Here is a 57,671-nt window from a genome sequence, read left to right on the forward strand (position 1 = left end):
TTGATGCGGTCACGTACGCGCCCATCACGAGTCGTATCGTGCATCAATTCGAGGGCTTCTTTTTGGGCATCTGTCAGAGTAATTGTCATGGGCGCGATCTTGATCTGATACGAATGAAAAATCAAGTATCTTCAATTACGATGGGTATAGATGAAAACTATAAAATTTCCGGGTTAAATATTTATGTATAGAAAATATTGAATATTGAATAAGCCATCCATTAGAATAACTTATTTAAAATTGGAAATAGGGAGGTAAAATTCAATATTCAAAAAATGGATTTTGAGTTTGAAAACTGTCAGTGAATGACGATATTAATTGTTTTTTCTCAGTAAATTCAATTATAAAACAACTCATAGCAAGACGCCAATTTTGGATTAGCATTATCCATTTTTTAGCGGCGGCCTGAATCGCCAGCCAAATCCGGACTGAAGCGATAAAATTATCATTCAGCCCATATTAAGAAAGTGTGAGGTTGAGCACAGGTAAGAATGGCGTTTTGTTGCCAGTGGTTAAATTATCAACGCCGTAAACGCTCCAAACACTGCTACAGGATATTAACGACGGGCGCTTTTTGGTCGGAAAGCGGCGACTACCGTTTCATCAGTTTCCACATAAGGGCCATCCAACAGTTGGATGCAGTAAGGGACACTAGCAAAAATCCCTGACACCAGCACTTTGCCGCTGTCATCTTTCAGGCCTTCCAACGTTTCCGCAATAGCTTTCGGTTGACCGGGCAGGTTGAGGATCAACGCTTGATGACGAATAACGCCTACTTGACGGGATAAAATCGCGGTTGGCACAAATTGAAGGCTGATCTGGCGCATTTGTTCACCAAAGCCGGGCATTACACGATCTGCAATTGCCAGTGTTGCATCTGGAGTCACATCGCGGCGCGCTGGCCCGGTTCCCCCCGTTGTCAGTACCAAATGGCAGCCCCGCTCATCGACTAATTCACACAGGGTTTGTTCAATCAGGATTTGCTCATCAGGGATCAGACGCGTTTCGACGCTAAAAGGCGTGGTAATCGCTTTTTCCAACCATATTTCCAATGCAGGGAGGCCCTTGTCCTGATAGACACCGTTTGAAGCACGATCAGAAACAGACACGAGGCCAATGCGCAGTACATTCATACGAACCTCAATTAACAGAAAAAATAGAGAGAAAATATCGCTCATGGTGAAGTGAAAAAATAAAAGGCGACCTCATTATGTCGCCTTTGTGGAAGATAAAATAGCGTATCGCTTAAGATTACAGCAGATCAGCGATCATGCTCTCAAGCTTGCCCTGATCTACGGCAAATTTACGAATACCTTCCGCCAGTTTTTCGGTCGCCATCGCATCTTGATGGTGTTCCCAGTAGAACTCAGCTTCTGTCAATCGAGCTGGACGCGCTTTGATTTCGCCTTCATAACCCAGTTTGCACTCAACTTCACCTGCTGTTTCAGACAATTCTTTCAGCAGCGCAGGAGAGATAGTCAGACGGTCACAGCCAGCCAGTTCTAGGATTTCGCCGGAATTACGGAAACTTGCGCCCATAACCACCGTGTTATAACCATGTTCTTTGTAGTACTGGTAAATTTCAGCAACAGAGATCACCCCCGGATCTTCATGTGGTGCGAATTCTTTCTTATCGCCATTCGCTTTGTACCAGTCAAGGATCCGGCCAACAAACGGAGAAATCAGGTAGACACCCGCTTCCGCACAAGCGCGCGCCTGAGCAAAAGAGAACAGCAGGGTCAGGTTACAGTTGATACCTTCTTTTTCCAGTTGCTCCGCCGCACGGATACCCTGCCATGTAGAAGCCAGTTTGATCAGAATGCGATCATTGCTGATACCCGCTTCGTTATACAGTTTGATCAAACGTTTTGCTTTCGCTACGCTGGCTTCGGTGTCATAAGAAAGACGGGCATCAACTTCGGTGGAAATGCGGCCAGGGATCAGTTTCAGAATTTCCAGACCAATATTGACTGCCAATTTGTCGCCAGCATCAATAATCTGCTGCTCACGAGAATCGCTCTGACCACGCGCCCATTCAATGGCTTCATTAATCAGTTGGCGGTATTCAGGGATTTGAGCTGCGTTCAAAATCAAGGAAGGGTTGGTAGTTGCATCTTGCGGCTGATACAGTTTCATCGCCGCGATATCCCCAGTATCTGCTACGACTGTTGTCAGTTTACGCAGGGAAGTCAGTTTATCGGTCATGTTTAATATCTCATCGTTATACGTAAAATATTGGCACTGTTGCCTCGCCATCCGGTGATAATAACATGGTCAAGCAGCTGCTGTAAGGTAGGAAAATCTTATCGCTGTTATTCGCCCTTTTCAGTTTGTTTTTGCTAAAGTTGAGAAAGCCTGCATTATGGGGAAAACGATTCGAAACAAAATCATATCGGAACAAAATCATGCTTATTACTATTTCACCTGCAAAAACACTCGATTATGAAAGTCCACTCGCAACAGAGAAATATAGTCAGCCTGCATTGCTGGAGGAATCCAAGCAATTGATCGATGTCTGCCGAACCTTAACGCCAGCGCAAATCGGCAGTTTGATGGGTATCAGTGATAAGCTGGCCGGCCTGAATGCGGCTCGTTTTGGTGAATGGCAACCGAATTTCACCCCGGAAAATGCCCGTCAGGCGATCCTCGCCTTTAAAGGTGATGTCTATACCGGTATGCAGGCAGAAACCTTCTCAGACGCCGATTTTGGCTTTGCCCAAACGCACTTGCGGATGTTATCCGGCCTGTATGGCGTATTACGCCCTCTCGATCTCATGCGGCCGTATCGGCTGGAAATGGGTATCAGGCTGGAGAACCCGCGTGGCAAGGATTTGTATAAGTTCTGGGGAGATCTCATCACTGAAAATCTGAATGCTGCGCTGGAACAGCAAGGTGATGATGTGTTGGTCAATCTGGCTTCAGATGAATATTTCAAGTCGGTGAATACTAAAAAGCTAGCGGCTCAAATTATCAAACCAATTTTTCTGGATGAAAAAAATGGCAAGTATAAAGTGATCAGCTTCTATGCCAAGAAAGCGCGTGGGCTGATGAGCCGCTTTATCATTCAGAATCAACTGACTGATCCTGCCCGGCTGGTGGAATTCAATCTGGAAGGGTACGCCTTCGATGAATCGCTCTCCAAAGGCAGTGAGCGGGTATTTAAACGCCCTGAACAGCATTGATTGATGTCACTCCACCCGCCATTCAGGTGGAGTGACAGATACGGCGTTATTTCGGCGCTCTTTCCATTAAGAATTCGCGCAAACTCGCAAAGTCAGCAGGCAGAAAGTGGGATAACAGGGCTAAATCCGTACGCTCTGCCAATTCCTGTGGCAATGGCAGCGGCTGGCCGAGGATCACTTCAACACTTTCTTTGAATTTGGCCGGGTGAGCCGTTCCCAAGAACAGGCCATATTCTCCTGCCTGTAATTGATCACGCAGTACACGATAGGCAACAGCGGCATGGGGTTCGGAAATATAGCCTTTGGCAGCCAGTTCTTGCATTGTGGCCTGAGTGGTGCTGTCATCCACCACACCATTGGCTAATTCACTGAGTGACCAGCCTTTGCGCTGGAACAATTCTTCAATGCGCGGCCAGTTATTTGGCTGGCTGACATCCATTGCATTCGAAAGAGTCGCAACGGTCTGATGTGGCTGCCATGCGCCTTCAGACAGATAACGGGGAACGGTGTCATTGACATTCGTCGCAGCAATAAAACGTTTTACTGGCAGTCCCAGCGATTTCGCCAGCAACCCCGCTGTCAAGTTACCGAAGTTGCCACTTGGCACGGAAATCACCAACTGTTCACGTTTTTCTGCTGGGATCTGGGCAACAGCTTCAAAGTAGTAGCAGATTTGCGCCAATAAGCGACTGATATTAATTGAGTTGGCAGAGTTGAGATACAGTGCACGTTTCAGTTCTTCATCATCAAAAGCCTGCTTTACCAACGCCTGACAAGCATCAAAATCGCCCTTGATAGCGACAGTGTGGATATTCCCCCCCAGTGTGCAGAACAGTTTTTCCTGCAATGGGCTGATTTTCCCTTCTGGATAGAGGATCACCACCTGTACGTTGTCCAAGCCATAGAAGGCATGAGCAACCGCCGCCCCGGTATCACCGGAAGTCGCAGTCAAAATAGTAACCGGCTGTTCTCCCGCGATTTGTGCGAGGATTTGTGCCATGAAACGACCACCAAAATCTTTGAAAGCCAGTGTCGGTCCATGATACAGCTCCAGCGAAGCGATATCGTCTTCGACGCCTGTCACCGGGGCAGGAAAGGCAAAGGCATTTTTGACACGAGCCACCAATTGTTCTGCGGGAATTTCATCACCAATAAAGGCAGAGAGAATTCGCTGGCTACGGCTGACAAAATCCAGTTTCAATAATTCGTCGATTTCGTCACGACTGAATTCAGGTAAGTCCTGCGGAAAAAACAGCCCCTGCTGTCTGCCCAATCCCTGTTTGACCGCCTGTGAAAAGCTGACCTGTTCGCTACTGTCTTTTAAATTATATAGTTTCATCGTTACCCTACCTGTCGTGCGCCTGCGAGATCCAGACGGCAAATATGCACAAAACCTTCATCATTCTGTACGTAATGTTGTTGCAGCCACTGTGCGACTTCTTTCGCTACAGCCATGTCATCGCAGATCGCAAATAATGTCGGCCCAGAACCCGAAATACTGCACACCAGAGCACCCAGTTTCTTTACTCCATCACGCGCGTTGGCAAATCCGGGTAAAAGTTGTGTGCGATAAGGTTCAGCAACAACATCTTTCATCAATTTAGCCGCTAGTTCGGATTGCTGGGTATGGCAGGCGTGAATAAATCCCGCAAAATAACGGCCGTGATTAATCATATCCCCACGGGAGTAGTTTGCCGGCAGAATGGCACGGGCTTCTGATGTCGAAACTTTGATGCCGGGGTAAGCCATCACCCACAACCAATCATCAAAAATAGGAACAGACTGACAAACGGCATTTTCCTGCGCAAGGAGCAGTTGCAATCCCCCTAAGTAGCACGGCGCGACATTATCATAGTGCACACCGCCGGAAACACGCCCCTCTAACTCGCCCATCATGTCCAGCAATTGGTTGCTGTCAAATGGACAGCCAGCATACTCATTCAATGCCACCAGAGCAGCAACTACCGAACAAGCACTGGAACCCAGCCCTGAACCAATCGGCATGTTTTTTTCCAGTGTCATGGCAACAGGCAGCTTTTTTCCCAGACGCTGGCAAAAAAGCTGCCAGCATTGGTAAACAATGTTGTGTTTGGGATCAGCAGGCAATTTGCCAGCAAACCGCCCTTCATTACTTAAACTGAAACGTTCAGCTTCACAGACAGAGACGCAATCTCCAAGCAACGAGCCATCAACAGGAGAAACCGCTGCGCCGAGCACATCAAACCCAACGCCAACGTTCCCGATAGAGGCGGGTGCATAAATCCTGACCACCATTAAACCCCCAATTTCCATGACAGAGTACGTAATATATCAGCAAAAACCCCGGCGGCTGTGACATCATTCCCAGCACCGTAGCCACGTAGCACCAGCGGAATGGGTTGATAATAACGGGTATAGAAAGCCAGTGCGTTTTCGCCATTTTTGACCTTATAAAGCGGATCGTTGCCATCAACTGCGGCAATTTTCACCCTACAACGGCCTTGTTCAATGATGCCAACATAACGCAGAACTTTCCCCTGTTCTGCGGCATCAGCAACACGATGAGTGAATTCTTGATCCAGTTGTGGCAAACGTTGCAGGAAGCTACCAACATCACCGCTGGCATCAAACGCGGCCGGCAAGACTGGCTCTACGTGAATATTTTCCAATTCCAGTTCATAGCCAGATTCACGAGCCAGGATCAATAGTTTGCGAGCAACATCCATACCGGAGAGATCATCCCGTGGATCAGGTTCGGTAAAGCCCTTTTCTTTTGCCAGCAGAGTCGCTTGTGAAAGCGTCATGCCTTCATCCAACATGCCGAAGATATAAGATAACGAACCGGACAGAATGCCGTTGAACTGCACCAGTTCATCCCCCGCATTGAGCAGATTCTGCAAGTTTTCGATAACCGGTAATCCTGCGCCTACGTTGGTGTCATACAGGAATTTCCGCTTCGATTTTTCGGCTGCCTGACGAATTTGACGATAGTAGGCCATTGACAGCGTATTGGCCTTTTTATTCGGTGTCACGATATTAAAACCATCGCCTAAAAAGCTGGCATACTGCTCCGCAATCGACTGATTCGAAGTACAATCCACAATGACCGGATTCAGGAGATGATATTCTTTTTCAAGACGGATAAGGCGACTCAAACTGAAAGGCTCGGTCGCTTCTGACAGCGACTGTTGCCAATTATCCAGACCGATGCCCTGCATATCCGTCAACATCGCCCGCGAATTGGCAATGCCACACACTCGCAGATCAATGTGTTTTTGTTTGAGCCATGACTGCTGACGGCGGATCTGTTCAATCAATGCACTACCCACCCCTCCCACACCCACCACGAAGACTTCAACCACTTGAGCGGTGTTGAACAACATTTGGTGACAGAGCCTAACCGCGGTGGTAGCGGTATCATTGCCAATCACAGCCGAAATGGAACGTTCAGATGATCCCTGTGCAATGGCGATGATGTTAATATTCGCGCGGGTCAGTGCGGAGAAGAACCGGGCAGAGATACCTCGCTGAGTGCGCATTCCATCCCCAACCACAGAGATGATGGCAAGGTTATCGATCACATCAATGGGATCGAGTACACCATCTTTCAGCTCCAGATAGAATTCTTCGGTCAGCGCCTTCTGTGCTTTTGTCAGCTCTTTTTGCGGCACACAGAAACTAATGCTGTACTCCGATGAAGACTGCGTGATCAACACAACAGAAATACCTTTGCGAGACATGACGGAAAACACCCGCGCCGCCATCCCGACCATACCTTTCATGCCAGGGCCTGAGACGTTGATCATCGCCATATTGTTCAGGTTGGTGATGCCCTTGACAGGCAGATTTTCGTCTTTCTGCCCTTCTCCGATAAAGGTGCCCGGCGCATCGGGATTCGCCGTGTTTTTAATCAGGCAAGGGATCTGAAATTGGGCAATAGGCGCAATTGTCCGCGGATGAAGAACTTTGGCACCGAAATAAGAAAGCTCCATCGCTTCCTGATATGACAAGCTTTTTAGCAGACGCGCATCGGGTACAGCCCTTGGATCACAAGTATAAACGCCATCTACGTCAGTCCAGATTTCGCAGCAGTCCGCTCGTAGACACGCAGCCAGCACTGCCGCTGAGTAGTCGGAACCATTGCGCCCCAGTACCACCAATTCACCGTTATCGTTACCCGCAGTAAAACCCGCCATCAGAATGATATGCTCAGCCGGGATGTTCAGCGCAGCAATGCGTTTGGACGATTCGTGAATATCAACGGTAGATTCAAGATAATGCCCGTGAGAAAGTAGGTTTTTGACCGGATCAATGACTGTCACTTTATGACCGCGCGCTTGTAAAACCGCTCCCATAATGGCAATGGACAGTTTTTCACCGCAACAAATCAGAGCAGCATTAATGCTGTCTGGACACTGCTTCAATAGCGAAATTCCATGCAAGGTCTGTTTCAGGTAGGCAAGTTCACGTTCCACAATGCCTTTCAGGTATTCATAATCGAAATTCGGCTGATGTTCTTTTAAGCCCGACAGCAAATCAGCAAAGATTTGGGACACATCGCTCATGTTGGAAACAATATCCTGCCCTGCCACCGTTTTGTCTATCATCGCCACCAAGTGGTTCGTGATTTTTGCGGGTGCAGAAAGAACCAGAGCCACTTGCCCAAGGGATAGTTCACTTTCGGCGATATCAGCAACACTCAGTATACGCTGGTAATTTGCAACTGAGGTGCCCCCAAATTTCAGTACTCGCATTAGCATTTCTCTCCTGATTTATGTCCAAAAAAAAGCCCGTATCTTGTGGGATACGGGCTTTTTATTATTTTATGTGTACGCGTCAGCCCGCCCCGTAACTCATAGTTCCGGTGGTAATCGTCGTAGTGGTTTCTGTAGTAACCTTATTTTTCGGGCTGATATGGCGCATGATTTCCTGTCTGTCTTTTAATTCGTTTGACCCCCTATTGGTTAAAGCAAACTGTAGCCGAAGTCAAATATTTTTGTCATGAAAGCATAAAAAAATGCCATTTTCCGTATTGTAATCATTCAGAATATAGCGAAACTATTACGTCATTATCTGGCCGATAATATCGTTTTATAGAATTTAATGTTATGAAAAACATATTTTGTAATTATTTTGTCTTTATGATAAAAACACGCTCATCTTGACATTAGGGCGTTACTGTTAATCTATCTAAACGTTCTGGCAACACCACAGAGTTAACAATATTCTCTCAATTTAATAACATATGACCGAGTTTAAAATTAACAATTACAACGAATGTTAACGTGCTACAATTGATTTTGATATGTATCAACAAAAGTTAGCTTTTTTAGAGGGCAAGTGCATTACTAGCTGTTATATTGCTGTTAATAGACTAATATAGTCCCCTGTTTAAACCCGCTTTTTCGGGTATGTATCCTCAAAAAAGCGATGCTGGCTTCTGGCATAAAATATATCAACAACGTCTATTTTGGACATGAGCTGCGTTTTCTGTAATTCAGAACAAGATCAGCATATTTTCTTTTAATAATAACAGCTTGCGTCATACAGATTCTGTTTTTTTTAGCGATTTTAGGTAGCAACCATGCAAACCCCGCACATTTTGATTGTTGAAGACGAAATTGTCACACGCAATACCCTGAAAAGCATTTTTGAAGCTGAAGGGTATGTCGTTTATGAAGCCACTGATGGCTCAGAAATGCACAACATTCTGTCAGATAACGATATCAACTTAGTGATTATGGATATCAATCTGCCAGGTAAAAATGGGTTACTTCTTGCCCGTGAATTACGTGAGCAGGCAAATGTCGCCCTGATGTTTTTAACAGGGCGTGACAATGAGGTGGATAAGATCCTTGGGCTTGAAATTGGCGCTGATGATTACATCACCAAGCCATTTAACCCACGAGAATTAACCATCCGTGCACGGAATCTGCTTTCCCGGACTATGAACCTGAGTCATTCAGGTGAAGAGCGCCGTCAGGTTGAAAGCTATAAGTTCAATGAATGGGAATTAGATATCAACAGCCGCTCTCTGGTAAGCCCAATGGGAGATCAGTACAAACTGCCACGCAGCGAATTCCGTGCGATGCTCCACTTCTGTGAGAATCCGGGGAAAATCCAAACTCGTGCAGAACTACTGAAAAAAATGACAGGGCGCGAACTGAAACCTCATGATCGCACCGTTGATGTCACTATCCGTCGTATTCGTAAACACTTCGAATCCACACCAGATACTCCAGAAATCATCGCCACCATTCATGGTGAAGGCTATCGTTTCTGTGGCGATTTAGAAGACTAATCGATACCACCTAAACTACCGCATTTGTAAAAAAGCCCTGAATGTCCTTCGACATCAGGGCTTTTGTTTAATGAGTAACTCACTCTTTCCACGGCATAATCGGCACAGCACTGATCGCATTTTTAGGCGACCCGTCGATGACTTTATCAGAATAGGTTAAATAAATCAGAGAACTACGTTCAGGGTCGTAGAAACGAACCACTTGAAGTTTTTTAAACACCAAAGATGTACGTTTTTGGAAGACAACCTGCCCTTTTTTGGGGGATGTCTTGATTTTGTCGCTCAATTCAATCGGCCCGACCTGCTGGCAGGATATAGCGGCATCAGAAGTATCTTCTGCCAACCCCAATCCACCTTTGATCCCACCTGTCTTAGCCCTGCTCAGATAGCAGGTGACATTTTTGACATCAGGATCATCAAAAGCTTCTATCACTATTTTGTTATCAGGGCCGAATAGTTTGAACACGGTATCGACAGAACCGATCTCCTCAGCATGCAAGATCACAGGAGAAAAGATCAAGGCAGCCGCTATCACTATTTTCTTGATTGTTACCATATTTAGTCCATTTGAATTAAATAAATGCAGTGAAAATATTCACTATTCACATATAATGTGAATCAATATCTTTCATGAAATCATTTTCACTACTAATGTATTTATGACGAAAAATCGTGACATTATAGCTGAATAGGCATTCTAAACGAGTAAAAAATGGTCTTCAAATCCATTTCTACTGGTTAACCCACTTTTTGAATTGCACTTAAAAGTACGCCTATTTTGAGAAAATTTTTATCAACCTGTTTTATGTTCAACATCCACCGACCTATGTATGTTGGCGGGTGGAAATGGTTGTGAAAATGAACATAGTGATACCTATTGTTAATGAATTTAACAAGATAACTCTTGACAAATTATCGGTTAAGCTATTAATTTATTCCAAGAAAATTCTTGTTTAATTTAATGAGAAGGTTTTTCCGTAAAAGTAGATATCACATGCTCAGGCTTACACAAAACAAAATTAATCATTCATAGCATCTAGAATTAACAACTTTTACCCGTGAGAATAGGAATAATTTCTGCTCTCCGACCATCAAGAGGCATCACAAGCTATGTTTTTTACCTTTTGGGGATGGTAGGTGTTAATTCTCGACCAAACTGCATAACAGTTGCATTCAGAAAAACGTTTTGGTTTTTCAAAATAGTAAGTTGTTGTACATTTGTATGATTTTCTTTTTGTCTTAATGACTTAGGGAGAAGTATGGATCAAACCAACATCATTCGAGATTTGCTGCATTGGATGGATAATAACCTAGATCGTCCACTATCCCTCGATAACGTTGCAGCAAAAGCAGGTTACTCCAAGTGGCACTTACAGCGCATGTTCAAGGATGTCACAGGTCAGGCTATTGGTTCTTATATCCGAGCAAGACGGTTATCCAAAGCCGCAGTTGCATTGCGTTTAACTAGTCGCCCTATTCTGGACATTGCATTGCAATATCGTTTTGATTCTCAACAAACGTTTACTCGGGCCTTCAAAAAACAGTTCAACCGAACGCCTGCTTCCTACCGCCGAAGTGAAGAGTGGTGTGCTACGGGTATTTGCCCACCCATTATGTTGGATAACAAACCGTTGCCAGCACACAAATATGTCACGCTGGAAGATCAGCTGCTTATCGGTACTGAGCATACTTGTTCTTATACTCTGGAGCAGTGGTCAAGTGCCTGCACAGAGATGCGTCACGGTTTCTGGGTGAACTATCTGCAACATGCTAAAACACTTCCCCCCAGGCTGTATGGATTGCACCATTCCGATCTCAGCGCAGAGCATGAAGATGAGCAGACTGTTTTCTATACCACAGCAATAGAGCCAGAATATGCCACATTTGATACGCAAGACAACAGGCCTGTTGTTCTACCTGGCGGTGACTATATTTCATTCAGTTATTTTGGGGGCAAAGAACAATTAAAAGAGTTCCTCTTTACAGTTTATGGTATCTGCTTGCCTAAATTAAATATCACTCGCAGGAAGGGATACGATGTCGAGCGATACTACCTTACTAATCTTGAATGGAAAAACCTTGAGGATGAGTCTCAAAGCCACGTTGTGGAATTTGAGTACCTCATCCCAATTGAACGTTAGCCCTGTAATTCATCCAATGCGGGCATATCCAGATGTGTGATATCGCCTGCAGTTTCAACAATCCAGCCCGAAGCCAGCCACGGGCTATCTTGATAATCCACTCTTGAGATAGAGCAGTTTCTTAGCCGCAGGCGGCGCTCCGAGTTGGCAGGAAGCCCCAAGATAGAGCTGACCAAACAGACTAATGCCATACCGTGACTCACTAACAACGGGCGGCTGCCTGCTGGCAGGCCAAGGCAACTTTCCAGTGCTGCCCGCATACGAGCTGACAATTCATTCATTGATTCACCTTCTGGGATCTTCCCATTTGGTGTACCATCGACAAGACTTTTACGCCAGGATTCTTCTTCAGGAGTCAGGGAATTCAGTTCACGATTTTCCAGAACACCCATGTTTAACTCCCGCAAACGGGGTTCCAGCAGCACTTCACACCCACAGGCTTTCGCGATGATTTCTGCGGTTTGACGTGTTCGACCAAGGTCACTGGTGATAACATGTGTGATGTTTTGTGATTTTACTCTCTGTGCTACCAAGCGTGCCTGACGCAGGCCAATTTCAGTCAAGGGACTGTCAGTTTGCCCCTGAATACGGCGAGCCACGTTCCATTCGGTTTCGCCATGGCGAACAAGATAGACCTGTAACATATTCTTTTTCCGTTATACTGCATCTGAAATAGTTCAAAGGATAATTTATTTATTATGTACCACGTTATTGCTGCAACAACTAACCCTGCAAAAATAAAAGCGATTAGCCTTGCATTCGATGATGTTTTTGGCCCCGGCACTTACCGCATAGAAGATGTCAACGTAGATAGCAGCGTCCCCCAACAACCCATTGGCAATACTGAAACCCGTACCGGCGCCCGTCACCGTGTGATGGCTGCCCGTCAGGTTCGGCCAGAAGCCGATTTTTGGGTTGGAGTCGAAGCTGGAATTGAAGATGACATGACGTTTGCCTGGATGGTTATCGAATACAAGCAGATTCGGGGTGAGTCGCGCTCTGCCAGTCTGATGCTGCCTGAAAAAGTATTGGAAGGCATTCGTGAAGGACGCGAGCTTGGCCATGAAATGGCTTATTTGACCGGCGTCGATAATATCAAGCAAGAAGGTGGCGCAATCGGCTTTTTTACCAATGGTATTCTGACCCGCACCAGCGTTTATCATCAGGCCCTGATATTGGCTCTCGTTCCTATTCATCATGAAATTTACAAAGAGTTGAATAACCAACCTTAACGGCCTGGCCGTCAGGGGTCATAACAAAATGACCCCGCTTTGGTTATTTTAATCGTTATTATCTTTTAATAATTGTGCTTCCAACCATGCTTTGACAGGGGCAGGCGCTGCTTTTAAGCTGTTAGAACCACGAGTAATTGTCGCTATACCCACATTGAGCTCATTTTTCAACTCACGCTGGCTCATCTGCCCACGCATCAATTCCTGAATAATCCGAATCCGAGTTGACAGAGCCGTGCGCTCATCGGGAGTCAATAATAGCTGCAAAATAGGATGTTGCAAATTTTGTTCAAATGCTGACTGTAACAATCCCACAAAAGTGAGCCAGTCATCGCTATCTTCCGGGGTGAGTGCCGGATCAATCAAGTGATTTGGTATCATAATAAACGGCCATACTATTTAACTAGTACGGCAGCATACCATAGTTATATCTAAAATTAATAACGCCTTTGCCATTCTGCGTTAGTCAACGCATTTGAATGTATTCCCATAAAAATATGATAGTACATATCATAAGCCAGTACGTTTTTGACATAATCGCGTGTTTCCCCGAAAGGAATGCTCTCAATAAAAGCTATCGCGTCAATACGATCAGCACTATTCGCCAGCCAGCGATCAACATTTCTGGGGCCAGCATTATAGGCTGCACTGGCAAGAACGCGGTTATTGCCAAAACGCTGGTAAACCAAGTCCAGATAAGCTGTACCCACTTTGATGTTCATAGCTGGCTCCATTAATTGACTGCTGCTGGAATAACCCTGAATCTTCTGCTCCTTCACGGTATGCTCGGCGGTTTTTGGCATGATTTGCATCAATCCGCTGGCTCCCTTCCCAGAACGAGCCTGGGGATTCCATGCACTTTCCCGTCGGGCAATCGCCATCGCATAACTTTGTGAAATATTTTTATCGGCAGTAAAATTCGCAAATTCCTTCTGCCATGCCAGAGGAAAACGCTCCTCAAGATGATCCCACATATTACCTGTAATGGTGGCCTGTACACTGAGTGCCGGCCAATGCTGTTCAAGAGCGTAACGTGCCAACTGTTGCTGCTTTAACGGACTTTGTGAAGAAACAAAGTTATTCCACTCTGAGTTCGCCAGATTATCCATATGCCAGTATATCAACTCATGGATACGCTTTATTTCCCGCATTTTTGCAATCGAATCATCTGGTTTTTCTGCTCTATCAATCATCAATGGATAAGTGATATTTAATTTCTGCGCAGCCACCATTGAATAAAAGCCACGCTTTTCCCTAAGGTTGTGCAATATTGCTTCACCCTCTGCTTGCTTACCTTCATTAAGCAAGACAATGGCACTCCAGTATTTCCACTCCTCTTTTTTTCGCAGAATACTTTTGGGAAGCAACGACAACCACTGTACCAGCCCTTTTTCATCGCCATCTTGCAGTGTCAAACGGACGCGTCGCTCAAGCAGATTGGTAGATTGCGAATCTCGTATGACGTCATCCCGCCATTTCGCCTGCGCTGGAGTGACATTGCTCATCAAATTCCATGCCACTGCATCTTTTAACAATTGATGCTCGGAGTCATTCATTTTCTGCGCCCGAACAATGGCCGGAATACTGTGTCTAGCAACTTCTGCGTCTTTACGGGCAAAACGAGAAAAAGTCGTCATGATAACGGAGCGGGTAAAATCCGTTGATGTGGACGTTTGGGCAAAATGCTCAATGAAGGCAGGATCACTTTGCAATTTCAGTAAATTTTCACTCAAGCTCCGATAGCTCAAAGGCAAGCGCTTAATAAGATAATTAACCAATTGAGTGTTATTTGATTTAATCGCCAATTCCATACGCTGCAAAATTAAATTTGCAGATAAGTACCCAGCCTGTTCCCAGACATCAAACAGCTTATCGCAACTGCCGGGCAATGTGTTGCCACTCAACCACAGTTCTTGGGCACCTTTCCATGCTACCTGCTGATTTCCAGTAGCCCATTTAGCAAAATAATAATTGCAGCGCGTCATAGCAGCCCTTGGTGCATTTGGAGTGAATGCCAAAATACCAGACCAGTCTCCATTGCTTGCCAGCGAATTGATATATTTGGATGTCAGAGAACGCGCCGGTGGTAAAGTCGGGTAAGTATCAATAAAGTGGCGGATTTGCTGAGGCGTGGCAATATCCAAATCTTGAGTTAACTGGCGATATTCGAGATAAGGATATAGGGGATAATCTTTCAGCGTTGGCATCAATCGTTCAACTTCCGCCATATTTTTCGCCTCCCACGCCAGCTTTACCGTTTGATATCGCTCACGTTGGGCGTCCAAAGAATCCGCATGTGCTGCCCCAGCAACAAAAACCAGACCCACAGCCATCATAAAATGCCGCCATTTATTCATTGCTACATGCTCCTCCAAAGGACTAAACGGATAACCACCAATACAAAAATGCTATTCAATTATAATCATATTATTGACATGATTGATTACAACAGTGAATTCATAACGATAAGATTTTTATAAAAGTATCGTTTAGAAGAACACACACAATCTCATTTGTATTCCTCCCCACAGTGAATACAATCGTCAGACAGGAACGAGGCCCGCACAAATGATTTTTACCGTTTGCGGTAATTGGATGCTTGAACTAATGCTGATCAGGTAGCAACACGATACGTAAAATTTAGGGTAAAATGCCCCATCCAGACCCCATAAACGCAAACGAATTTCAAAATTCCCTTATTAATAAAAAGGTAAATTACATTGGCTCAATATGTTTATAGTATGCATCGGGTTGGCAAAATTGTTCCCCCTAAAAGGCATATTCTGAAAAATATTTCTCTGAGTTTTTTCCCTGGAGCAAAAATTGGTGTTCTCGGTCTCAATGGTGCGGGTAAATCAACCTTACTGCGCATCATGGCGGGTATCGATAAAGATATTGAAGGAGAAGCTCGTCCACAACCCGGCATTAAAATTGGTTATCTGCCGCAGGAACCCAAGCTCAACCTTGAACATACCGTTCGCGAAGCCGTGGAAGAAGCAGTCGGCGAAGTCAAAAATGCGCTGACGCGTCTTGATGAAGTCTATGCTGCTTACGCCGATCCTGATGCAGATTTTGACAAGCTGGCAAAAGAGCAAGGTCAACTGGAAGCGATTATCCAATCCCATGACGGGCATAATCTGGATAACCAACTGGAGCGAGCGGCTGATGCCCTGCGCCTGCCTGCCTGGGATGCCAAGATTGAACATCTGTCAGGGGGTGAACGTCGCCGAGTCGCGATTTGCCGCTTGCTGCTGGAAAAACCAGACATGCTGCTGCTCGACGAGCCCACCAACCACCTTGATGCCGAATCTGTCGCATGGCTGGAGCGCTTCCTGCACGATTATGAAGGCACCGTCGTTGCGATTACCCATGACCGTTACTTCCTCGATAACGTTGCTGGCTGGATTTTGGAACTTGACCGTGGCGAAGGCATTCCATGGGAAGGCAACTACTCTTCATGGCTGGAACAAAAAGACGCACGTCTGGCACAAGAAGCCTCCTCAGAAGCTGCCCGCCGCAAATCCATTGAAAAAGAACTTGAATGGATACGCCAAAATCCGAAAGGACGTCAGGCAAAAGGTAAAGCGCGTCTGGCTCGCTTTGAAGAACTCAATAACGTTGATTACCAGAAACGTAATGAAACCAGTGAATTATTTATCCCACCAGGCCCACGTCTGGGTGATAAAGTGCTGGAAGTGACCAACCTGACCAAATCTTATGGCGATCGGGTTTTAATCGACAACCTGAACTTCTCTCTGCCAAAAGGGGCGATTGTTGGGATCATCGGCCCGAACGGTGCAGGTAAATCAACCCTGTTCCGTATGCTGTCCGGTCAAGAGCAACCTGATTCTGGTACAGTCTCTCTGGGTGAAACCGTTACGCTGGCTTCCGTTGAACAGTTCCGCGATAGCATGGATGATAAGAAAACCGTTTGGGAAGAAGTTTCCGGTGGTCAGGACATCATGCGGATCGGTAACTTTGAAATTCCAAGCCGTGCCTATGTTGGACGCTTTAACTTCAAGGGCGTAGATCAAGGCAAACGTGTCGGTGAATTGTCTGGTGGTGAACGTGGCCGTCTGCATTTAGCCAAACTGCTGCAAGTTGGCGGCAACATGCTGCTACTTGACGAACCCACCAATGATCTGGATATCGAAACTCTGCGAGCGCTGGAAAACGCCCTGTTGGAATTCCCGGGCTGTGCGATGGTTATTTCCCATGACCGTTGGTTCCTTGACCGTATTGCGACACACATTATTGATTATCAAGATGAAGGTAACGTCGCTTTCTTTGAAGGAAACTTCAGCGAATACGAAGATTATAAAAAGCGGACAATGGGGGCTGCTGCACTGGAGCCACACCGCATTAAATATAAAAAAATCAGTAAATAAACCTGATAGCGAAAACGGCCTGATATTAGGCCGTTTTTCCGAGTTGACTTATCCCCTTCATCTTTCAAATTGCTGCTTTGTTGGCTGCAACTTGAAGTTTATTGGGATATAACGACTACACCATCACTCTTTTTTCTTGAAAGGATTCATAAGTCTTAACAACCTTCCCTCTTTCTAACGTAATCATGCTATCAGCGTATTGAACCAGGCGGTTATCTTGAGAAGCAATCACAACCGTACCTTTTTGTTCGTGCGCAATAAATTTAAAGATATCGACGAACATCTGAAACTCCTTATGGCCCAAGTTACGCGTCGGATCATCGGCAAATAGATATTCAGGTCTTCTGACTATTGCTCTTGCCATCGCAGCCAGCTGTTTTTCATTTTCAGATAGCTCGCCAGGGTAATAACGGCTCTTATGACCCAATTTGACAATATCCAATGATTTCTGCGCGATTTTTGTCGCTTGCTCACTAGAAAGTGTTAATCCATAAGAAGTTGATAATAACAAGTTATCTAAGAGCGTCAGTTTATTGGATAAATTAAAGTCATGAAAAATAAACCCACTACTTTCATAATGAAACTTTCCCAATTCGATATCATTCATTAGTTTCAACTTGTTATTATTAATTAATACATCTCCTTGATCTGGTTGTAACATACCCGATGCAATCGATAGCAATGTGCTATTGGTCGATGCTTTCGGTCCTGTTATCAAAGTAATTTCACCTGGTATAATAGAAAATGTGATATCTGAAATCATTTCATGATTAACTGAATTATCAGTCAAACCATATGAAATATTGATAACCTCAATCGATTTAAATTGATTTAAGTTCATATTCTCAACACAATTAGGTTAAAAGATTAAAGCTTTTTCCTTAACATATGCTGCCTAGATTCATTTGTGATACTACTAATATCCATTAGATATTGTACAAATAAAAATAGTTTATATGTGAAACATCCTGATAAGGATATACTCATATTATGTCAATTATTATTTACAATGAGCATATAATAAATAAGATATTTCCTAATCTTAGAATAAAAATTTAACAATATTAATTATGCCTAAGGAAATACAATCCAAATAAAAATAGCATAAATTTTTCTATTTTTATTCCATTTAGATAATAAGGAAAAAATCATCATGGTTACTTCCGTAGTTTAATATTTTCTTTACATTATCTCCATTTTTGGTAAAACACCTAATATATCTGTGGGTTTGTTAATAACTAATAAATTTTATATAAATAAGTCAATAGGTCTGTTCATTAAATGATTTATTTCTCTACAATTCAAGTCAAAACGATAGAATTCAAGCATCAAAAAATATTATTATCACAATTTATTTTATTACTATTGTAAAAATAACCACAAGAAACATTTAATTAAAGTTAGTTAAGAATAAAAAACAATAATGCTAAGAATCACTGTAGAAAATAGATTATCATGAATTAATTATGATAATAATATAAATTAAAACTATTTTTATATATAAAAGTTAGTTACGCCATTAACATGTGTTGAACTAATTCAATACAGCGCAGAAAACGTTGATCATAGTCCGCTGAGTTGACACAAACATAATCGACGTTATTTTTCTTCAACAAACTCTCAAGTAACTGCTGAAACTCTTTACGTTCCCGTTCACTACCTAAACTTCTCAGCCCATCAGCCACCCACGGGGTGTTGTTTTCTAACAGAATAACCAGATCAAATCGATATTCATCAATCATCGCCTGTACAAAGGGATGCTCTTTTCCTTCATAACGCTTGCAAAATGCCTGTGTCGTCACGAAATCAGTGTCAATAAAAGCAACTTTATTGGCATATTTGACTGAAAAATCAATATATTGTGCATGTCCCAATGCAATTTTATCGTAATCTGAGTATTGCAGAGCCATTTCATCCCCTCCCAAGTGGGAGAACACGTACTCTCGCCCATATTCCCATACGCTGGTTGTGTTAAACATATTGGCTAACTTGTTTACCAGTGTGGATTTACCACTCGACTCACCACCCAGAATTGCCACGGTGCGCACAAAAAATGGCTTCACTTCTGTTGGAATATATTCCCAATAGCGAAAAGGTGCCTGCCGTATCTGGCTGCCGCTGATATTCATGAATGAACGTTGTGGATCAATAAGGATAGTTTCAATATCGAAATATTCTTTATAACATGCTACATCCTGCGCTTCACTGGAATAGATATATTCAGGATTGATGCTCTTCTCTGCCATGAATGCCTTCACTCCCCGGCTCCATACTTCCCAGCCATTCGGATAAGGCTCCATGCCATGTTCATCAAAAACGTGGATGTGGATATTTTTTTGATATTTGAATGTTTGTAAAAGCCATCTCAGGCGGTCACTGACTGTGGGTTGCTGAGACATAGAACTATTGATGAACAATTCACGATCCCGCAATTCGTCATAACAGAGGACGACGTGCAATTCATCGACCTGACTGGATGCCCGCTGGATCAAATAAATATGCCCAGTATGCAACGGGTAAAATTTACCAAACACCACACCGACGGTTTTCTTTTCCATGGGATACGCTAATCCTAAATATTGATGAATAGATGCCAGTTTCTGCGCACTCGGACTCTTTATTTTGCCGTTAATAAGTTGGCTCAAATAGCCTTTTGTCATTCCACAGGCATCAGCCACTTGCTGCAATGTGTAACTCGCCTGTTTAATAGCTTCTTTCAAGTAGTCAAATTGCCCCATAAAACCCCCTATGTTTAGTATACTAAACAAAATAACACGCTTGTTGTGAAAGGTAAAAACAAAATTGGTTGTTTATTAGTATTTTGGGATAAAATCTTGTTATCCCAACCATTAAAAGTATTTAAAATTAAATAATTTAAGATATTCATAAAATAAAACAAACAAATATTAAATTATTAGTTTAAGCGAAAAGTTAATTAAAGAACTCATTATTGAATGCAATAAGTGAAATTTTGCTGAACCACAATGAAATTTATGCCGTTATTTTCTGAATTAAATCCCACTGTAATTTCACAGGGTATTTATTATAGATAAATAACTTAATTCGGTAAAAGTAGGAAAATTTGAGCAGTATAACGTCCCACTAGCTGATTTTTTATTTAGATTAAATGAATAAAAATATCACTCAAAATTTCGCATATTTATTTGAGTCGGATGTAAAAACTGAATTTCCTAAAAACCAAGATATTAGAAAAAAATGGGACAGTTATTGAAAAAGTGTCTGATGACCTGCCACAGTCAACGTGACGATAGCAGGCAATCAGACAGATCCTTAATCAGTCATCCAACTCATCCAGCACAGATAGTGCATCTGCCAATTTTTTGACACCAAACACTCTCATCTCTGGCAATGCTTTTTTCGGCATGTTAGCGTGAGGCACAATAGCGCGTTTAAAGCCATGTTTGGCTGCTTCTGAAATGCGTTCCTGACCACTGGGAACGGGGCGTATTTCCCCTGCCAGACCAACTTCACCAAATACCACCAGATCACGAGGCAAAGGGCGATCACGGAAACTGGAAACCAAAGAAAGCAATAACGCAAGGTCAGCACTGGTTTCTGTCACTTTCACCCCCCCAACGACGTTAACAAAGACGTCTTGGTCAGCCATTTGCAAACCACCATGCCGATGTAAAACAGCCAGTAGAATCGCCAGTCGATTTTGCTCAAGCCCTACAGCGACGCGACGCGGGTTGGACAGCATGGAGTGATCAACCAGCGCCTGAACCTCCACTAGCAGAGGACGGGTACCTTCCCATACGACCATCACGGAACTTCCCGACGTAACCTCATCTCCTCGGCTCAAGAAAATCGCTGAAGGGTTACTCACTTCCCGTAATCCCTGTTCGGTCATGGCAAACACACCCAGCTCATTTACCGCACCAAAACGGTTTTTATGACTGCGCAGAGTCCGAAAACGGGAATCCGCCTCACCATCCAGCATTACCGAGCAATCTATGCAGTGCTCCAGCACTTTTGGTCCCGCCAGAGAGCCATCTTTTGTCACATGCCCAACCATGATAATGGCCACACCACGCGTTTTCGCAAACCGCGTCAAATAAGCCGCAGTTTCTCTGACCTGTGCGACACTGCCCGGTGAAGATTGAATATCCGCCATGTGCATGACTTGAATAGAGTCGATCACCATCAGTTTAGGCTGTTCCTGTTCGGCAATCAGACAAATTTGTTCAATGCTCGTTTCTGACAGCATATTCAATTTATCCGTCGGTAATCCCAACCGATGTGCCCTCATCGCCACCTGCTGCAACGATTCTTCCCCTGTCACATACAGCGTTTTCATCTGTTCAGATAACTGACACATGGTCTGTAATAGCAGAGTACTTTTCCCCGCACCAGGATTACCACCAATCAAAATCGCGCTGCCGGGTACAACGCCACCACCCAGCACACGGTCAAATTCTTTAAACCCGGTCGAAAATCGCGGCAACTCTTCCAGACTGATTTCAGCGAGTTTCTGCACTTTGCTGATACTGACCTCTCCCGCGTAGCCACTGAAACGCTCACTGCGGGAAGATGAAGCGGCAGCCAAACGCACTTCCGTAATGGTATTCCATGCGTGGCATGCGGTACATTGCCCCTGCCAGCGGGGATAATCCGCGCCACATTCGTTACAGACAAATGCCCTTTTTACTGCTTTTGCCACTCTGTACTCCCTTATATGGCTGCCTTTGGCGGCCAGAAAACTCACATTAACGCTCTTCGTGTTTTAAACCACCGCTCAAAACACACAGAACCCCCATCAAATCAGCATGGCGAATACCTACTTTGGCCTGCGTATACACTTTAGGTTTTGCATGATAGGCAATCCCCAGCCCCGCTTTGCGGATCATTTTCAAATCGTTAGCCCCATCCCCAATTGCCACGGTTTGACTCAGTGGGATACCCAGTTCTTTTGCCAGCCGTACCAACGTGGTTGCCTTGTATTTTGCATCAACAATCGGCCCTTTGACCTTGCCCGTTAATTTGTCATCTTTGACCTCAAGCTGATTAGCAACCGCAGCAAACAGACGTAGCTGCTGACGAAGATTATCCGCAAAGAAGGTAAAACCTCCCGATGCAATCGCAACATGCCAATCCAGCGACTGTAACTTGCGGACAAGACTCGTCAGCCCTGGCATGAGGGGAAGGGTTTCCATCACCTGCTGCAATATTGATGCATCTGCACCTGCCAGTTGAGCAACCCGTTCACGCAGGCTTTCTGAGAAGTCCAGCTCTCCCTGCATCGCGCGCTCCGTGATGGCAGCCACCTTATCGCCGACGCCCGCCAGACGGGCAATTTCATCAATGCACTCAATCTGAATGGCGGTCGAATCCATATCCATCACTAACAGACCTGGTGAACGCAGGCGTGGGATCTGCCCCAGAGGAACGACATCAAGGCTGCACTCATCTGCCAACCGTTTAATACGTGGGGAAGGGCTGCCGGCAATGCGGACAACTTGATAATCATCAATACGCCATGATGAGACCACGACAATGGCAATTCCCAGACGGTGCTGAAAATCGCTAATACGCTGTTTATCCAAACCGCGGCCGTACAGTAACCAGCCACTATCCCCTGCGCGATAGTCCAGCGGCATCACTTCGTCGCCACTGAGGGATAACGGTAATCCCGGCCATTTATGGATCTCATCGGGTAGGTAACGGTAGGCCAGATTATTAGACATGAACATCGACTCCTGTAATTCCGTGTCATTTTGGCAGGCAAAAAATGCTTTTCAAACTATCCTATCAATACAGCATCTGGCAACATGATGTGTTCCAAAGCATGGATGGAATAACGATGATCAAAGCAAAACTAAAATTTCGGCTGCACAAGACGGCGATTATTTTAATATGTATAGCACTGCTGGTATTACTGCTGCAGGGTGTCTCCTATTTCAGTCGTTCTCAGCAACAGGCTCAGGTAAATCAGTTTGAAGATCTGGCGAAGACTCTGGCAAAGCAGGTAGCATACAGCTTGTCTGATTATATGGAGAATGGCAGCAAAGATCTTAATAATAAGAAGATTGTAGCCAGTCTGAACTATCTGACCAGCAAAAGTCGCATTTTGGATGCCAGTGTTTATCTGGAAAATGGCACCCAGATCGCGCGGAGCGGTGAGCCAATTTCTGTTCGTGACCGGTTATCGTTAGATGGCAAAAAATCAGGCAGCTATTTCAATCAGCAGCTCGTTGTCCCCATACCCGGCAAAAATGAACCAAAAGGTTTTCTCCGCCTGACACTGGATAGTCACAGGCTAGAAACAGAAGCCAAGCAGGTGGATAATACGACGAATTTACTCAGGATCATGATCCTGCTGGCATTGGCGATTGGGTTTGTTCTGGCACATAACTTACTACAACTCACTCCCAGTCGCTGGCAGCAATCACCTTATCTCTTGACCGCCAATACCAAATCCTCTGATGAGGATCGAGAAAATAAAAGCGACACCTCTCGACGCTAACCTTCTTCCCCAATTCATCATTTCATCTGAATTCAGCATAACCACTGAATTCAGATGGTCTTCTTTCCTGTTTTTTCTGCATAACCCCCTATTTTCACAGATAAATGACTATGTATTTTTATCATCACATCATTTATTACTAAACCCTGATGTTGCAGTCTGTGAATAATCAGCAAGAATCATATTAGGCATCTTTGATAATCGTAAGGAGTCAAATACTGTGTCAAACATCATGCAAAAAAGTAATTACTTAACCCACTCGGAGATTGAAATACTACTCAAAGAGTTGGGAAAACACCCTTATGCTGAACGAAATATATGCATGATATTTATGGGCTTTATTCATGGTTCCGGGTTTCTGAATTGCTTGGACTAAAGCTTTCTGATGCGGGGGTTCAACTGATACGCCAGTGGCTTGCCCAACGTCAGAAGTACAAAAACAGTGAGCAGAATGACTGGTTATTCTTGTCGCGCACAGGGGTACGGATGTCCCGCCAGCAGTTTTATAAAATCATCCGACAAACGAGTTTACAGGCCAATTTAGCGGTTTGCGCGAATCCGCACATGCTACGACATTCCTGCGGCTACGCGCTGGCGGACAATGGCGTGGATACCCGCTTGATTCAGGACTATTTAGGGCATCGGAATATTCGCCATACTGTACGTTATACTGCGAGTAATGCGGGTCGTTTCGGGACTATCTGGCAGGAAAGAGGAAAACGAAAATTGTCTACAATTAGTACCAAACTGTTAACTGAAGATGATTAGTCCTAATTTTTCTATTTTTTAAGTTAATTATTCCAACATAATTAATGGTTTTAATTTATATTACTTTCGATATAAAACAATTTAAATGAGTATTCACCGAAGTAGAAAAACAGGAAAATTTTGATGATGGAGTAAGGGGGATATGACACATAAAAAGAAGAGATTACTTTCTATAGTGTAATCAAACTATTACTTTGATTCTTTCGGATGAAATGAAAATAAACGGATTGTAAAAAGTAGGATAATTGACGGGTTAACAGTTTGGTACTAATTGTTAACCAAATACCGTATTTAGGTCACGTATTATCTGATGGATATTCCTGGCAAAAAAGCCATTCCGAACAGGAATGGCTTTGACTTCTCGGTTTATTCACTCTTTTTCTATCTGATATCAATATAAGTCCAAGATTGTCTCTGCCACAAAGGCATATTGATTCTTAACATGGACTTGCGTTTTATTGAAGCAATCTTCCAAAAACCAATCAGCAGGCGTTTTCAAAGCAATGGAAACATCAACCAAATGTTCCAGACTGATTTTATTGGTTCCCCGTTCATAACGTGACAATTGCTGCTGACTAACGCTGATTCTGTCCGCCAGCTCTGCTACTGTCATCCCAGCTTCTTTCCTTTTCATTTGGATTCGTTTTCCTACCAGCATACTGACTCGCATAATATCTTTACTCTCAATTAATTATAACTTAATAAAACTACTGCGATTCCTTCATATTTACCGGCTTTTGGTGGTGTGCTCGTACGCAATATGGATGTCAGTGTGAAGTTTTCCGGTTGATTTCTTCCTTTCGCTTTCAAATTCATCCCTTCCATTGCTTCCCGCCCATTAATCTGCAGTGTGGTATACATCTGTCTGTTCGAATCCAAGTAAATTTTTGCTTCTCTATTCGTTGAGAAACCTTCTAATCGGAAGCTTCCCTCAAGAGCACATTTCACCTGCCCCGTGATCGAACGCGTCGCATTATTGACATCTGATGCTTTTAATGCGCCATAAGCAATTTCAGAAGGCACAGAAATAGAGCAATTCTGATTTGGGGGGGGTAACTTACCACAAGTGGAATTAGGAAATTTTTCCGCTGAACCATAACCTGGAGATGTTCCATAGGAGTAAAACAACCCTACACAATCAGCTTCCTTACTCATGATGGTAAATCTTGTTCTAAAAGGAATACCCAGTTTCCTTTTATAAGCCCGCATTACATCTGCAGTTGTAAGGTATCGATTTGCATCATCCAAACACGCACCTGCTCCAATGCAGGAACCATACATACCTGGTTTATTGCCATTATTATAAAAAACATCAGGCCCGACATAGCATTGACTGCTGCCATAACAAGGGTTTGGTATTCCTTCTTCCTCTGTCCAGGCAATAATTTCCATGGTCGTGACAGCCTGATTACCTAATGGTTGAGTATCAACCGCCATAACATAAGCGCCCCCATAGGCATATGAGGCACTTAAGAAAAACAACAATGCTACGAACTTCATCAGTGATTTCTTAATATGGCGCATAATTTATTCCCCTAAATAGCATCAAACTCTGGCTAAAAATTGTGAGCGAAAAATAAGTCAGCATAATTACTCATAACTGACTTCAAAGGTCGCAATTGCATTGAATGCACCAGCACCAATCCTATTTTGCTGGATAGCGCGGGGTTCAGCTTGTACATACGCTCGAAACGGGATCACATTACTGCTACTGGTACGAGAGAGCGGAAATTTACTGACTTTGTTAAAAGGAAGTGGCTTGCCATCGATGCTCTCCATACCAATAGCGGCACCGGAAGCACGGCTGTCAGCACCGAATGCCAGCAATCCGGGCAGTGCTCGACTCTCTGGCCCCATAAACCTGATCTTGAGGCTTTGCGCGACACGGGGATCACACTCCTCCAGATGCAGTTCGAAATGCTGGCCTGAAGTGCGATGGTTCTGATAAAGGTCACGGTTAAGAATACGGCCCAAATACACCTCCATCGCTTTATCTTCTGTCTTAATCACACAGGGAGCAGCGAGTACAGTCAGCGTAATTTTGACATTCTGGCGCAGACTATCTTGTGCATAGGCACTTTTCTGACCACCAATGCCGAAAATAAACAGGGCTGGCAGTACATATTTGGATAGCTTCATATTTAACGGACTCATTACTCTTTACCCCAACATTTACCCAAAGAAAGCCATCACGATCCGGTTAATGAGACTTTAAATTTCCCATCAGCATGACGACTGATGGGACGTTATCCACAAGGTTCAATCAGTTTTCTTCAACTGTGGTTTTCGCAACCGTGCAGATATCGCCATTACAGCTGAATGTTAGCTGTGGACGCCCGCCATAATCATTGACATAGGTCAGTACTGGCGCATTGCCCAGCGCACTGAGGTCTCCCCCGAGTTTTTCACTACTTCTGGGTGCTAGCATCAAAGGTTGAAAACCATCGATATTCTTACCATTAACCTTATTAGAGGCTTCCGAAATGGTGATGTAATAAGATGTCGGGTTACTCACCAGATATTGATTTGCCTGACGGGTCAAAGTGAGTTTTTCCTGCCATGGGTTATCAAGGTCGATACGGCGAGCAATGACGGCTTCCGGGCGATAGAACAACTTAACCCGGGTTTGTAACGCAATTTGCAGCACATTAGGTTTATTGCTGCGTGGCGGAATTTCACGCAAATTGAAATAGAACAGGCTTTCTCTGTCTTGAGGCAATTCGGCTATTGTCGGTAATGTCTGAATTTTGACCTGACTCTTCGCTCCTGCTTCAACACGCTGTACAGGAGGAACTACCACGAGCGGGCCATTAATCTTATTTCCCTTGTCATCTTCAATCCACGCCTGTGCCAGATAAGGCAAATCGACATGCTGGTTTTCAATATTCAAGCTAACGGACTTGACATCCCCATTGAAAATTACCCGGGTACGATCCAATGCCATCGCAGCCATTGCCTGATAAGCTGACATCAGGCTTGTCACCGTTATAGCGGTTACCATTAGAATTTTTTTCATTTTCATTATTACTTGCCCATTCTCAAAGAGATTCGTTTTTAGATTGCTCTGCTAACAACAATACTTTCCATGTTAAATCAGCAACATAATACGCCACTTCAATTCAACTTTCTGGCTTGCCTTATTGCAATTTACTGATGTTCACCTTTTAAAAACTGACAAGGTAGTAAAAATGAAGTCAAAGATGCTTCGGATATTTCTTGCGGTACAGTTATTTCACACTGAGCCCCGCCATTCCAATGTACCTGCAATTTCTCACCTACATTCATTCCACTCAGATAGGCATACCCATCATCACTGACAATCCCAATTTCCCGTTGAGCGGTGTTCATGACAGAAGCACCGAAAGGTGGGAATGAACCATCAGGCAAACGGATAACGGTCATCGCTTTAAATCCTGACATCACCTGGAACTTCCGATAACCAATCGCGCCTTCCGTCAGGGTTGCCTGTTGCACAGAACGCAGGGCTTCTACGTTATCCGGCAAATTGTCTAAATCGATGTTTGCAGAATTGCGGTAATAGTGATTAACATCCACTAGCACTGCCTTACCAAAGTGATTTGTATGAACAACAGAGCCAAATCCCCTGATGGGCACACCACTAACCCCTTCCGTATCCACCATCAGGCGAGTGGCACCAGGAAGATTGATACGATGCAATGCTGCGCCATTTGCTGTCACGGTCACTCCACCTTGAAGACCAAGTGCTGCGGAGGTATACCCGCCATCCTGATAACTGGCACTGGCAGACAGCAACGTTTTATCACCATAATGGGTGTAATAACCATCTGCGGCAGCCTTACCACCGATGCTGCTACCCGCAGAGATACGATAGTTATTTCGTTCATCAATGCGGTTGAAATAACCAGCCATATGCGAATTACCCTGACGATTGGCCAAACCGTTATAGCTAAGTGTTCCGCTCTCTCCCCACGGAATAGACAGATTCAGATACACGCCATCATCTTTTTTATTGTCAAAATTGTTGCGATAGGCGGATAAGTTCACATTGATATTTTTATAACGCCCAATATCCAAATATTTGGACAGCGAGATGTTATAACGATCATTTGTTGGCCTGTTCCAGTAGGTCTGATGGCTATAGTTAAAATGGGTATTAAGACCAAGATCCTTAAATTGTTTACTGAAAATCAGGGTATAAAGTTCTTTTCCACTATCAGAGTTAACATCGCGGTAACGGCGGTCGATATATTGCGACATGCTCATAAAATCACGCTCGGAGAAACGATACCCCGCAAAGGTCACCTGACTATTATATTGTTCGAAACGTTTCGAATAACTGAGACGATATGAACCACCCGTAAAGGTTTTATTCTCTTTCGGTAGTTTTGCCCTTGATTCCGTTATGTCAAAAGACAGCGCACCAAACATCATCAAGTCACGACCTATCCCCAGAGATAAGGCGTTGTAATCCCCTGCTCCCAGCAATCCGCCATACAATGACCAGCCGTTATTAATCCCCCAGGAGAATTCGCCCAACCCAAACGCGGGCCCTTCTCGACGATGTTTGTCATTGGTCGATTGCCCACCGACCAATTTATACTGCACGCGTCCGGGGCGAGTCAGATAAGGAACTGTAGCCGTATTAACCTGAAATTCCTGTATGCCACCATCCTGTTCTTCTACTCTAACATCCAGATTTCCCGTTACTGCATCACTGAGATCCTGAATGCGGAACGGGCCGGGAGCGACCTGAGTTTCATACAGCACTCGCCCCTGCTGGCGCACAGTAACCTTGGCATTGGTTCTCGCTACGCCAGAAACTTCGGGGGCGTATCCACGCAAGTTTGGCGGCAGCATATTGTCATCCGTCACCAAACTAACCCCTGTATAACGGAAACTATCGAAAATATTGGAATTCAGATAATCTTCCCCAAAAGTCAATTGAGCCTGAAGGCGAGGTATGGCGCGATACAGGTAGTAACGGCTCCAATCCCAGTCACGCTCTCTTTCTCCAGAAGCTCCCTGCTTAGTATCCTTTTTTTTTGTCCGGTTATAATTAGCCTGCCAATCAGCCCGAAAACGCCATGCGCCCGCATTCATACCTGCTGTTCCGTTGGCACTCACCTGCTGGTTGCTACTGCCATGGGTGGGTTTAGATGTCTGCGCATTGACGTTATAGTCAAACAATACTCCAGGTACACCGTTATCCCAGCGGGAAGGCGGATCCCAATCCGGTAAGTCATATTCCAGATAGATCTGCGGAACAATTAAATACAGAGTATAAGTTGCCAGATCCCCTCTGGCTGACATGCCTGGCAAACTGCCGAGATCAAGACACTTTCCATCATTCTGCCAACCTAATTTTTCTGCCCACTCCTGTTTCAGTGCTATTTGCTTCACCAATTCAGGGGATATGCAGGCTTCGCTACTTTTGGGGTCATCGGGTTGTGGGGTAAAATCAATCGAATACATGTCCGGAAATTCATTTTTATTCATCCGGACACCCATAATATAGTTACCAGGCATGATATAGCCTGCGCGGGAGAATTTATCCAAATCGATATTGGCACGTTCACCGACATCCAGCGCGTCGATATTGAATTCAATTGATGGATTAGAATATGCTGTTTGCATACCCGCCAGTGCAAACAATACCAATGCCGAAAGAGGTTTAATTCTATTTTTTAAGCGGACTGTTTTTATTCTATTAACGACTTTCGCTTTATTATCTATTGTTTTTTTATTAGCGATGTTCTCTTTATTAATGTTGTTTTTTATATTAATAGCTGAAAAATGATGATTCATGGAATTTGAAAACAAAGCCATAGCACCCTCTGAACGATGAATCGTTAATAATCCAAATTGAATTTAGCCGCTGCCTGATGCTGCCAAACGAGTGAGAATATAGGGCTTCTCACCTGATACATGGCATTATTAAATTTCATCGATCTAAATTGAAGATCTCGACCGATACTGGTGTCACAGAGGTAGCCATATGTCCTGCTTATCCGTAATATCTCACGCTTTCTCTTCTTTGTGCTTTACTGATTTTACCGTACAGCGGGAAGTAGAGGAAAAATGTCACTACAGGTATGCCATTAAAATTACATTAAAATGGCTAAAAGCCTGATTTTCCGAGTACAGCCAATTAGAGAGAATGCCGTTGGTTAAATAAATAAAAAAGGGTATTTCAATTTACGTCTATCATAGATAATTCCGTTAATGGCACACATTGATGACTTAATTTTCAATAATATTAACTTAAATCAACAAAACAGATCCTGCTACATCATATTGTAGTAATGTTCTGCTAACGTGTTATATCCGAGAAATACCCTGAATAAGCTATCAATTATCAGGAAACCTATAATAACAATAGGCAGTTAGTTTCCTGATATTCAATGACTAAAAATTACCCGTTAACTCATAATATTACAGGTAGTTTAAAGTAAAGTTTGCGATGGCAGTGAAGTCACCTGGTTTCGCTTCACCTTTACCAGTTTCATCTTTCAGGCCTTTCAGATGAGCGGCGAAATTCAGATCATTGCTACCTTCGTGCAGAGAAAATTTATCTGATTCTGTACCCAGAGGAATGATCTTATTACCCGCATTAGTGATAGCGATTGCAGCACCGCTTGCAGTTCCTTCAATGCTTAATAAACCTTTCTCATCAGCTTCTGCGCCAGTAAAAGTTGTTTTCACACCGTTTTTGGTTTCAGCAGTACAGTTTTGTAATTCAATTTTGAACGCTTTCGATGCTGAACGGCCACCATCTTTCAGGATATGGCTAGAAACCGCGCCCAGATCAACGTCAATATTAGTGTTTTTGATTGAACAAGGTGCATCAATAATAGAACCGCTGAATTTAACTGTTCCGCTACCTTGGTTAGCTGCGCTTGCCGCACCAGCCGTCAAAGCGACACCAAAACCCAGAACCATCGCCAATTTATTAAGTTTCATAATTTAACTTTTACCTTTAATTTAAAAATATAGATACTCATAGCCAACAGGAAGCCGAAGCACAGAAATTAATTTCTGACACTTAGGCGAATGATTATTTAGTTTTTTGACGTAATTAATAACAGGTCAAAATAAACTAAACTGGCAATATCATTCTACATAATGAGCCTTAAGTCAAATTTCAGGTAATAAAACTAAAGATCCGCGTTAACTTCATATAAAATATGAGTTTTTGTAAAAAAGTACGTGGAATGAGTAGTATATTTTACTAATAATTTTTTAAATTTGGATTATTACCCTGAGTTATATCGAGCAACGATCAGTAATTTAGGATCTTAGTTTGCGTTGCTTTATCATTCAATTTTTTCACTCTAGAAGAAAAAAATATTTTATTATATCGCCCTAAGCCTAAACTATGGTTTTTATTATGGAATTTATACCTTTAGTTAAAACAAAACCAAAATACCCACCTAATTAAAATAATTATCAAGCTAATTATTAATTTAAAATATTACTAAGAATAAATGGTTCTAATTTTGTTAAATTTAATTTTTTCATTCATTTTTTAAGCAAATTAGTCCGAAAGGAAATGCCTATTAAATGAATAAGTAAAAAATATCTTTAAAAAAACCGAACACACCAACACAAGGCTTAATAAATAAAAAGGCCCTTTCCAATAATAGAAAGGGCCTTTAATTTTAATTAAATAGTAAAACTATTTATAATTTTTTAATTATCATCTAACAAAATTGATTCAAGCGCAATTTCAATCATGTCATTGAAAGTTGTCTGACGCTCTTCTGCAGAGGTTTGTTCACCCGTACGGATATGGTCAGAAACGGTGCAGATTGCTAATGCCTTAGCACCAAATTCTGCCGCTACACCATAAATTCCCGCCGCTTCCATTTCAACGCCCAGAACGCCATATTTTTCCATTACATCGAACATTTGTGGATCTGGTGTATAGAACAGATCGACTGAGAAAATATTACCGACACGAGCGTTGATATTCTTCGCCTTAGCGGCATCGACTGCATTGCGCACCAAATCAAAGTCAGCAATCGCCGCGAAATCATGATCTTTAAAACGCATGCGGTTTACTTTGGAATCAGTACAGGCTCCCATACCAATCACAACATCACGGATTTTGACATCGTGGCTGACTGCACCACAGGAACCAATACGAATAATCTTTTTAACACCAAAATCGGTGATCAACTCTTTAGCATAAATAGAGCAGGATGGAATCCCCATACCGTGACCCATGACAGAGATCTTGCGACCTTTGTAAGTACCGGTGAAACCCAGCATACCGCGAACATCGTTAACCTGGCGGACATCTTCTAAAAAAGTTTCCGCAATGTATTTTGCACGCAGTGGATCGCCTGGCATCAGAACAACATCAGCAAAATCGCCCATCTCAGCATTAATATGTGGGGTGGCCATAAATCTATTCCTTGTTTTTATTACATATCAAAATAGGTGAATATCGGGGCAACCCACTGGCTGCCCTGAGAAAATCAGAACATCACTTTACCGTAATCCATTGGCGTCAGGTCGAAGTATTTCGCCACTGTCTGACCAATGTCAGCAAATGTTTCACGATGCCCTAATGAGCCAGGTTTAACTTTCGGCCCATAAACCAGCACAGGAATGTGCTCACGAGTGTGATCCGTACCCGGCCAGGTTGGGTCACAACCATGGTCGGCCGTCAGGATCAGAATGTCATCTTCTTTAACCATTTTCAGCATTTCTGGCAAGCGACGGTCAAATAGTTCCAACGCCGCTGCATAGCCTGCTACGTCACGACGGTGGCCGTAAGAGGAGTCAAAATCAACAAAGTTGGTAAATACGATGGTGTTATCCCCAGCCTGTTCCATTTCAACCAGTGAAGCGTCAAACAATGCATCAATTCCCGTTGCCTTGACCTTTTTGGTAATACCGACGTTAGCATAAATATCTGCAATTTTGCCAATAGAAACAACTTCACCCTGTTTTTCATCAACCAGTTTTTTCAGTACGGTTGGCCCTGGGGGTTCAACCGCCAAATCATGACGATTGCCGGTACGCTGGAAATCGCCAGCCTTGTCACCCACAAATGGACGGGCGATGACACGGCCGATGTTATAATCACCTAGGTTCAACTCTTCACGAGCAATTTCACAGAGTTCATACAGCCGATCCAAGCCGAATGTTTCTTCATGGCAGGCAATCTGGAACACGGAATCCGCAGAGGTGTAGAAAATCGGCTTACCGGTTTTCATGTGCTCTTCGCCCAAGTTATCTAGAATGACCGTACCGGAAGAGTGACAGTTACCCAGATAGCCCGGCAGATTAGCGCGTTCAACCAGTTTATCCAGCAATTCTTGTGGGAAACTGTTGTCTAATTCCTGGAAATAACCCCAATCGAACAGAACCGGAACACCTGCAATTTCCCAGTGGCCTGATGGAGTGTCTTTACCAGAAGAAAGTTCACTCGCATAACCGTAAGCCCCAATAATTTCAGCATCCTGATCCAAACCTATCGGGAAAATCCCACTGGATTCCTCTGTTGCTTTACCCAACCCCAAACGGCTCAGGTTTGGCAGCTGCAATGGCCCTTTGCGGCCGATATCAGCCTCACCACGAGCGCACTGCTCTGCAATATGCCCTAAAGTGTTAGATCCCTTATCACCAAATTTCTCTGCATCTGCACTCGCACCGATGCCAAAGGAATCCAATACCATGATGAACGTACGTTTCATAATTTTCTCCTGCGTCAGTCAATTCACGCTATCAATGCGGAAACTGTCGGCTGTTAAAATCTATTTTCATTATTCATGATGATTTAGCCATCAATGTGGCGGTAAACCATCGGTGTGGCGGCTTTTGTTTCGGTACTCACATCAATTCCCAAAACGATGGACTTACGCACGACCTCCGCCGCTTCCTGCCAATCATTTTCGTTATTGGCATAAATCATTGCCAGAGGAGTATCTGCGTTCACTTCTGCACCAAGTGCAACAATATCACTCAGCCCCACACTGTAATTAATGGGATCAGTGGCCTTGTGGCGACCCCCTCCCAATGCAACCACGGACATTCCCAATGCCCGCGTATCCATTTCAGTAATTATGCCATTTTGCCCAGCAAACACCGGTTTGCTAAAAGAGGCAGCCGGTAGATAACGAGCATAATTTTCGACAAAATCGATCGGGCCTTTTTGTGCTGCCACCATACGCTCGAAGGTTTCAGCCGCCTTGCCATTGTCTAGCACCGCCTGCAATTTACGGCGTGCTTCGGCACGATCTGCCGCCAGATTACCCGATACCAGCATCTCCGCAGACAATGCCATAGTGACTTCAAATAACCGAGGATTACGGTATTCTCCAGTCAGAAACTGGACGGCTTCACGCACTTCTAGCGTATTGCCGGCGCTGGAGGCCAAAACTTGATTCATATCCGTCAACAACGCGGTTGTCTTGCAACCCGCACCATTAGCAACGCTAACGATGGATTCTGCCAGTTGTTCTGACTGTTCATAAGTCGGCATGAATGCTCCAGAGCCCACTTTCACATCCATAACCAGCGCATCCAATCCCTCAGCCAGTTTTTTGCCTAAAATAGAGGCCGTAATCAAAGGGATGGAATCAACGGTGGCAGTAATATCACGAGTCGCATAAAAACGTTTGTCCGCAGGTGCCAACGAATTGGTCTGCCCGATAATTGCAACACCCACATCTCGGATAATGTCACGGAAGCGCTGTTCATCAGGAAAGATGTCAAAACCGGGGATGGATTCCAATTTATCCAGCGTTCCCCCGGTATGCCTCAAACCACGTCCTGATATCATCGGTATGTAGCCCCCACAGGCGGCTACCATCGGCCCAAGCATCAGGGAGGTCACATCACCGACACCGCCCGTCGAGTGTTTATCTACGATCGGGCCATGTAAATTCAATTTTTTCCAATCCAGAACCGTACCGGAATCGCGCATTGCCAAAGTCAGTGCCACACGCTCTTCCATCGTCATATCATGGAAATAAATGGTCATCGCCAGTGCTGCGATCTGCCCTTCAGAAACGGTATTATCACGAACTCCGTTAATAAAGAAACGGATCTCTTCTTCACTCAACCGGTGACCGTCACGTTTTTTGCGGATAATTTCCTGTGCCAGAAACAAAGCGACCTCCCAATCATCATTATCTGAAAAGAATGGCAGTAATGCACTCTATCTTAATATGCATTCAATATGTGGTTATTGATCTCAATAACCACTACTTTGCTTTTGGCCTTGGTGTCCAAGCACTGTCAACAAATTGCCCAACAGACTGGAAGCACCAAAACGGAAATGACGGGGGTCGGCCCATTTGTCTCCCATGATACGCGCAGACAGTGCCAGATATTGTGCGGCTTCTTCGGCTGTACGTACTCCTCCGGCAGGTTTAAAGCCAACAGTTTCACCTACCCCCATGTCGCGGATCACACTGAGCATAATTTCTGCGCTTTCCAGTGTCGCATTGACAGGGACTTTACCTGTTGAGGTTTTGATAAAATCCGCACCTGCGTTGACTGAAATTTCAGAGGCTTTGCGGATCAGATTCTCTTCTTTCAACTCACCCGTTTCAATAATCACTTTCAGCCAGACGCCAGATGCAGCGCAGGCATCTTTGCAGGCTTTAACTAAATCGAAACCAATCTGTTCATTACCTGCCATCAGAGCGCGATAGGGGAAAACCACGTCAACTTCATCTGCGCCATAAGCAATGGCTGCACGAGTTTCAGCCAGTGCAATATCGATATCATCGTTGCCGTGTGGGAAGTTGGTCACTGTAGCAATGCGAATGTCCGGAGTACCCTGTTCACGCAATACTTTACGTGCGGCAGGAATAAAGCGTGGATAGATACAGATAGCGGCAGTATAACCCACCGGGCTTTTTGCCTGATGACAAAGTATCGCCACTTTCTCATCCGTATCATCATCATTGAGTGTCGTTAAATCCATCAAACTCAGCGCACGCTGAGCAGCTGCGGTTAAATCGGTCATAAAACTCTCCAACGGTATTATTATCGTGACTGAACCCGTTCATACATTCTTTTGAACAATTGTTTTGAACGATTAGTGAGTTCGTTTGTTGGCGAGCGGACTTGGTTCCTTGAAGATGTTGCCATAGTTATGCACAACAGCAACAGTAGAGTTCCTTCTCTCCGCACTATACTTTCTTCAGCTTTTACTGCCCCGGCGGGCATCAACTTAATCCATGAAGCCTTGGCACATCATTATTTGAACATGTAAATACCGAATAATGCGTACCATAAATCACACTAATCGAATGAAAATTGCAATGATAAACATTTTTTTGTGATTCATATCACATCGAAACAGTTTCAGAAAAAACAAAAGCAGGTGAGATTATCTCACCTGCATTCAATTTGATACGCGATTCCTGCTTTTATAACGCGAGGAAGAACCCAGCAATGGTTGCACTCATCAAGTTAGAGAGTGAACCGGCCAGTACGGCTTTCAGACCAAAACGTGCAATGTCTCCACGACGATTTGGCGCCATACCGCCTAAACCACCCAACAAAATAGCGACAGAAGACAAGTTGGCGAAGCCGCACAGCGCAAAGGAAATAATCGCTTTGGTATGATCGGAAAGCACTTGCAGACCTGCGGCCTGAACTACCTCGTTCGGTTTCAGATATTCGCCAAAGTTCATGAACGCCACGAACTCATTGACGACCACTTTCTGGCCGATGAAAGAACCTGCAATAGTCGCTTCATTCCACGGTACACCAATCAGGTAGGCGATTGGTGAGAACATCCAGCCCAAAATCAGTTCCATGGACAATTGAGGATAGCTGAACCAGCCACCGATACCACCCAGCATGCCATTCAGCAAGGCAATCAAGGCGGTGAATGCCAGCAGCATTGCACCCACGTTCAGAGCCAGTTGCATACCCGATGCCGCACCTGATGCCGCAGCATCAATGATATTGGCAGGGCGATCTTCAGCCGCAATCAGCGACATGACATCATCGGTGTCGCGTGTTTTTTCCGTTTCCGGCACTAACAGTTTCGCAAATAGCAAGCCACCCGGTGCAGCCATGAATGAAGCGGCAATCAAGTATTCCAATGGAACGCCCATCGATGCGTAGCCAGCCAATACTGAACCTGCCACAGAAGCCAGACCACCACACATGACAGCAAACAATTCAGATTGAGTCATGGACGAAATATAAGGACGGACAACCAACGGCGCTTCAGTGTGGCCGACGAAAATATTTGCGGTCGCAGACAGAGATTCAGTTCGTGATGTTCCCAGCAGCTTTTGCAGGCCACCACCGATTATTTTGATCACAATCTGCATAACGCCGATGTAATACAGGACGGCAATAAGTGAGGAGAAGAAAACGATAACAGGCAGGACGCGCAGAGCAAAGATAAAACCACTGCCGCCGAACAGTTCAAACATTTTGTCGGAAACCAGCCCGCCAAAGATAAAATCCGTTCCTTTCTGACCGTACCCAATGACGTTGGAAACGCCTTTTGACATTCCAATCAGAACGTCTTTACCCGCTGGTACGTAAAGTACAAATGCCCCAATAGCAACCTGAATCAAAAAGGCGCCCAAGACTGTGCGGATCTTAATAGCTCGGTAATTACTGGAGAAAAGTACTGCGATAAAAATCAGCACTACCATCCCTATCAGGCTCATAATGAGTTGCATCGGAAGAATCCCTGTTCACTGAATGAATAATGAAAAAATATGCCAGTTATATTGTGAGTTCCTACCGGCATTGTGCGAGGCCGATTATACCTAGTAGTAAAAAAGAACAAGCAACTAACATCACAAATTAATACCGCAAAAAGTAATATAAAAACACAAAATGAGACATAGATCACATAAAACCATCTAGTTTCTAATGGATTAGATGATTTTGCGGTGAAAAAGGTAAAACAAGGGATAAATGAGTAAAGAAGACCAATTAAGGATTATTAATATTTATTTAATACGGATGCTCACTTCCTGTTACCCTAAAAAAACATATTATTTCTGTGGTTATAAGTCAGCTTAACGCAAATAGTGCCATGCTGTTGTGATAAATCTGGTCGGCCATTTCATCAGGAGATTCTCGACGCAATTCACACAACGCAGAAAAAACCTGTGCGACTCTTTCTGGTCGGTTCGGCTGCCCTTGGTATCCAGAGAGTGGCATATCAGGCGCATCCGTTTCCAACACAAGGGACGACAGAGGCAGTTGGGAAATTGTACTGCGTGTTTTTTGTGCTCTCGCGTAAGTCATCGTTCCCCCGACACCAATGTAAAATCCCAAACGAATAAAAACCTGTGCCTGAGGCAGGCTACCAGCAAAGCCATGAATAACTCCTGTGCGTGGTAAGTCATGTCTTCGCAGTATGGCGGCCAGTTGATCATGGCTTTTTCGGGAGTGGAGTATCACCGGCAAATCGTGCCTTTTAGCCAACGCTAACTGCGCTTCCAGCACCCTTTTTTGTTTCTCAAACTGTGGCTCCGGCATATAAAGGTCAAGCCCTATTTCTCCTACAGCCACACATTTGGGATTTTTTTCCTTCAGCTTCTGCGCCAACTCATCCAAATGAGAAGCTTGATGCTCATTGATATACAGTGGATGCAGACCAAACGCAGCATAGATGGAAGGATAGTCATATGCCAGCGTAGCAACCCGCTGAAAATTCATTTGACTAACGGTGGGGACGATAATGGTGTCCACCCCCGCTTGCCTGGCTTGTTTCAGACTCGTTTGTTCATTCCCTGCAAAGGGGGGAAAATCAAAATGGCAATGTGTATCAATAAACATCTACTTATCCACGTCATCCAACATAATGGCGCCTGTCAGCGGTGTCATACCCTCTTCCTGCACTTCGATTACCGGACGATTTATGCTGTCCAGCAAGCTATATCGCCTGAAGCCATCGTGATTAACCTCATCATTATTTAAACCACTGCGACAGACACCATAACTTTTACGCTTTTCCAGCCCAAATTTCCCACCAACGAAGGTATGCCCAATGGTAGCCAAAAAGTATCGCCCACAACGCCGCCCCAAATGGTAATCCTGATTTAATGCACTGATTCGGCTTCCCAATGCCATCGTAGCCAATGGCGCAGGGGGATAAATTTCGAATACCTGCACATCATTCGGCGGGTTTTCGATAAATTGCTGCGTCCGGCTGTAACTCTTAGCATGGAGATTGATCATTTTGACCATCTTTTGCAGGCTACTGGCTTCCAACCAGCGCTCCATCCGCTTGAACCACTGCGGGGTATAATAAAGCTGTGAAGGCACTGTCCTGATCACGACAATCGTATCTGCGCCACGGCGATAAGCTTCTTGTACCGGAATCGCGTCACAAATGCCACCATCCTGATAAACTGTGTCACCAAGGGTAACGCCATTGCGATAAAACCCCGGAATGGCGCTGGAGGCTTTCAAGATCTCCATCCAATTATGTTCATTAGGGTGAAAATAATCAGGTTCAAAGTTATCTGCGCGGCAGGCACACATGTAGAATTCACGGCCAGCATCAAACTGATGCATCGCAACAGAGGTATTCAGCGGTAATTGTTCAGATATAGTATCAATATACCAATCCAGATCGATCAAATGCCCGCCACGGACAAAACGCAGCGGATTAAAAAAAGTGGGTGCGGTTGTGTAACGATTGATCACTCTGCGGGCATAGCCCCGCTGACCACAAATATAGGGAGAGATATTCTGGGCACCCGCGGAAGTTCCAAGGAACAATTCAAACGGATTAAAGCCAAGCCGGAGGAATTCATCCAAAACACCTGCGGTAAAAATCCCCCGCTGCCCACCACCTTCACAAACAAGTGCAATTTTTCCTGGCTTGATCTGTGATTTATAAGCTAAAGGTTCTATGTTACCCAACGTTATTGGAATATGTTTCCCCACACTTCCTCCTAAAAAATCAATGACAGTGTCATAGAGTAATCTGAATAATGACTATCTATCAGTATATTGTTGTTCAAACAATACGTTTGTAAAATTTTCGTTAAATAGTGAAAAATAGAGGGTACCACAAATACTGAAGCTATATTATGAAAAAAGGAAAGTAAAATCCCCCTGAGGAATCGTTTTCCCACAGAAGTTTTAGAGGATACTGATTACTTACAATCTGGTGAAATGTAAAGTACCGAAGTGTAGCTATATACGAACGGGACTTTACATACCTAAAAGTATTCTACCCGTTATAAAAGTGCTTAACCAAGTAGCAGTAGCATGACTCCCTAGGGAAGTCATTTTATAATGACAATAAAAAGAAAAAAAGAAGGTATTTTCCGAAAATAATTTTTAAAACAATGAACGCTAAAAATATTAGCGCTACATCAATAAATTTATATCTTCGGTGAGAAAAAAACATCTGGCATTACTATTGATAAATATAATATTACATCGCCCTTAAAGATCTATTAATTATTTAATTAAACAAAATCCATATAATATCAAATACATAATAAATAAAATTACAAATAATAATAAATCATTAACAACATACAATAAAAACTCCATTTAATATATTATTAGATTAATTATTTATTAAAAACGACGAATTATAATTCTTAATTTAATAAAAAAATTCGACCTATATTTATATTATTTATTGATAAGTGGAGATTTAATTCTGAAGCAGAAAATATAAATAAATTCCTAATGGATATAAAACAGTAACAATAAAAAGAGTGGCCTATTAGCAGCCACCCAGTCAATTATTAAGATTATTTTTTAACCTTTAATGTGTTTTTCACTGACTTGACACCATGCACTTTATGAACAATTTTGGCTACTTGTTTAGCCTGATATGTGTTTTTGACAAAACCTGAAAGATGAACAATACCTTTTTCCGTCTTCACTGAAATATCATTGCTATCTAATCCTTTAGTTTTCAGTAAATCCGCTTTTACTTGCGCAGTAATACTGCTATCGCTTACATAAGCGTCTGCGTGTTTCAAAGAGTTGTCAACTTTGCTGCTTACACTTTCCAATGTGCTAGCTGGAGATGTTAATGCAGCCAGTGCGTTACTACTTATCAGAACTGAACCTAAAACAATAGCCAGTAGTGAATGTGTAAACTTTATGTGTTTCATCCTATCACCTTCCGTCATGTTATGTGGGTAAGAACAGCACCAGAATAATATATCACCATATGACATAAATGAAGTATGATTTACAATAAATCACGAATTTTTTCACTAAAACAGATTATTGTTCTTTGTATAGAAAAAATACAGAAAGAGGTTACAAACTGACAAGGGTCAACTATTTGTTGACCCTATGATATAAAAAGAATTAGTGTTCGCGTGTTTTACGGAAAGAAATTTCGGGATAACGTTCGCTGGTTAGATTTAAATTGACCATTGTTGGTGCAATATAAGTTAAGTTATCACCACCATCGAGTGCCAAGTTCAATTCATTCTTGCGCTTGAACTCTTCCAGTTTCTTCGCATCGTTGCACTCTACCCAGCGAGCGGTGGAAACATTGACGGATTCATACAATGCTTCAACGTTGTATTCGCTCTTCAAACGGGCAACAACGACGTCAAACTGAAGCACACCCACCGCCCCAACGATCAGATCGTTATTAGCCAGAGGACGAAATACCTGTACTGCCCCCTCTTCCGATAACTGAACCAGACCTTTCAGCAATTGTTTTTGTTTCAGAGGGTCACGCAGTCGGATACGACGGAATAATTCTGGCGCAAAGTTAGGAATACCGGTAAATTTCAGTTCTTCGCCCTGGGTAAAGGTATCACCAATCTGGATCGTGCCATGATTATGCAAGCCGATAATATCCCCAGCATATGCGTGATCGATATGAGAGCGATCTCCTGCCATGAAGGTCAGTGCATCTGAAATGACAACGTCTTTCTTGAGGCGGACTTGACGCAGTTTCATACCCTTTTCATATTTACCGGAAACAACACGCAGGAATGCCACGCGGTCACGGTGTTTCGGGTCCATATTGGCCTGAATTTTGAAAACAAAACCCGTGAATTTTTCTTCCTCTGCTGTCACTTCACGCGCATCAGTCAGACGAGGCATTGGCATTGGCGCCCATTTGACAAGGCCATCCAGCATATGGTCAACGCCGAAGTTACCCAGTGCTGTGCCGAAAAATACCGGTGTTAGCTCACCCTGTAAAAAGGCTTCCTGATCAAACTCATGTGATGCCCCTTTTACCAGTTCCAGCTCTTCACGTAATTGATTCGCCAACTCTTCCCCAACAACCGCATCCAGCTCAGGGTTATTCAATCCTTTAATGGCACGGACTTCCTGAATGGTATGCCCTTGACCGGATTGATACAGGTAAATTTCATCAAGGTAAAGATGATAAACCCCCTTGAAGGATTTACCACAGCCGATTGGCCATGTAATCGGGCTACAGGCAATCTTCAACTCATTTTCCACTTCATCCATCACTTCCATCGGATCACGGATATCGCGGTCGAGTTTATTCATGAATGTCAGGATTGGAGTGTCACGCAGACGGGTGACTTCCATCAGCTTACGGGTACGATCCTCAACACCTTTCGCGGCATCAATGACCATCAGGCAGCAGTCAACCGCCGTCAGAGTACGGTAAGTATCTTCGGAGAAGTCTTCGTGCCCTGGAGTATCCAGTAAGTTAACCAAACAATCATCATAAGGAAACTGCATCACAGAGGTGGTAATGGAGATACCACGCTGTTTTTCCATCTCCATCCAGTCTGATTTAGCGTGCTGGTTAGAGCCGCGACCTTTTACCGTCCCCGCTTTCTGGATCGCCTGTCCGAACAGTAATACTTTTTCAGTAATGGTGGTTTTACCCGCATCGGGGTGAGAAATTATTGCAAAGGTTCGTCGTTTCGCGACTTCCTGCTGGAATGGAAAATTTGACATCAATTAGGATCTTCTAGTCTATACGCGGATTGATACTATTAGGGAAGCGCCCCGAACGACCCTTCGCCTGCAAATCCGTCATGTTAATCGTGATTGGGGCTTATTTTCGCTGAACTTGGATTTATAAACAATCAATGATTATCTGGCTGAGTGCTATCATCTTTTTCACTCATGGCGCGGCGAACTCGTTCAACGACTTCAGGAGTGACAGACCCCTCGGCCAGACAGGAAAAGTCGCATATTTTCTGACAACACAAAGCAAACGATGAACAAAATAAGTTCATAAATCAACCAGCAAACAGAGGTAAAGCCATAATAATGGCATCTTCCTTTCCCGTCGCCGTTGGGTAATAATTCTTACGGATAGAAACTTCGTTGAAACCCAGATCTTCATACAAACCAATCGCTGATGTATTTGAACTTCGTACTTCAAGCCATAGCGTATTAATCTGCTTTTCTGGCAGCACATTGATCAGGTGAGTCAACAACGCTCTTCCATGCCCCTGCGATTGATGCTCAGGGTGGATGACGATATTAAATAGCGTGGCCTCATCCACAACACACTGTATGATTGCAAAGCCGATAATCTGGTCATTCAGCGTGATTTTATAATTCAGATAACGCTTTCCCTGGTTGGAGTAAAAGGTTTTTTCACTCCACGGGAATGCATGACTGAACTGTTCTATTTGAAATGCTGCGGGAAGATCAGCGGGAGTTAATAGAGAAATATTCTTCATAATGGTAAATTTGTTGCCAAAGAGAGCGTTTTGCATTCCCGTCAAGGGATAAGTCATTTAATGCTGGGCTTCTCAAAGAAATCCCTTGTATTGATAAGGTAATATCAACCCCCAACAGCCAGCATGGACAATGGATTGATTCTGAAAGCAGCTCAACATCTTTTGTCGTGATGCAATAAACCGATGAGGCATCAATCCCCATGGCTGTAAAAATATCAGCAAACAATGAATGACTTAAATCAATATGATCATGGGTAATGATCAACAGACGAGTTGAGTCAGGGATGAGGACAGACAATTCACCTTGCAAGGCTCTCGGGCTGCGCACAACCCACTGGGTGATCCCCAATTGGGCGAGTAATCTGTCACGCTTCGTCATCGTGTTTTATTCCATCTGCCATAAAAAATAACAGGTAATATACTATCAGAGGGCTTATCTCTACGCCAATCAGCATAGCATCACAATTTTGCCCTCCGATGTTTATACTTGGATAAAGATTTATAAGGAGCTATACATAGATGTCAGTATTAACCCCGGCCAGCGAAGTTATCCTGCGCCACCATGAGCAATTCATCAACCATCACCTGCTGCTTGCCGGTGATCTTCAGGACAATCTGGCAACGGAAATCGAAGCCGGAAGTGTGCGAGTACATACTAACCAATATCACCACTGGCAATCCCTGATCCGTCAACTGGGTGACAATGCCTCTTTTGGCCTCGTTGCGGACAGCGCATTTGTCAAAGGGTGTGATACATTGATTTATTACTGGCCAAAAAGTAAACATGAAGCGCGCTTCCAGTTACGCAGCCTGTTTTCCATTCTGCCGCCCGGAACCGGTGTTTTTGTGGTCGGCGAGAATCGCACTGGTGTACGCAGTGTTGATAAATTAATGGAAGGTATTGTGACTTTCCAGAAAGTGGATACTGCCCGCCGTTGCAGTCTCTTCTATGGTCAACTGGAAAATCAGGTTCAATTTGATCAAAATAATTGGTGGAACAGCTATCAGGTAGGTGATGTCACCGTCAACACGCTGCCTGGCGTATTCAGCCAAGATGATCTGGATGTCGGCAGTCGTTTGTTGCTTTCTACTTTTGATGGCCCTGTTTCTGGTAGTCTGCTGGATATCGCTTGTGGCTCAGGCGTATTGGCAGCGGTTCTGGGTAAGAAAAACCCTGATTTGACACTGACACTGAGTGATGTCAATGCCGCAGCCATAACATCCAGCAAGGCCACACTGAAAGCCAATAAACTGGAAGGCAATGTTGTCACCAGCAATGTGTATTCCGCTATTGAGGAAAAATTCGACTGGATCATTTCCAATCCACCATTCCACGATGGTTTAAAAACCAATTTAGCCGCGGCTGACGACCTGATCCGCATGGCGCCAAACTATCTGAAGTCTGGCGGTAAATTGCGGATCGTAGCGAACGCTTTCCTACCTTATCCCGCTCTGCTGGATAGTACCTTTGGCAACCATAAGCTTATCGCGCAGACAGGTAAATTCAAGGTCTACCAAGCAACCAAAAGGTAACAAGCAAGCCGTTTCTTGCCTGCTCAGTTTTAACGGGCAGGCAATTCTTGTGTATCTGCCTCACCCATAACACCAGTGTGCCGTTTTTTGCACCATTCATGCTCTTTCTCGATAAATAATGATTGACGTTAGCCGTAAAATCTCTAGAATGCGCCTCCATGCTATCTGTTTGGTTGATAGTGTCTGAATTTGCGAGGGTGGCGGAATTGGTAGACGCGCTAGCTTCAGGTGTTAGTGTTCTTACGGACGTGGGGGTTCAAGTCCCCCCCTTCGCACCAAATCAGACAGTCGTCGGTTAAACAAATTAGATAAATGGCAGTACCTGCGAGGGTGGCGGAATTGGTAGACGCGCTAGCTTCAGGTGTTAGTGTCCGTATGGACGTGGGGGTTCAAGTCCCCCCCTTCGCACCACTGTTAATATTTATCTGCTCCCTGTATTCATTTCTTTATTTCATCCCATTCTCAACTAATCTTCTTAAGAATTCACGCTATCTCAAAAATACTCCGCATAGCGCAAGCCCGCGAATAAGCTGCACATTACAGCAATACCCGCAGGAATTAAGAGGAAATGGCGTGCATCGCGATGCAGCAGCAGCACAAGTGTCAACAGCATAGCAGCCAGAATACTTATCTTAAATTGCTCGATCCCTGCCCCGGTTATTACCAGTATTGACGCCATCAGACTGAATAACAAACTCCCCCATAATCCGGTGATACTCTGCCAAAAAGCCAGTTTTAAACCCCGCTTTGCACTGATCATAATAAACCGCCAATCAAATGATAATGATTCCTAATATCATATATCATAGCGGCTTAATCACAAGCTGAAAATAAATCACGAAAATAAGCTGTAATAATGCGTGATTAATAACGAACCATAACCGATTTCAGTTCGGTGTAATGCTCAATAAATGCACTACCAAACTCCCGGCCAATGCCCGACGACTTCACGCCACCAAAAGGCACCGCTGGATCCAGAAACGTATGCATATTAATCCACAAAGTACCCACTTGAATCCGGGGGATCATACGCATCGCCTTACTGAGATCATTCGTCCATAAACTGGCAGACAGACCAAATGGCGTCGCGTTCATCATGACAATTAATTCTTCTTCATCATCATAGCTGAGGAACGTTCCTATCGGCCCGAAGGTTTCTTCTTGCATTAATGTGTCTTCAGCACTCTTGGCTCGGATAATCGTTGGTGCGACAAAAAAACCTTCGCCTTCCAGCGCATGGCCACCATATACGATCTCACTGCCATCCTGACGCGCTTTTTCAAACAGGGACAGGATTTTTTCGTAATGCTCTTTGTTTGCCAAAGGCCCCATTTCGGTTGATTCATCAAGAGGAGAGCCGATTTTCATCGCTGACAAACGTTCAGAAAGTAATTTTAAGACCGCATCCATGTGAACAGATGGGATATAGAAACGTTCCGCTGCCGCACAGATTTGCCCCTGATTCAAGTAACCGGCTTCCAATACACCATCAACAATCTTTTCAACTGACATATCAGACAGGAAAGCAGCCGCATTCTTGCCTCCCAGTTCCAGCGTCGCACGAGTCAAGCCATACTCTATCGCCGACTTACCGATAATCGTGCCGGTCGGGACTGAGCCAGTAAAAGTGACTTTGGCACATTGGGGATGAGCGAGCAGAGCTGACCCAACCCTAGCGCCAGAACCATTGACGACATTAATCACGCCATCGGGTATCCCGGCTTCTTTCGCCAATTCTGCCACACGAAGCATAGTCAAAGGGGTATACTCACTGGGCTTCAGTACTAAAGTACAACCACAGGCCAGTGCCGCCCCCAGTTTCCAGATGGCAATCATAATGGAAAAATTCCACGGAATAATGCCAACCACCACGCCAATTGGTTCACGTCGGGTAAAGGCCGTGTATTTTTCCCCTTTGAGTGATGGCAATGAAACATTCAATGTCTCACCACTAATTTTGCTCGACCAACCGGCAAAATAACGCAGGTAATCAGCAGAAGCGCCCACGTCTAACATTCGAGAAAGCTGGATCGGTTTACCTGAACATAAACTTTCCAGCTGGGCTAATTCTTCACCGTGTTTTTGCAATAAATCAGCCAGCCGGTTCAGGCAATTACCCCGCTCCATAGGCGATGTCTGCGCCCATGAACCATGAAAAGCCTTCGAGGCTGCTTCCATTGCCAAATTTAGCTCAGCTTCCTCTCCTCGATTAACTTTAGCGATCACTTCATCAGAAGCAGGATTAACGACAGAAAAGGTGTTGTTTCCCTGACCAGGAATGGATAACCCGTTGATATAATGACCATGAGGACGTTGCAGAAAATCCGTAACGGGCTTTAGCAAGGTTATTTCACTCATCATGTTTCCTCTCTGGTTAGCCCGACATTTAAGCGTTCACACACGCCATGTAATGTTTAACAAAGCGTTCAGTGGTGATTTCCCACACCATTTCAGTGCCTTTCGCCGCAAACCAAGAGTCGCCCTTATGGTATTCAACCGTAGCCCCCGTTTTGACATCGGTCAGTTTCACCGAGCCTTCATGAACCGTCGCCATTTCATCAAAGGGATAGATCATTTTAAATTTACCCCTGGTGCAGGCAAAAATACCGCAAGTCAGATTATCCGTAGGCTCTCCGTGGGTCATTGCGCCACTTGCCTGGGGATCCCCCTCCAACACAATAGAACCAAGATGAGTGACACTGCCAATAGGCATTAATTCAGGAAGTGCTTGATCTAACAATAATGGCTTTATCATGACTTTTACCTTTCAGAATTTATTATTCAAAAAAAGAACAAAAATAAAAAACGTCAAAAAAGTGATAAAACTAGCGACGGCCTTTCCAATAGCCTGAAGCTTGGTGCCAAGTTTTGCCGACAGAAAGGAGCAGGCTCCTTAATTTGTCTTTGCCCACAACATTGAGATGAGGAATCGAACTCATCAGTGAGTAACGTTCAGAGCCTTCACTCATTCCTTCTGCCAAGATTTTGCAGACAATGTGACTCGGCGTTACACCAAATCCTGAATAACCCTGTACATAAAACACATTGTCATGTTCGGGCAAAGAGCCAATTTGTGGGAACAAGTTGACGCTACAAGATAGTGGCCCGCCCCATGCCAATTCAATTTTCACATCTTTCAGGTAGGGGAAGACATCCAGCATACGTTTGCGGTTCCATGCTTTTAAATCAGAAGGGATATACTCAAGATATTGTGTAGCACTGCCAAACAGCACTCGGTTCTCTTTGGTAACTCGGTAGTAGTTGATGACAGGACTAATATCACTGTATGCCCCACGAATCGGGCTGATCTTTTCAATCAGATCGTCTGACAGTTCTTCCGTCATTAGCTGGAAAGCGTAAGTATTGATCGTTTTTTTGTAGATAGTCGGTTCAAGACCATTCAGGAAAGCATTGCACGCCCACAGTATCTTACTTGCCCGTACCGTCCCCATTGCTGTGCGAACTGTGACCCGTGGGCCATATTCCACATTCACCACCTGGCTGTTTTCAAAAATTCTGACACCCTGCTCCGTTGCAGCCTTAGCTTCCCCCAGCAACAGATTGAGTGAATGAACGTGTCCCCCACCCATATGCTTCAGCGCACAGGTATAAAGATCTGAACCAATGACTTTTTTAACATCAGCACCGACATAAAGTTCAATCTCTTCATCGGGACACGCTGCCTGAAACTCTTTCAGCCAGCCCCGCAAAGTTTTCTCCTGCCGGGCGTTATAACCCAGATAGCCGTAACCCTTACAAAAATCCGCCTTGATATCGTACTTAGCGATCCGGTCACGAATAATTCCTGCACCCATGTTGCTAATTTTAAAAATAGTCTCTAGACCTTTCTCACCGACATGACGTTTAATCCTATCCAAATCATGACCAATACCCGCCATAACTTGACCGCCATTGCGCCCCGTTCCGCCATATCCCAACGTCCGACCTTCCAGAATAGCAATATTGGTGATGCCTTTTTCAGCCAGCTCCAGTGCCGTATTCACACCGGAAAACCCGCCACCAATGATAACAACATCAACATCCAAGTCTTCTGTCAGTGTGGGAAAGCGAAGATCATATTTTTTGGTTGCAGCATAGTATGTTAATGAATCAAGATTATTATTCATGTTATACCCCGTGAGCATCTGCCTACTCCCTGATGATGTACAGCCAACAATTTTGTTACTCTGTTTCTTCAGGGACACTTTGTCGCATTTATTTAACATTGTTTATTCAGGCGGAATAACAACAAATACATTCACCTTTTATTTTATTAATAAATTAATAATGATAACACCAGCAACTATCTGTTTGTTTTTTATAGCATACATATATGAATCATATGTACTTACAATGCTCAAATCATTTATTATTTATATGTTAATTATGTCACAATTATTAAACATATTATTAATAAATTTAGATTTTTATCTTGTCGTTTTGTGATTAGTGTTGGGGGAATCTTTATCCAAGGTGAATTATTCTTAACATCTACATTTGTGTTTAGTTATCACTAAAAGGAATGAAGATGCTCCCCAAGAAAATTATCCTTGATTGCGATCCCGGGCATGATGATGCCATTGCGTTACTGCTTGCTCATGGAAATCCTGACATTGAACTACTGGCGGTGACTACGGTTGTTGGCAACCAAACCTTGAATAAAGTCACCCGCAATGCCCTTTCAATTGCCCGCATCGCCAATATTCACAATGTTCCTTTTGCCGCAGGGTGTCATAGACCATTGGTCAGAGATATCCAAACTGCACCAGCAATTCATGGTGAAACCGGTCTGGATGGCGTCGTTTTGCCTGAACCTGCATTAAGGCTGGATGCCCGTCACGCTGTTGATTTGATTATCGACATCATTATGGAAAATCCCCCCAAGAGCATTACCTTGGTTCCAACGGCAGGTTTGACAAATATTGCCCTTGCCGCCCGTAAGTCTCCACATATTGTTGAACGCGTAAAAGAAGTCGTGTTGATGGGAGGTGGCTACCATACTGGTAACTGGAGCGCTGTCGCTGAATTCAACATCATGATCGATCCTGAAGCGGCACATATTATTTTTAATGAAAAATGGCCCCTGACGATGGTGGGGCTGGATCTGACGCATCAAGCTCAGGCAACGCCTGATGTCATTGACGCTATCTCCAAGATCAAAACCCGTCCTGCCCAATTCGTTTTAGATGCGTTGCAGTTTTATGGGGAGAGGTATCGGGAATCGCAGGGTTTTGACTATCCTCCGGTGCATGATCCCTGTGCAGTCGCTTATGTGATCGATCCTACCGTGATGACAACACAAAAAGTCCCCGTGAATATCGAGCTGGCCGGAACCTTAACAACGGGCATGACTGTCGCTGATTTCCGTTTCCCGCCACCAAAAGATTGCCATACACAAGTTGCCGTAAAATTGGATCAAGCCAAATTCTGGCAATTGGTGATTAATGCCCTGAAAAATATTGGCGAAACAGCGTCCTGATATTAACAGCGGCGTCCAATATGTCCTTGGAATACCATTGAAGCTGCTTCTCAGCTTCAATGGTCAAAAGAAGATTTTAGCCGGGCAATAAAAGCGGCTTAATCAAGCCAACAGCCGCCCCAATCGCGAATTCAGGGATCAGTAACATCATCTCATTTCCTGCTTATTTTTCATCAAAGCGCATTTGATCACCCGATTACACAAAGCATCATCAGATGATATAGCAAAAACAAATATCATATATAAAAAGCAGCATAGATTTCATATGCTCACCACGAGCACCTAACTTACATTTTTATATGGTCAATTCCCATTATCGAGGCTAGGTTATTGATCATTAAATCAGCGATAAAAAAACGGAATGGAAAATTGATAATGGGCCTTAATTCGGAGGTAATCTTGTTTCAAGATTAAACAATTCATTCAGTTCAATCTGTAAGCCATTAGCAATGACATAAATAATTTCTAAAGTAGGATTTCTGACTCCACGCTCAATGCCGCTGATATAAGTGCGATCCAATCCGCATTTATCGGCAAAAGCTTCCTGCGACATCCCCGCTTCTTTCCTGAGATATCTAATTCTTTGCCCAAAAAGGGACTTGATGTTGTTCGACATTTTCATCTGATAAGTATCGATTCGTGTTACTTATCAGGCCACGGACTATGAGTCACGTTTTAAGCTGAGTTATGCTATGATATGTGACTTATAGTCTACTGTTTAATTGAAAAGATGACAGGTAATTGGAGACCTAAAGAATGGAAAAGAAAGACTGGCATCCCGCTGATATCATCGCTGAATTGAAAAAGCGCGGGACAACGTTGTCAGAAGTATCGCGAGCCGCCGGGCTAGCATCATCAACCCTTGCCAATGCATTACAGCGTCACTGGCCAAAAGGCGAGCGTCTTATCGCGGAAGCGCTGGAACGCACGCCAGAAGAAATATGGCCTTCACGCTACGTCAAAAAATAATTGAAATTAGACCCAGCATTTGCTGGGTTCATTTACAAACAATCAACTTGCTAATTTCAAACCAATAATACCTGCAACAATCAAACCAAGGCTCAGTATTCTGGCAAAATTGGCTGACTCCCCAAATACCATGATACCGAAAATTGCCGTTCCTACAGCGCCAATTCCCGTCCACACGGCATAAGCGGTTCCTGCGGGTAAATTTTTCATCGCATAGGCTAATAACCCTATACTGACCATCATCGCGCTGATGGTTATCAGGCTGGGCATCAAACGGGAAAACCCCTGAGTGTATTTAAGGCCGACTGCCCACACAACTTCAAGCAAACCCGCAACCAGAAGAATTAACCAAGACATACCATTTCCTTTTATCAAAATGGCAATGGGGTCGTCCCCGATGAGATGATATTTGTCCGGGTCGTCCCGGAAAACAATAAGAAATGCCGCTGGATTATAGCTATCCTCTCTGATAGCCGCAATGATAGCGCCTGATTACCACCAATAAAAAAACCGCAGCCTCTAAACGAAGATACTGCGGTTTTTTCAATAGCAAATGCGATTACTTCACGCGAGAAACGTATTCGCCGGAACGAGTATCAACTTTAATCACTTCACCAACCTGTACGAACAGAGGAACTTTCACGACAGCGCCAGTGCTTAGGGTTGCTGGTTTACCACCAGTACCTGCAGTATCCCCTTTCAGACCTGGATCTGTCTCAGTAATTTCCAGTTCAACAAAGTTTGGTGGAGTCACAGAAATAGGACGTCCATCCCACAGGGTCAGAATGCATTCAGCCTGATCGATCAGCCATTTAGTGCTGTCACCGACAGATTTTTCATCCGCAGCCAACTGTTCAAAAGTCTCGTTGTTCATGAAGTGCCAGAACTCACCATCGTTATATAGATAGGTCAGGTTCATATCCACGACATCGGCACTTTCAACGGAATCCGTTGATTTGAAGGTTTTCTCTAGCAGTTTGCCGGAGATCAGTTTACGAAGACGCACACGGGCAAATGCCTGCCCTTTACCTGGTTTAACAAATTCGCTTTCTAGAATAGCGCACGGCTCGCCATCAAACATGATTTTAAGACCTGAACGGAATTCGTTGGTACTATAAGTAGCCATGGAGATCCTCTAATTTTTAACAAAATGGCTTAGCCAAAAAATGGCACACATTATAACCCACATTCCCCCTGTCAGAGAAGTCTGGCTAAAACAACTTGCAGATGTCATTACTGATCCTAATGAGCTACTGCAATTATTATCCTTAAATACGCACGCCATGTTGAAAGAAGGCAATGAAGCGAAGCGTTTGTTTCCCCTGCGTGTGCCAAGAGCGTTTGCAGCACGGATGAAAAAAGGCGATCCTCATGATCCATTGTTATTGCAAGTCCTGACCGCACGGGAAGAATTTGAAACTCACCCTGGTTTTTCAACCGATCCGCTAGATGAACAACGCAGTGCGGTTCCCGGGTTACTGCACAAATACCGCAATCGTGCCCTGCTGCTGGTCAAAGGGGGATGCGCGGTTAATTGCCGTTACTGTTTCCGGCGCCATTTCCCCTATGAGGATAACAAAGGCAACAAAAACAACTGGCAACTCGCACTGGATTACATCGAACAGCACCCTGAGCTTGATGAGATCATCTTCTCCGGCGGTGATCCTCTCATGGCGAAAGATCACGAACTGGACTGGCTGATAACTCGCCTTGAATCCATTTCACACATCAAGCGGCTACGCATTCATACCCGTTTGCCCGTGGTGATCCCTGATAGGATCACACTTTCATTGTGTAATCGTTTCGCACAATCACATTTGCAGATAGTTATGGTAACTCATATTAACCATGCAAATGAAATTGATAATACGTTTCGCGACAAAATGATGTGGCTAAAACAGGCTGGCGTAACGCTACTGAACCAAAGTGTGATGCTGCGTAATGTAAATGACAGCGCAGATACTCTGGCAGATTTAAGTAATACACTATTTGATGCAGGTATCTTGCCTTACTACATCCATATATTGGATAAGGTGCAAGGTGCCGCACACTTTCTGGTAGGCGATGAAGAAGCAAAAGCTATCATGCGGGAATTACTGACTAAAATATCCGGTTATTTAGTTCCGTGCCTGACAAGAGAAATTGGCGGTGAGCCGAGCAAAACCCCTCTGGATTTGGGATTGAAGCAAAACAATTGATCAATTGATAATGTTGGCAAGCGTCGTCATTAGACACGTTCAGGAACGGACAACGCCAGAAACTAAAACGTACACAGAGCCAACCATGTTCTGTTACGTTTTTCTGGCTGCTGCCCTAACTGACGGTTTATTAAACCAAACAATAACACTGTAAATGATCTCTCTTCACGCAATAAGGATTTACAGCACAGGGTTAAGCCTCTGTCTTTTGTCGATACTTATGGACACTTATAAACCTGACCTACCATTTTGCTATCGAGTGGCACAAAACTGCCCAACAGGTTTTCTGTTCGGCTAAGTGGGCTATTTGCGCCATAAATGACGTTCCCACCCAATTCTGCCGCTTTATTACGCAAGTCATTGGCCGCATTGCGCATTGAACTGCTTTCATTGCCAATACCATTGAGCCAATTGCTTTGCATACCTATCACTTCGCCCAATCGCTGGCATTCACTGCCCGGCTGAGTATCCACAAAACGTACATTGGAACCTGCGGCCGTTAATTGATTGTTCGTTGTACATCCAGCCAGCAGTAAGATTGACGCTCCGAGTAAGATCTTAATTCGCATGTCTTTCCCCATTATTGTTGGAAATTCTACCGTGATGATAAATAGACTCTTTTGTATTCCATTAAGACAAAAAAGTAAAAAGGCGAGCAGATTTTTCTGCTCGCCTTCAAAGTTTTTATCCTATTGGATGGGCAATTCCATCACCAGGATCAACAGCATTACATCATGCCGCCCATTCCACCCATGCCGCCCATGCCACCAGCTCCACCTAAGTCAGCTTTGTCATCTCTAGGCAGATCGGTAATCATCGCTTCAGTCGTGATCATCAGACCAGCGATAGAACCTGCGAATTGCAGTGCAGAGCGAGTGACTTTAGTTGGGTCCAGAATACCCATCGCGATCATATCGCCGTACTCTTCAGTTGCAGCGTTATAACCGTGGTTACCCTGGCTTGCTTTCACGTTGTTCACAACCACAGATGGCTCTTCACCTGCGTTTTCTACGATCTGACGCATTGGCGCTTCCATTGCACGCAGAGCAACGCGGATACCCACGTTTTGATCTTCGTTGTCACCAGTCAGAGCAGAGATAGCAGCAGCAGCGCGAACCAGTGCAACACCACCACCAGCAACAACACCTTCTTCTACTGCTGCGCGGGTCGCATGCAGAGCATCGTCAACGCGAGCGCGTTTTTCTTTCATTTCAACTTCAGTTGCAGCACCGACTTTGATCACTGCCACACCGCCTGCCAGTTTCGCTACGCGCTCCTGCAGTTTTTCACGGTCATAGTCAGAAGTTGATTCTTCGATTTGCTGACGGATTTGAGTAACGCGTGCAGCAATTGCGACTGCTTCGCCTACGCCATCAATGATAATTGTGGTGTCTTTGTTGATAACAATGCGTTTTGCCTGACCCAGATCTTCCAGAGTCGCTTTTTCCAGCTCCAGACCGATCTCTTCAGAAATCACAGTACCGTTGGTCAGAGTAGCGATATCCTGCAACATTGCTTTACGGCGATCACCAAAACCAGGGGCTTTAACCGCAGCCACTTTCACGATACCACGCATGTTGTTGACAACCAGCGTTGCCAGCGCTTCGCCTTCAACGTCTTCAGCGATGATAACCAGCGGCTTACTTGCCTTGGCTACACCTTCCAGAACTGGCAGCAGTTCACGGATGTTAGAAATTTTCTTGTCAACCAGCAGGATATATGGGTTTTCCAGCTCGATAGAACCTGCTTCTGGTTTATTGATGAAATAAGGAGACAGGTAGCCGCGATCGAACTGCATACCTTCAACAACATCCAGTTCATCTTCCAGACCAGTACCTTCTTCAACGGTGATTACACCTTCTTTACCGACTTTATCCATCGCTTCAGCGATCAATTTACCTACGGTTTCGTCGGAGTTGGCAGAAATTGTACCAACCTGCGCAATGGCAGTGGAATCAGAGCAAGGTACGGACAGTTTTTTCAATTCTTCAACAGCCGCAATAACTGCTTTATCGATACCGCGTTTCAGATCCATCGGGTTCATGCCAGCAGCAACGGCTTTCAGACCTTCAGTGACGATAGACTGTGCCAGTACAGTTGCAGTGGTAGTACCGTCGCCTGCCGCATCGTTGGCTTTAGAGGCAACTTCTTTAACCATCTGCGCACCCATGTTCTCGAATTTATCTTCTAATTCGATTTCACGCGCTACAGATACGCCGTCTTTAGTGATTACAGGCGAACCAAAAGATTTATCTAAAACAACGTTACGGCCTTTAGGACCCAGAGTCACTTTAACTGCGTCAGCCAGTACATTCACACCGCGCAGCATTTTGCCGCGAGCATCATTACCAAATTTTACGTCTTTAGCTGCCATTGTGTCTTTCCTTTAAATTCGTTCAATTAAGAAGATCTAAGCGCAAAATGTTCAATTACGCTTCAACAATTGCCAGAATGTCGCTTTCAGACATGATCAACACTTCTTCATTATCGATCTTTTCTGCCTTAACACCGTAACCTTCGTTAAAAATAACGATATCACCCACTTTTACATCCAGCGCTTTCATTTCCCCGTTTTCAAGGATACGACCATTGCCGACTGCCAAAATTTCTCCACGGGTAGATTTGCCCGCCGCAGAGCCAGTCAGAACGATCCCGCCAGCAGATTTTGATTCAACTTCTTTACGCTTGACGATAACGCGGTCATGTAATGGACGAATGTTCATTGATAGATCTCCTGTAAATAAAGTCCATATCAGGTAAGAGGATTGGTACTAGAGCCTAATAAAACCAGTACCATGAAGCTACAAGTTGGGGCTTGTAAGCAGTACTTCAAGGGGCGGACAGTAAAAAATATTTCACTTTCTTCTTACCCACTGAAATCTCAGCCAAAGCAAGCAACAATTACTTTTTGTCGTGCTCGTTGCCATGTTCATCGTGACGTTTCTGACCATCCAGTGTATAGGAAGCATCATCTTGCCTGCGCTCATACTCCCCCTCAAAAGTCTGCCCATGATGGCCGCCCTGACCATCTCGCCCATTATTATTCGGACGGTAAAAGGTGATATGAGGCAGCAATTTTGCTGTCAGCAGCTTCTGCGCGAATGGCAGTAACAACAGCAATCCGAGAAAGTCAGTAAAAAATCCGGGCAATATTAACAGAACTCCCGCAATCACCAGAGAAACACTTTTGATAGCCTCTTTCGCAGGGCTTTCGCCAGCAGCAATTTTTTGCTGCATCGACATAAAATTCTTGATGCCCTGATTACGCACGAGGGAAACACCAACACAAGAAGTAAAAATGACTAGCAGCAGAGTCAGTAAGACTCCGACTTCAGAGGCAATGCGAACAAACAAGACTGATTCGATGTAAACCAGCAAACATATCAGGACAAATGGGAGCCAACGCACGTGGTTCT

At 44.2% G+C, this 57,671-nt stretch carries 52 protein-coding genes, 2 tRNA genes, 1 pseudogene and 1 other annotated feature; of the genes and pseudogenes, 13 read left to right on the forward strand and 42 right to left on the reverse strand.

The features are described 5' to 3' along the window. Window positions 1–557: 557 nt before the first annotated feature. A complete protein-coding gene (gene mog, locus NXS07_RS07380; protein WP_258086469.1) occupies window positions 558–1,133 on the reverse strand; it encodes a molybdopterin adenylyltransferase in 576 nt (191 codons plus the stop codon). Between the two features lie 118 nt (window positions 1,134–1,251). Then, complete coding sequence (tal, locus tag NXS07_RS07385; RefSeq protein WP_012989850.1) at window positions 1,252–2,205, reverse strand: transaldolase; 954 nt, start codon at window positions 2,203–2,205, stop codon at window positions 1,252–1,254. A 200-nt stretch (window positions 2,206–2,405) separates the two neighbouring features. Here tal and yaaA point away from each other — a divergent pair, with 200 nt between their 5' ends. Next, window positions 2,406–3,182 carry a peroxide stress protein YaaA gene (yaaA, locus tag NXS07_RS07390; protein ID WP_038225028.1) on the forward strand — a complete coding sequence of 259 codons (777 nt, stop codon included), beginning with the start codon at window positions 2,406–2,408 and terminating at the stop codon, window positions 3,180–3,182. A gap of 46 nt (window positions 3,183–3,228) precedes the next feature. Here yaaA and thrC read toward each other — a convergent pair whose 3' ends face one another. Genes thrC through thrA form a run of 3 tightly spaced genes read right to left on the reverse strand, consistent with a single transcriptional unit; the run spans window position 3,229 to window position 7,915 of the window. Next, window positions 3,229–4,521, reverse strand: coding sequence for a threonine synthase (gene thrC, locus NXS07_RS07395; protein ID WP_038225027.1), 1,293 nt, complete (start codon window positions 4,519–4,521; stop codon window positions 3,229–3,231). Between the two features lie 2 nt (window positions 4,522–4,523). Next, window positions 4,524–5,453: a homoserine kinase gene (gene thrB, locus NXS07_RS07400; RefSeq protein WP_491631060.1), complete on the reverse strand. Its 930-nt coding sequence runs from the start codon at window positions 5,451–5,453 to the stop codon at window positions 4,524–4,526. Between the two features lie 2 nt (window positions 5,454–5,455). After that, window positions 5,456–7,915: a bifunctional aspartate kinase/homoserine dehydrogenase I gene (gene thrA / locus NXS07_RS07405; protein ID WP_258086470.1), complete on the reverse strand. Its 2,460-nt coding sequence runs from the start codon at window positions 7,913–7,915 to the stop codon at window positions 5,456–5,458. A 25-nt stretch (window positions 7,916–7,940) separates the two neighbouring features. After that, window positions 7,941–8,060: a sequence feature (Thr leader region), on the reverse strand. 685 nt (window positions 8,061–8,745) lie between these two features. Between thrA and arcA the strand changes: the two genes are divergently transcribed. After that, entirely contained in the window at window positions 8,746–9,462 is a 717-nt protein-coding gene (gene arcA / locus NXS07_RS07410) for a two-component system response regulator ArcA (RefSeq protein WP_038184006.1), read from the forward strand. 79 nt (window positions 9,463–9,541) lie between these two features. Here the strand turns inward: arcA and creA are convergent, their stop codons facing one another. Then, on the reverse strand, window positions 9,542–10,018 hold the full coding sequence (creA, locus tag NXS07_RS07415) for a protein CreA (RefSeq protein ID WP_080717559.1): 477 nt from the start codon (window positions 10,016–10,018) through the stop codon (window positions 9,542–9,544). Window positions 10,019–10,721: 703 nt separating this feature from the next. On the opposite strand from creA, the gene robA reads away from it, so the two are divergent. Next, on the forward strand, window positions 10,722–11,603 hold the full coding sequence (gene robA / locus NXS07_RS07420) for an MDR efflux pump AcrAB transcriptional activator RobA (protein ID WP_038205150.1): 882 nt from the start codon (window positions 10,722–10,724) through the stop codon (window positions 11,601–11,603). On the opposite strand, the gene gpmB is transcribed toward robA, so the two are convergent. Next, window positions 11,600–12,247 (reverse strand): 2,3-diphosphoglycerate-dependent phosphoglycerate mutase GpmB, encoded by a 648-nt coding sequence (gpmB, locus tag NXS07_RS07425; protein ID WP_038184013.1) that lies wholly within the window; start codon window positions 12,245–12,247, stop codon window positions 11,600–11,602. The genes robA and gpmB overlap by 4 nt on opposite strands. A 54-nt stretch (window positions 12,248–12,301) precedes the next feature. On the opposite strand from gpmB, the gene yjjX reads away from it, so the two are divergent. Beyond that, window positions 12,302–12,835: an inosine/xanthosine triphosphatase gene (gene yjjX, locus NXS07_RS07430; protein WP_038197975.1), complete on the forward strand. Its 534-nt coding sequence runs from the start codon at window positions 12,302–12,304 to the stop codon at window positions 12,833–12,835. A gap of 48 nt (window positions 12,836–12,883) precedes the next feature. Here the strand turns inward: yjjX and trpR are convergent, their stop codons facing one another. Both trpR and sltY read right to left on the reverse strand, forming a co-directional pair. Continuing rightward, entirely contained in the window at window positions 12,884–13,216 is a 333-nt protein-coding gene (gene trpR, locus NXS07_RS07435) for a trp operon repressor (protein WP_038197976.1), read from the reverse strand. 56 nt (window positions 13,217–13,272) lie between these two features. Further along, the gene (gene sltY, locus NXS07_RS07440) at window positions 13,273–15,192 is read right to left on the reverse strand and encodes a murein transglycosylase (protein ID WP_258086471.1); all 1,920 of its coding nucleotides are present in this window, start codon (window positions 15,190–15,192) and stop codon (window positions 13,273–13,275) included. A 363-nt stretch (window positions 15,193–15,555) separates the two neighbouring features. Between sltY and ettA the strand changes: the two genes are divergently transcribed. After that, the gene (gene ettA, locus NXS07_RS07445) at window positions 15,556–17,223 is read left to right on the forward strand and encodes an energy-dependent translational throttle protein EttA (RefSeq protein WP_038197980.1); all 1,668 of its coding nucleotides are present in this window, start codon (window positions 15,556–15,558) and stop codon (window positions 17,221–17,223) included. Window positions 17,224–17,338: 115 nt separating this feature from the next. Here ettA and NXS07_RS07450 read toward each other — a convergent pair whose 3' ends face one another. The 4 genes from NXS07_RS07450 to serB all read right to left on the reverse strand — a co-directional run bounded on the left by NXS07_RS07450 (window position 17,339) and on the right by serB (window position 22,928). Continuing rightward, window positions 17,339–18,064 carry an ATP-binding cassette domain-containing protein gene (locus NXS07_RS07450; RefSeq protein ID WP_038205156.1) on the reverse strand — a complete coding sequence of 242 codons (726 nt, stop codon included), beginning with the start codon at window positions 18,062–18,064 and terminating at the stop codon, window positions 17,339–17,341. Window positions 18,065–18,734: 670 nt separating this feature from the next. Continuing rightward, a complete protein-coding gene (gene nadR, locus NXS07_RS07455) occupies window positions 18,735–19,961 on the reverse strand; it encodes a multifunctional transcriptional regulator/nicotinamide-nucleotide adenylyltransferase/ribosylnicotinamide kinase NadR (RefSeq protein WP_038218627.1) in 1,227 nt (408 codons plus the stop codon). A gap of 557 nt (window positions 19,962–20,518) precedes the next feature. Beyond that, window positions 20,519–21,904, reverse strand: a complete 1,386-nt coding sequence (gene radA, locus NXS07_RS07460) for a DNA repair protein RadA (RefSeq protein ID WP_038205160.1) — start codon at window positions 21,902–21,904, stop codon at window positions 20,519–20,521. Between the two features lie 46 nt (window positions 21,905–21,950). Beyond that, complete coding sequence (gene serB, locus NXS07_RS07465; RefSeq protein ID WP_258086472.1) at window positions 21,951–22,928, reverse strand: phosphoserine phosphatase; 978 nt, start codon at window positions 22,926–22,928, stop codon at window positions 21,951–21,953. Window positions 22,929–23,044: 116 nt separating this feature from the next. Here serB and NXS07_RS07470 point away from each other — a divergent pair, with 116 nt between their 5' ends. Both NXS07_RS07470 and NXS07_RS07475 read left to right on the forward strand, forming a co-directional pair. Then, complete coding sequence (locus tag NXS07_RS07470; protein ID WP_038225074.1) at window positions 23,045–23,707, forward strand: YtjB family periplasmic protein; 663 nt, start codon at window positions 23,045–23,047, stop codon at window positions 23,705–23,707. A 232-nt stretch (window positions 23,708–23,939) separates the two neighbouring features. Continuing rightward, window positions 23,940–24,475, forward strand: a pseudogene (locus tag NXS07_RS07475) (tyrosine-type recombinase/integrase). A gap of 391 nt (window positions 24,476–24,866) precedes the next feature. On the opposite strand, the gene NXS07_RS07480 reads toward NXS07_RS07475, so the two are convergent. The 18 genes from NXS07_RS07480 to NXS07_RS07565 all read right to left on the reverse strand — a co-directional run bounded on the left by NXS07_RS07480 (window position 24,867) and on the right by NXS07_RS07565 (window position 44,455). After that, window positions 24,867–25,145: a helix-turn-helix domain-containing protein gene (locus NXS07_RS07480; RefSeq protein WP_038197986.1), complete on the reverse strand. Its 279-nt coding sequence runs from the start codon at window positions 25,143–25,145 to the stop codon at window positions 24,867–24,869. 17 nt (window positions 25,146–25,162) lie between these two features. Next, window positions 25,163–25,999, reverse strand: coding sequence for an MrpH family fimbial adhesin (locus tag NXS07_RS07485; protein ID WP_038205166.1), 837 nt, complete (start codon window positions 25,997–25,999; stop codon window positions 25,163–25,165). A 66-nt stretch (window positions 26,000–26,065) separates the two neighbouring features. Continuing rightward, the gene (locus NXS07_RS07490; protein ID WP_038218622.1) at window positions 26,066–26,629 is read right to left on the reverse strand and encodes a fimbrial protein; all 564 of its coding nucleotides are present in this window, start codon (window positions 26,627–26,629) and stop codon (window positions 26,066–26,068) included. A gap of 109 nt (window positions 26,630–26,738) precedes the next feature. After that, window positions 26,739–27,497, reverse strand: coding sequence for a fimbria/pilus periplasmic chaperone (locus NXS07_RS07495; RefSeq protein WP_038197990.1), 759 nt, complete (start codon window positions 27,495–27,497; stop codon window positions 26,739–26,741). Between the two features lie 125 nt (window positions 27,498–27,622). Further along, the gene (locus tag NXS07_RS07500; protein WP_258086484.1) at window positions 27,623–30,325 is read right to left on the reverse strand and encodes an outer membrane usher protein; all 2,703 of its coding nucleotides are present in this window, start codon (window positions 30,323–30,325) and stop codon (window positions 27,623–27,625) included. 564 nt (window positions 30,326–30,889) lie between these two features. Continuing rightward, window positions 30,890–31,417, reverse strand: coding sequence for a fimbrial protein (locus tag NXS07_RS07505; protein WP_258086473.1), 528 nt, complete (start codon window positions 31,415–31,417; stop codon window positions 30,890–30,892). 729 nt (window positions 31,418–32,146) lie between these two features. Then, complete coding sequence (gene deoD, locus NXS07_RS07510) at window positions 32,147–32,863, reverse strand: purine-nucleoside phosphorylase (protein ID WP_038205177.1); 717 nt, start codon at window positions 32,861–32,863, stop codon at window positions 32,147–32,149. 74 nt (window positions 32,864–32,937) lie between these two features. Beyond that, complete coding sequence (deoB, locus tag NXS07_RS07515; protein WP_258086474.1) at window positions 32,938–34,161, reverse strand: phosphopentomutase; 1,224 nt, start codon at window positions 34,159–34,161, stop codon at window positions 32,938–32,940. Between the two features lie 83 nt (window positions 34,162–34,244). Next, on the reverse strand, window positions 34,245–35,579 hold the full coding sequence (gene deoA, locus NXS07_RS07520) for a thymidine phosphorylase (RefSeq protein ID WP_258086475.1): 1,335 nt from the start codon (window positions 35,577–35,579) through the stop codon (window positions 34,245–34,247). An 84-nt stretch (window positions 35,580–35,663) separates the two neighbouring features. After that, window positions 35,664–36,443, reverse strand: coding sequence for a deoxyribose-phosphate aldolase (gene deoC / locus NXS07_RS07525; RefSeq protein WP_038224257.1), 780 nt, complete (start codon window positions 36,441–36,443; stop codon window positions 35,664–35,666). Between the two features lie 406 nt (window positions 36,444–36,849). Continuing rightward, window positions 36,850–38,115 carry a NupC/NupG family nucleoside CNT transporter gene (locus tag NXS07_RS07530; RefSeq protein ID WP_196244174.1) on the reverse strand — a complete coding sequence of 422 codons (1,266 nt, stop codon included), beginning with the start codon at window positions 38,113–38,115 and terminating at the stop codon, window positions 36,850–36,852. A 352-nt stretch (window positions 38,116–38,467) separates the two neighbouring features. Further along, a complete protein-coding gene (locus NXS07_RS07535) occupies window positions 38,468–39,238 on the reverse strand; it encodes a TatD family hydrolase (protein ID WP_258086476.1) in 771 nt (256 codons plus the stop codon). Further along, window positions 39,239–40,354 carry a patatin-like phospholipase family protein gene (locus NXS07_RS07540; RefSeq protein ID WP_258086477.1) on the reverse strand — a complete coding sequence of 372 codons (1,116 nt, stop codon included), beginning with the start codon at window positions 40,352–40,354 and terminating at the stop codon, window positions 39,239–39,241. It lies immediately after the preceding gene. Window positions 40,355–41,178: 824 nt separating this feature from the next. After that, the gene (locus NXS07_RS07545; protein WP_038218609.1) at window positions 41,179–41,547 is read right to left on the reverse strand and encodes a BON domain-containing protein; all 369 of its coding nucleotides are present in this window, start codon (window positions 41,545–41,547) and stop codon (window positions 41,179–41,181) included. A 202-nt stretch (window positions 41,548–41,749) separates the two neighbouring features. After that, window positions 41,750–43,339, reverse strand: coding sequence for a peptide chain release factor 3 (prfC, locus tag NXS07_RS07550; protein WP_038193669.1), 1,590 nt, complete (start codon window positions 43,337–43,339; stop codon window positions 41,750–41,752). 131 nt (window positions 43,340–43,470) lie between these two features. After that, window positions 43,471–43,623, reverse strand: coding sequence for a hypothetical protein (locus NXS07_RS07555; RefSeq protein WP_155271435.1), 153 nt, complete (start codon window positions 43,621–43,623; stop codon window positions 43,471–43,473). Between the two features lie 3 nt (window positions 43,624–43,626). Continuing rightward, window positions 43,627–44,076: a ribosomal protein S18-alanine N-acetyltransferase gene (gene rimI / locus NXS07_RS07560; RefSeq protein ID WP_258086478.1), complete on the reverse strand. Its 450-nt coding sequence runs from the start codon at window positions 44,074–44,076 to the stop codon at window positions 43,627–43,629. Next, a complete protein-coding gene (locus tag NXS07_RS07565; RefSeq protein ID WP_038205199.1) occupies window positions 44,045–44,455 on the reverse strand; it encodes a DNA polymerase III subunit psi in 411 nt (136 codons plus the stop codon). Before NXS07_RS07565 ends, rimI begins: the two co-directional genes overlap by 32 nt. A 140-nt stretch (window positions 44,456–44,595) precedes the next feature. On the opposite strand from NXS07_RS07565, the gene rsmC reads away from it, so the two are divergent. The 3 genes from rsmC to NXS07_RS07580 all read left to right on the forward strand — a co-directional run bounded on the left by rsmC (window position 44,596) and on the right by NXS07_RS07580 (window position 46,020). Further along, entirely contained in the window at window positions 44,596–45,609 is a 1,014-nt protein-coding gene (rsmC, locus tag NXS07_RS07570; protein WP_038193672.1) for a 16S rRNA (guanine(1207)-N(2))-methyltransferase RsmC, read from the forward strand. 191 nt (window positions 45,610–45,800) lie between these two features. After that, window positions 45,801–45,887, forward strand: a tRNA-Leu gene (locus tag NXS07_RS07575). Between the two features lie 46 nt (window positions 45,888–45,933). Then, a tRNA-Leu gene (locus NXS07_RS07580) sits at window positions 45,934–46,020 on the forward strand. 82 nt (window positions 46,021–46,102) lie between these two features. Here the strand turns inward: NXS07_RS07580 and NXS07_RS07585 are convergent. The 4 genes from NXS07_RS07585 to NXS07_RS07600 form a co-directional block, all read right to left on the reverse strand. After that, on the reverse strand, window positions 46,103–46,369 hold the full coding sequence (locus NXS07_RS07585) for a DUF1435 family protein (RefSeq protein ID WP_038205201.1): 267 nt from the start codon (window positions 46,367–46,369) through the stop codon (window positions 46,103–46,105). Between the two features lie 104 nt (window positions 46,370–46,473). Then, window positions 46,474–47,967 (reverse strand): aldehyde dehydrogenase family protein, encoded by a 1,494-nt coding sequence (locus NXS07_RS07590; RefSeq protein ID WP_258086479.1) that lies wholly within the window; start codon window positions 47,965–47,967, stop codon window positions 46,474–46,476. A 28-nt stretch (window positions 47,968–47,995) separates the two neighbouring features. Further along, a complete protein-coding gene (locus tag NXS07_RS07595; protein WP_038193676.1) occupies window positions 47,996–48,364 on the reverse strand; it encodes a cupin domain-containing protein in 369 nt (122 codons plus the stop codon). A gap of 70 nt (window positions 48,365–48,434) precedes the next feature. Then, window positions 48,435–49,736, reverse strand: coding sequence for an NAD(P)/FAD-dependent oxidoreductase (locus tag NXS07_RS07600; RefSeq protein ID WP_038205241.1), 1,302 nt, complete (start codon window positions 49,734–49,736; stop codon window positions 48,435–48,437). A gap of 401 nt (window positions 49,737–50,137) precedes the next feature. Between NXS07_RS07600 and uriH the strand changes: the two genes are divergently transcribed. Further along, window positions 50,138–51,088 carry a uridine-preferring nucleoside hydrolase UriH gene (gene uriH, locus NXS07_RS07605; RefSeq protein WP_258086480.1) on the forward strand — a complete coding sequence of 317 codons (951 nt, stop codon included), beginning with the start codon at window positions 50,138–50,140 and terminating at the stop codon, window positions 51,086–51,088. Window positions 51,089–51,470: 382 nt separating this feature from the next. On the opposite strand, the gene NXS07_RS07610 is transcribed toward uriH, so the two are convergent. After that, window positions 51,471–51,710, reverse strand: coding sequence for a helix-turn-helix domain-containing protein (locus tag NXS07_RS07610; protein WP_071824420.1), 240 nt, complete (start codon window positions 51,708–51,710; stop codon window positions 51,471–51,473). A 134-nt stretch (window positions 51,711–51,844) separates the two neighbouring features. Here NXS07_RS07610 and NXS07_RS07615 point away from each other — a divergent pair, with 134 nt between their 5' ends. Further along, on the forward strand, window positions 51,845–52,057 hold the full coding sequence (locus tag NXS07_RS07615) for a helix-turn-helix domain-containing protein (protein WP_012989898.1): 213 nt from the start codon (window positions 51,845–51,847) through the stop codon (window positions 52,055–52,057). Window positions 52,058–52,099: 42 nt separating this feature from the next. Here NXS07_RS07615 and sugE read toward each other — a convergent pair whose 3' ends face one another. Both sugE and efp read right to left on the reverse strand, forming a co-directional pair. Next, window positions 52,100–52,414: a quaternary ammonium compound efflux SMR transporter SugE gene (gene sugE, locus NXS07_RS07620; protein WP_038184108.1), complete on the reverse strand. Its 315-nt coding sequence runs from the start codon at window positions 52,412–52,414 to the stop codon at window positions 52,100–52,102. 202 nt (window positions 52,415–52,616) lie between these two features. Next, the gene (efp, locus tag NXS07_RS07625) at window positions 52,617–53,183 is read right to left on the reverse strand and encodes an elongation factor P (protein WP_038194147.1); all 567 of its coding nucleotides are present in this window, start codon (window positions 53,181–53,183) and stop codon (window positions 52,617–52,619) included. A gap of 40 nt (window positions 53,184–53,223) precedes the next feature. On the opposite strand from efp, the gene epmB reads away from it, so the two are divergent. Continuing rightward, window positions 53,224–54,255, forward strand: a complete 1,032-nt coding sequence (gene epmB / locus NXS07_RS07630) for an EF-P beta-lysylation protein EpmB (protein ID WP_038224271.1) — start codon at window positions 53,224–53,226, stop codon at window positions 54,253–54,255. 218 nt (window positions 54,256–54,473) lie between these two features. Here epmB and NXS07_RS07635 read toward each other — a convergent pair whose 3' ends face one another. From NXS07_RS07635 to NXS07_RS07650, 4 genes are all read right to left on the reverse strand, one after another. Next, window positions 54,474–54,824: a DUF4156 domain-containing protein gene (locus NXS07_RS07635; protein ID WP_038218008.1), complete on the reverse strand. Its 351-nt coding sequence runs from the start codon at window positions 54,822–54,824 to the stop codon at window positions 54,474–54,476. Between the two features lie 158 nt (window positions 54,825–54,982). Then, window positions 54,983–56,629: a chaperonin GroEL gene (gene groL / locus NXS07_RS07640; RefSeq protein WP_038224274.1), complete on the reverse strand. Its 1,647-nt coding sequence runs from the start codon at window positions 56,627–56,629 to the stop codon at window positions 54,983–54,985. A 55-nt stretch (window positions 56,630–56,684) separates the two neighbouring features. Next, window positions 56,685–56,978 carry a co-chaperone GroES gene (locus NXS07_RS07645; protein WP_038184122.1) on the reverse strand — a complete coding sequence of 98 codons (294 nt, stop codon included), beginning with the start codon at window positions 56,976–56,978 and terminating at the stop codon, window positions 56,685–56,687. Between the two features lie 178 nt (window positions 56,979–57,156). Continuing rightward, window positions 57,157–57,663 (reverse strand): FxsA family protein, encoded by a 507-nt coding sequence (locus NXS07_RS07650; protein WP_038203781.1) that lies wholly within the window; start codon window positions 57,661–57,663, stop codon window positions 57,157–57,159. Window positions 57,664–57,671: the final 8 nt, after the last annotated feature.

Source organism: Xenorhabdus bovienii, from assembly GCF_024721015.1.
Lineage (GTDB): Bacteria > Pseudomonadota > Gammaproteobacteria > Enterobacterales > Enterobacteriaceae > Xenorhabdus > Xenorhabdus bovienii.

Excerpts from the sequence above, each read along its gene's own strand:
- thrC (WP_038225027.1), bottom strand. The coding sequence starts at position 4,521 with ATGAAACTATATAATTTAAAAGACAGTAGCGAACAGGTCAGCTTTTCA.
- creA (WP_080717559.1), bottom strand. The coding sequence starts at position 10,018 with ATGGTAACAATCAAGAAAATAGTGATAGCGGCTGCCTTGATCTTTTCT.
- NXS07_RS07490 (WP_038218622.1), bottom strand. The coding sequence starts at position 26,629 with ATGAGTCCGTTAAATATGAAGCTATCCAAATATGTACTGCCAGCCCTG.
- yjjX (WP_038197975.1), top strand. The coding sequence starts at position 12,302 with ATGTACCACGTTATTGCTGCAACAACTAACCCTGCAAAAATAAAAGCG.
- NXS07_RS07555 (WP_155271435.1), bottom strand. The coding sequence starts at position 43,623 with ATGAACTTATTTTGTTCATCGTTTGCTTTGTGTTGTCAGAAAATATGC.
- NXS07_RS07610 (WP_071824420.1), bottom strand. The coding sequence starts at position 51,710 with ATGAAAATGTCGAACAACATCAAGTCCCTTTTTGGGCAAAGAATTAGA.
- rimI (WP_258086478.1), bottom strand. The coding sequence starts at position 44,076 with ATGAAGAATATTTCTCTATTAACTCCCGCTGATCTTCCCGCAGCATTT.
- NXS07_RS07590 (WP_258086479.1), bottom strand. The coding sequence starts at position 47,967 with ATGAGTGAAATAACCTTGCTAAAGCCCGTTACGGATTTTCTGCAACGT.
- NXS07_RS07635 (WP_038218008.1), bottom strand. The coding sequence starts at position 54,824 with ATGCGAATTAAGATCTTACTCGGAGCGTCAATCTTACTGCTGGCTGGA.
- serB (WP_258086472.1), bottom strand. The coding sequence starts at position 22,928 with ATGTCTAATAATCTGGCCTACCGTTACCTACCCGATGAGATCCATAAA.
- uriH (WP_258086480.1), top strand. The coding sequence starts at position 50,138 with ATGCTCCCCAAGAAAATTATCCTTGATTGCGATCCCGGGCATGATGAT.
- deoB (WP_258086474.1), bottom strand. The coding sequence starts at position 34,161 with ATGAAACGTACGTTCATCATGGTATTGGATTCCTTTGGCATCGGTGCG.
- trpR (WP_038197976.1), bottom strand. The coding sequence starts at position 13,216 with ATGATACCAAATCACTTGATTGATCCGGCACTCACCCCGGAAGATAGC.
- NXS07_RS07595 (WP_038193676.1), bottom strand. The coding sequence starts at position 48,364 with ATGATAAAGCCATTATTGTTAGATCAAGCACTTCCTGAATTAATGCCT.
- efp (WP_038194147.1), bottom strand. The coding sequence starts at position 53,183 with ATGGCTACTTATAGTACCAACGAATTCCGTTCAGGTCTTAAAATCATG.
- NXS07_RS07495 (WP_038197990.1), bottom strand. The coding sequence starts at position 27,497 with ATGAAAATGAAAAAAATTCTAATGGTAACCGCTATAACGGTGACAAGC.
- nadR (WP_038218627.1), bottom strand. The coding sequence starts at position 19,961 with ATGGGGCAATTTGACTACTTGAAAGAAGCTATTAAACAGGCGAGTTAC.
- thrA (WP_258086470.1), bottom strand. The coding sequence starts at position 7,915 with ATGCGAGTACTGAAATTTGGGGGCACCTCAGTTGCAAATTACCAGCGT.
- robA (WP_038205150.1), top strand. The coding sequence starts at position 10,722 with ATGGATCAAACCAACATCATTCGAGATTTGCTGCATTGGATGGATAAT.
- yaaA (WP_038225028.1), top strand. The coding sequence starts at position 2,406 with ATGCTTATTACTATTTCACCTGCAAAAACACTCGATTATGAAAGTCCA.
- NXS07_RS07565 (WP_038205199.1), bottom strand. The coding sequence starts at position 44,455 with ATGACGAAGCGTGACAGATTACTCGCCCAATTGGGGATCACCCAGTGG.
- sugE (WP_038184108.1), bottom strand. The coding sequence starts at position 52,414 with ATGTCTTGGTTAATTCTTCTGGTTGCGGGTTTGCTTGAAGTTGTGTGG.
- NXS07_RS07505 (WP_258086473.1), bottom strand. The coding sequence starts at position 31,417 with ATGAAACTTAATAAATTGGCGATGGTTCTGGGTTTTGGTGTCGCTTTG.
- NXS07_RS07485 (WP_038205166.1), bottom strand. The coding sequence starts at position 25,999 with ATGCGCCATATTAAGAAATCACTGATGAAGTTCGTAGCATTGTTGTTT.
- rsmC (WP_038193672.1), top strand. The coding sequence starts at position 44,596 with ATGTCAGTATTAACCCCGGCCAGCGAAGTTATCCTGCGCCACCATGAG.
- NXS07_RS07645 (WP_038184122.1), bottom strand. The coding sequence starts at position 56,978 with ATGAACATTCGTCCATTACATGACCGCGTTATCGTCAAGCGTAAAGAA.
- sltY (WP_258086471.1), bottom strand. The coding sequence starts at position 15,192 with ATGAATAAATGGCGGCATTTTATGATGGCTGTGGGTCTGGTTTTTGTT.
- NXS07_RS07615 (WP_012989898.1), top strand. The coding sequence starts at position 51,845 with ATGGAAAAGAAAGACTGGCATCCCGCTGATATCATCGCTGAATTGAAA.
- epmB (WP_038224271.1), top strand. The coding sequence starts at position 53,224 with ATGGCACACATTATAACCCACATTCCCCCTGTCAGAGAAGTCTGGCTA.
- NXS07_RS07600 (WP_038205241.1), bottom strand. The coding sequence starts at position 49,736 with ATGAATAATAATCTTGATTCATTAACATACTATGCTGCAACCAAAAAA.
- groL (WP_038224274.1), bottom strand. The coding sequence starts at position 56,629 with ATGGCAGCTAAAGACGTAAAATTTGGTAATGATGCTCGCGGCAAAATG.
- NXS07_RS07530 (WP_196244174.1), bottom strand. The coding sequence starts at position 38,115 with ATGAGCCTGATAGGGATGGTAGTGCTGATTTTTATCGCAGTACTTTTC.
- deoD (WP_038205177.1), bottom strand. The coding sequence starts at position 32,863 with ATGGCCACCCCACATATTAATGCTGAGATGGGCGATTTTGCTGATGTT.
- NXS07_RS07480 (WP_038197986.1), bottom strand. The coding sequence starts at position 25,145 with ATGCGAGTCAGTATGCTGGTAGGAAAACGAATCCAAATGAAAAGGAAA.
- tal (WP_012989850.1), bottom strand. The coding sequence starts at position 2,205 with ATGACCGATAAACTGACTTCCCTGCGTAAACTGACAACAGTCGTAGCA.
- NXS07_RS07535 (WP_258086476.1), bottom strand. The coding sequence starts at position 39,238 with ATGTTTATTGATACACATTGCCATTTTGATTTTCCCCCCTTTGCAGGG.
- NXS07_RS07470 (WP_038225074.1), top strand. The coding sequence starts at position 23,045 with ATGATCAAAGCAAAACTAAAATTTCGGCTGCACAAGACGGCGATTATT.
- NXS07_RS07545 (WP_038218609.1), bottom strand. The coding sequence starts at position 41,547 with ATGAAACACATAAAGTTTACACATTCACTACTGGCTATTGTTTTAGGT.
- deoC (WP_038224257.1), bottom strand. The coding sequence starts at position 36,443 with ATGACCGATTTAACCGCAGCTGCTCAGCGTGCGCTGAGTTTGATGGAT.
- NXS07_RS07585 (WP_038205201.1), bottom strand. The coding sequence starts at position 46,369 with ATGATCAGTGCAAAGCGGGGTTTAAAACTGGCTTTTTGGCAGAGTATC.
- NXS07_RS07450 (WP_038205156.1), bottom strand. The coding sequence starts at position 18,064 with ATGAACTTAAATCAATTTAAATCGATTGAGGTTATCAATATTTCATAT.
- arcA (WP_038184006.1), top strand. The coding sequence starts at position 8,746 with ATGCAAACCCCGCACATTTTGATTGTTGAAGACGAAATTGTCACACGC.
- prfC (WP_038193669.1), bottom strand. The coding sequence starts at position 43,339 with ATGTCAAATTTTCCATTCCAGCAGGAAGTCGCGAAACGACGAACCTTT.
- mog (WP_258086469.1), bottom strand. The coding sequence starts at position 1,133 with ATGAATGTACTGCGCATTGGCCTCGTGTCTGTTTCTGATCGTGCTTCA.
- gpmB (WP_038184013.1), bottom strand. The coding sequence starts at position 12,247 with ATGTTACAGGTCTATCTTGTTCGCCATGGCGAAACCGAATGGAACGTG.